The organism is Clostridium sp. CTA-19 (assembly GCF_054767855.1).
Genome location: NZ_BAAABH010000001.1, coordinates 57,672 through 115,342, shown reverse-complemented (window position 1 = coordinate 115,342; position 57,671 = coordinate 57,672). Strand labels below are relative to the sequence as shown.

Below are 57,671 nucleotides of genomic sequence, written 5' to 3'. Positions count from 1 at the left end.
GCAATTTTTGTCACAAACTACGCAAAATCCTAATTGAAATTTGTTAGATGGCTTTTTTATAAATTTCATAAACTTTCCCTCCTTAACTTAATATAATTTTTTATATGAACATTGATGTTTCCTATTTATTTAACCTGTCAAATCAGAAAGTTAACTAAAAGAAAACTACAGGGCTCCAAGTTTACTTTTAAAATTACTTGTTTCAAAACTTAGATACCTAAAATAGTTAGACATGCTCCGAATCACTTAGAATTCAACACTACATTTTATATAAAAATATTTTAAAGTTAGTGAATAAATTTAAATTGGGGCTTGTTTCCCTATATCAATGTACAAAACTTAATTTAGAATGTCATCGTTTGCATTTTAAATAAGCACTAAAAGCATATAACTATTTATTTTTAACACTTTAATATATAGTTCTCCTTTTTTAAAAGCACCTATTTTATACTGTCTAATTAATTTTATTTAACAAATTCATTTTCAATAAATTTTATTTTAGTTTTAATATATTTTCATCACCTAAAATATAATTTTGCCTTAACCTTATATTACTTGTCCCATTTTTTAAGTTTAACTTTAAAAAAATTGTATCATGATTCTATTTTTTTTCAATATAATTGGTATGAATAATACTTATACTAGAATAAATAGATTTTTTTTAATCTCTGTCCATATTTTTGTCACATTTTGTCTATTTTTTATTATATTTATTCATAATTTAATTAATTTTAATTATATATGTTTCATTTTTACCAAACATGTAGGATTTTAAAATAAATTTTTATTTATATATTTATCAAATGAGAAAATTGAAGATTAATATCATACTAATGGTTAACAGCTTATTTTTTTCTTAACTAATACTAAAAATTTAATGAATATTATTGAAGTTTAAGTTTATTTCCTTATATATGGTGCAGGCTGAATTTTAATTACACACTTATTAAGTTTTAAAAAATCACTTGTAATTATAAAGATAATTACAAGTGATTTTAATTGGCGGTATTTTATATATTAAAATCATTATTATATTCTAAAGTCTAAATAAAATTCATGAAATAAGTATAATAAATCATATATTCATTTCTAATATTTAAGAAATAATAAAAAATATAGTTTCTTCTTAAATTTAATTTCATAATCTTTACTTTATGAGAAATATACTTAAAATAAAATTATGATATTTTAATTCAATTACATTAATTTAAATCTCATCACCAAAAGTTAACACATAATTACTCATCCATTTTAAAATATATTTGTAAATTTAAAGAACACAGAAACATTTAACTTAATAGTACATAAATTAATTTAAATCCATATGGAGTCCTCTAAAATTTTTGTTAACTTTTCTCTAAATTCTTTTAATCGATATTTGCTTATAGGTATATAAGTATCATTAATTTTAATTATATTATCCTTTATTTCTTTTAATTTATTAAGATTGACTAAAAAACTTTTATGACATCTAAAAAAATTATATTCAGATAATTTTTCTTCAAATTTACTCAAAGTCATTTTAAGCATATATTCATTGTCTTCTGTGTGTATAGTAATCATCTTTTGCATTACTTCTATATACTCAATCTCATCTATATTTAAAATTATGATTTCTCCCTTATATTTAATAACCAATTTTTTTTGTCTATTAATATTTTTAATACATTTTAATGTAACAACTTTAATAGTTTCATACCTTATAGGTTTCAATAAATATCTATATGCTCTTACTTCATAACCCTCATAAATATAATTATTAAACTTCGTTACAAATATTATTTCTACTGTGGAATCAAATTTTCTTATCTCTTTAGCCGCTTCTATTCCATTTATTTTTCCTACATTTATGTCCAAAAATATAATATTCATTCTTCTATAATTTTTCAAAAGTTCTTCTCCAGAATCAAACTCTAACAATTCATATTCAAACCCTGTTTCTCCAATAATTTTGTTTAAATATTTTTTTAAAGAGTTTCTTTGCGCAATATCACTTTCACAGATTCCTATACGAATATACATAATACCCTCCCTTTTATTAGTTTTCAATATTATGGGCAAGTAATTTCTAGCTACTAATAAAAAAGGTGATGATTTTCTTTTAATATATTATTTTTCACTTCTTTAATTTTTAAAATTTTACTAAAATAAACTTTTAAACTAAATATCATTTCTTCAGAATCTGTTATTTGTTATTTTTTTAACATTTGAAATCAATTATTTTTTTAATATCTAATTAATGTTTTGATTCATATATTAATTTCTAATTATATTATAATCTTGACCTAAAACATTTACTATATTTAATATACTAATTTAAATTTTATTATAGCACAAATATTAGGTTAAATTTTCACTTTTTACCTATTTTTAAAATAAAAATCATTTTATGTTAATATTTTTTACAAACTATTCCTATAAATTCCATTTTAATTTAAATATTATCTTAAAAATATAAAAAATCACAAAAATAGATGTAATATTTTCGTTTATATTACATCTATTTTATAAAGGCTTTTATATTTTAGTAATGTCCATTTTCAAATATTTTTCTTATCTCTGTTATATTTTTAGTTTTTCCTAATGCTATAATAAGTTTTATCCTAGCTTTTTGTCCTGGCATACTATCAGCAAATATAACCCCTGCATTTCTTAGGTCTTTTCCACCGCCTTCATAACCATAGCTATCTAAAACTCTACCTCTGTAGCATCTAGTAACCATAACTACAGGTATACCTTTTTCTATAGCTTTTTTAACAGATGTAGCCATTTGAGGTGGTAAATTTCCCCTTCCAGTGCCCTCTACAACTAATCCCTTCACACCACGCTCTACACAAAAATCTATATATTTTCCATCCATCCCAGCGCAAGCTTTAATTAATTCAACATCAGTTTCTATTTTATCAATTCCTATGTAATCATGATCCAAACTTTCTCTATAGAAATGTGCTTCATTGTTGTCTACAATTCCTACTAGCCCAAATTCTGGACTTTCAAATGTGTTAAGCTTCATTGAATGAGATTTAGTTACTTCACTTGCTGCATTAATTTCATCATTTAAACAAACTAAAACACCTCTACCCCTTGCTTGATTAGATGTAGCTGTACATATAGATGCCGCTAAGTTAGCTGGACCATCATATCCAAGTTCTGAACTATTTCTCATAGATCCAGTTATAACTATTGGTTTGTCACTCTTAATTGTTAAGTGTAGGAAATATGCTGTTTCTTCTAAAGTATCTGTTCCATGTGTGACAACAACACCATCAACATCTTCTCTTTCTAAAAAACCTTTTATATAATTAGATAATTCTAACATAAGTTCTGGTGTAACATGTGGGCTTGGCAATGATGAAAAGTTATATGATTCTACTTCCGCATGAGATTCAATTCCAGTAACCATAGACATTATTTCCTCACCATTTAAAGTTGGAACTGCCGCCTTAATTCTTTCATCTACCTTCATTGATATTGTGCCACCATTAAAAATAACAACTACTTTTTTCATGTGTATATACCTCCTAATTACTATCACGTCTAACCATTCATATATGGATTTTATTCCATTAATCAAATAATATGTTTAATCCAATAAAATTTTGAAAGGATTTATTTATTTTCATCTCATATAATTTACAAAAATTTAATTTTAAGTTTAAACTCTTTCAATAAATATTTTACAACATTTTTTAGTTTTTTAAAGTGTTTATTCTTAAAAAAGAAGATTTAAAATTTTTATACTATTAATAGTTACTATTCATTTTTTCTCAATAATCATTCTGACCTATTTTTTTTATTACACAAACCTAAGAATTTAAGCCAAAAAACACTAACAATTATGATTTTTTTCTTGCAATAATGTGCTATTGTTGCAAAATTAAAAATGGAGTGATTTTTAAATTCACTCCATTTTTACCATTTTATACATTTATTTTTTCATTACAATATTATGCAAATTAACCCTCCGCTTCCTTCATTTATAATTTTTTGAAGAGTTCGTTGCAATTTATTTTGAACATCATCTGGCATTTTATACAATTTACTTTGAAGACCTTCTTTAACTATTTCCTCTAAAGGCTTTCCAAACATATTGCTTTGCCATATTTGAGATGGGTCATTCTCAAATTGATCTAGAATAGCCTTATAAAAGTCTTCACTTTGCTTTTCAGTCCCAACTATTGGAACTTCTGTTTCCACGTCTGCCCTTATAATATGCAAAGAAGGTGCTGAAGCTTTTAGTTTTATTCCCTTTCTAGCTCCACTATTTATAAGCTCTGGAACCTCTAGCTTCATTTCTGATAACTGTGGAGCCACCAACCCATATCCTGTATTATTAACATCAATTAGCGCATCTTTTATTTTATCGTATTCAACTTTAGCTTTATAAAAACTTTCCATCATTTTTAATAACTGACTTTCATTTTTTATATCTATACTACAAGTTTCACCTAAAATTTTATAAAACAATTCTTTCTTAGGTAGTATATCTAGCCTTGAAGTTCCATCACCCATTTTCATTTCTTTGATTTTTATGGCAGATAAATTCTCTAATCCATCAAGGTTTTCTAAAATTTTTGTAATATCTCTAACTTTGGTTATTTCTCCACTCATATCTTTTAAAGCACTCATTATATTAACCTTTAACCAATGTTTACTATCTAGTTCTTCTATCCATTGTGGCATGTCTATGTTAATTTCTTTAACTGGGAATTCTTTAAGTACATTGCTGAATATGTCTGATACACCCTCTTTATCCAACTCCATAACATTTACTAATTGCACTGGAATATCATATTTTTTTTCCATTTCTTTACGCAGATTTTTACTTTCCTCTGTGTTTACATCTTTGCAATTACATAATATTATAAAAGGTTTATTTATAGATTTTAATTCAGATATAACTCTTTCTTCAGCTTCAACATACTCTTCTCTATCTAACCCTGCAATAGAACCATCTGTAGTCATAACTATGCCTATTGTTGAATGATCATTTATTACTTTTTTAGTGCCTATTTCTGCTGCTTCTTCAAAAGGAATTTCATAATCAAACCAAGGTGTATTTACCATTTTAGGACCTTGTTCTTCATTATATCCCAATGCATTTTTAACTATATACCCAACACAATCTACCATTCTAACTTTAAATAAAGCTCCATTTTCCAATTTGATTTCTATTGCCTCATTAGGTACAAACTTAGGTTCTGTTGTATGAATAGATTTTCCTGAACCACTTTGTGGTAATTCATCCTTTGCTCTTTCTTTCTTATGTTCGTTTTCTATGTTAGGTATAACCATCATTTCCATAAATCTCTTTATGAAAGTTGACTTTCCAGTCCTAACTGGTCCTACTACCCCAACATATATATCCCCTTGTGTTCTTTCGGCTATATCATTGTATATATTAAAATTTTCCAAGTTTCACCCTCCCACAACTTAATATTGACACTATATATATATTAGAAAAATAAAACTAATATACCATTTTGATGAAAATTACTTTTAATCAATATTTATTAATATAAGAAAATGAGCTCCCATTTAAATTTATTCAATAACTTTAAAATACTTTTATATAAAATGTAGTGTTTAGTTCTAAGCACTTTAGATTTTGTCTTATATTCTTGGTATCCAAGTTTTAAAATTTATAACTTTTAATTTATCCTATATTTTATGCACAGATATTAAAAATCAGAATAAAATAAAAAAAATAACCATAAAAGAGTTATTCTCTTTTATGGTTATTTTTTATTAAAGGTAAATCAAACCCTTTAGTTATAGCTCCTTTACTACATTCCTTAGCACATTCTCCACATCTTATACATTCTAAACTATTAGGATTTTTATATACTTCTATATTCAATTTACACTTTCTCATACATTTTTTACACATTGTACACTTATCTTTATTAACATTCAGCTTATAAAAACTTATAGGATTAAACAGTGAATATATTGCTCCTAATGGACAAATATATCTACAAAACGGTCTATATACAACTATAGATAAAAGTATGGTTATAATTAGTATAAATACTTTCCATTTAAACAAAAATCCTATAGTTCCTCTTAATGATACATTCATTATAGTTAAAGGTATACCAGCCTCTAATGTTCCTGCTGGACATATAAGTTTACAAAAATAAGGGCTTCCTATACCTACATCATCAACTAAAAACATAGGGAGAATTATTACAAATACTACTAACACTATATACTTTAAGTATTTCAAAACACCATTAACTTTTTTATTAACATTAATTTTTTTAGATGGTATTTTATATAACAAATCTTGTATTAATCCAAAGGGACATATAAACCCACAAATAAGCCTTCCAAATATGACTCCAAAGAGAGTTATCAAGCCAATAGTATAATACGCCATATTATACTTCAACGTTCCTATAGTAGCCTGTAGTGATCCTATAGGGCATGATCCTAAAGACCCTGGACATGAATAACAATTTAAACCTGGAACACAAGTCTTTTTTAAATTACCCTTATATATATGACCTTCAAAAAAACCTTTAAAATATCCATTACTAACCATAGCTGAAATCACTTGTGTAATTCTTCTCTTATCCAATACCTATACACTCCAAACATATATTTATAGCTTTTTGAAGAACGATACCAACTTCTCCTCTATAAATTCCAAATAAAATAAATCCTATAGCCATAAATAAAGTACAATATGTTATAAACTTTTTCACTTTAATCACCACACCTTAATTTTAAATAGAATTTAATATTATACATTTTCAAATTAAGGTAACATACCGTTACCTTAATTTGGTTATTATTTTAAAAATTCATCTATAATTTTTTTATACTCATCTTTTTCTTTACCACCAATTATTGGTTCACCAACTATTTTCCCTTCATTATCAACTAAAATAGTTGTAGGAGTTCCCACTATATCTTTTAAAACTCCATTTTTCAAACTATCATCAGGAATTATATTGACATATGTAACTGCTTTTTTTGCCAATATATCTTTAGCTCTTTTAGCTGTTTCATCATCTTTAGCATCATTTACTATACCTAAAATATTAACACCCTTATCTTTATACTCATTATATAAATCTTCAAAAACTGGCATTTCTGCTACACAAGGTCCGCATTCAGTCCCCCATATATTTACAACTGTTATTTTATGTTGTGAAAATAATTTAGAATCTACCTTGTTTCCATTGGTATCCTTTGTATCAAATTCTATTTTATTATTACCTTTAATTTTATTAACTTCATCTTTAGGTGTAACAATATCTATAACCTTTATACTATTTTTTATATTTTCTGCCTGTTCTAAATAAGTATTATACTCTTTTTTCTCTGTGTCACTTAAACCTTTTATATATTCATCTTTAGCTCCATAAACTAAGTAGTACTCTATACCATCTTGCTCTCCTACTTTTACACTATTTTTATATTTTTCCTCTATATCTTTTAGAGTATTTTCTTTAGCTTTATCCTTTTCTATCCCTACAATCTCAAATAATGGTTTAAAACTTTCCTCAAATAACTTCATATATTCTTCATCTAAACTTTCACCATTTGATTTTTCTCCTAATTCTCCAAGCTTTTTAAAAGCACTATCACTTATATAATTTCCTATAAGCTTTCCATAGATACCTTGTCCATCATTACCTACCCCTAAAAAGTCAACTACACCTTTTCCTTCTATTCTTTCATTAAAATCTTTTGGTTTTTTGAAAGATACACCTAACTCGCTGATTTTAAATTCATTATCTTCTTTTTGTTCTACTTGACTTTTATTTGAATCACTTTTTACGCTATTACCACATCCTATCATTCCTAATGGTATAATAGTTGCTATTAATAAAATTATCATTTTCTTTTTCATAGTTTAACATCTCCTAAAACTTATATTGTTTTTAATCTACATCTTAAATTATATTGATGTTAACTTACATAAAAATAAAACAGCCCTTAAATAAACCTTAAAAATATTAAATAATAAAAAACCACCTTGAAAGTTTTAATACTTCCAAAGTGGTTTTCATATAATATATTAATTTTTAAATTTCATTTTAATTTTATTCATATATGCCATTTTCTCTCTTTTTATTTCTTGACATAAGCTCATACACCCCATATTTAGGATCTTTGTTTTCAAATAAAACTTTATATAAAACATCTGTTATCGGCATAGTAATATTTTCTTTTTCCTTTAACTCATAAAATGCTTTGCAGGCTTTTATTCCTTCAACAACCATACCAACATTTTCAACTGCTTCATCCATAGACATACCTTTACCAATTAATATTCCAGCTCTTCTATTTCTACTATGAACACTTGTACAAGTAACTATAAGATCTCCAAAACCTGTAAGCCCATTAAATGTTTCTGGCTTTCCTCCAAGTTTTATTCCTATTTTCATTATTTCATGCATGCCTCTAGTCATCAACGCTGCCTTAGCATTATCACCATAACCTATACCATCTGATATCCCTGCGGCTAATGCTATAATGTTTTTACAAGCTCCTCCAATTTCTACACCAATTAAATCATCATTAGTATAAACTCTAAATTTATTAGACATAAAAACATCCTGTACTTTTTCAGCCGCTTCCATTTTTAATGATGAAACCACCACTGTAGTTGGTATATCAACTGCAACCTCTTCAGCATGGGATGGACCTGATAAAACTACTACAGGTGCAGCCTTAATTTCTTCATCTATTATTTCAGACATTCTTTTCAAAGTACCACTTTCTAAACCTTTAGCAACGGTAACAATTATTTGATTTTTATTTACAACAGTTGATAACTGTTTGCTTATATCTCTTATAGCATGAGATGGAACTGCCAAAACTATTATACTACTCTCTTTAACAGCACTTTCCATATCATTATATCCAATCATATTGCTTGGAATTGTAACATTGGGTAAATATTTTATATTTTCTCTTTTTTTATTTATATCTTCAATTGTCTCTTTTTTATGAGCCCATATAGAAACTTCTACACCTTTTTTTGCTAACATAACACCTAGTGCACTTCCAAAACTTCCAGCTCCTAATATAGATACTTTTTCCAAATAAAACACCTCCCATTATTCTTAATACCTATATAGTAATTATATACAAATTCTATTTATTTACAAATATAATTTTCTCTTTATACACCAAGAACTGTGATTTTCAATCACAGTTCTTATATTAAGGTATAATCAAATAAATAATAAATCAGTATTCTCACCTATTTGTCACGAATACCTCGTCGACAAAATCCATACATAGCCTCACTATGACTTAATTTCATCTTCTTGTCTTGTGACAAATATGCTTCAAATCTTTTACCTTTTATTTCTTTTCATATGCCTAATCTTCTTTTCTTTGTCTAAATATTAGTTTAATACCTGTACCTTTAAACTCAAAATTCTCTCTTAATTGATTTTCTAAGTATCTTTCATAAGAGAAATGTAATAGATTAGGGTCATTTACAAAGAATATAAATGTTGGAGGTTTTGTTCCAACTTGAGTTGCATAAAATATTTTTAATCTTCTTAATGCTACTATTGGAGGTTCTTTCATAAGTACCGCTCTACTTATAACATCATTTAAAACTCCAGTTGCAACTCTTTTACTATAGCTATCATAACATTCTTTAGCCATTTGTAATACCTTATTAACTCTTTGACCTGTTTTTGCTGATATAAACAGATATGGAGCATAACTCATAAATGATAATCCTTTAGCAATATTATTTTGGAATTCTTTCATAGTTTTATCATCTTTTTCAATCAAATCCCATTTATTAACTATAACCATTATTGCTTTGTTTAATTCATGAGCATATCCAACTATTTTTTCATCTTGGTCACTTAAACCATCTGTTGCATCTATCATTAAAATACAAACATCTGCTCTCTCTATTGCAGTAAGAGTTCTTACAACACTATATCTTTCAATTTCCTCTTTAACCTTGCTCTTTCTTCTTAATCCAGCTGTATCTATTAAAGTAAATTTACCTTCATTAGTTTCTACCTTACTGTCAATTGCATCTCTGGTAGTTCCTGGAATATTACTTACTATATTTCTATCTTCACCTATTATTTTATTGATTAAAGAAGATTTACCTACATTAGGTTTCCCTATCATAGCTATTTTTATATCTTCTTCCTCTTCTTCACTTGCATCATTATAGTTAAAATGTTTAACTACTTCATCTAACATATCTCCAAGACCTAATCCTTGTGATGCTGATATTGTTACTGGATTTCCAATACCTAAGTTATAGAACTCATATGCATTGTCTTCTTGCTCTATTCTATCTACCTTATTTACAACTAATACTATAGGTTTTTTACTTTTTCTTAACATTTGAGCTACTTCATGATCTGATGGATGAAGTCCAGCTTTTCCATCAACTATAAATACTATAACATCAGCAGTTTCTATAGCTATGTTTGCTTGTCTTCTCATTTGACTCATTATTATATCTTCATTAGTAGGCTCAATTCCACCTGTATCTATAATTGTAAAATTATGATTTAGCCATTCAGCCTCAGCATATATTCTGTCTCTAGTAACTCCTGGTGTATCTTGAACTATAGCAATTCTTTTTCCAGCCAACTTATTAAATAACGTAGATTTACCTACATTTGGTCTTCCAACTATTGCAACTATTGGTTTTCCCATCTTAATCCTCCTCCAAATTTTTGTTTATTATGCTTATTAAATCATCCCCAGCATAATCACAAATCAGTATTTTTCTTTTTAAAATTTTTTCTAACTCAGAAACTTTATAATCATCTAAAAGTAATCCTTGTGCTTCCTCTCCTAATTCATATCCTTTTTTCAACATATTATTAGGCATTATTAAATAATCCCCTAACTCATGGTCTTTTACAGTATTTATTATATCCCTACCTGTCAATAGCCCTGCTACTGTAATAGTTTTCCCAAAATATTCATTTTTAATAGCTATCACATTTATTTTTATTTTAGGATTAGCATCCATGATTTCTTTTGCTGCCTCTTTTATAAATTTTTCAGCAGAAACACCTGTAACCATAGAAATGCTTCCCGATATGTTCAAATTAAGGTTACCTATTGTATTTGATATAGTTTCCCTTAACATTCTTATCATGCCTATTCCGTCTTCTAATTGTTCATAGGAGCCATAATGCTCACTACTTGGAATATCTTCCTGTGCCATAACATAGAATTCATCTGACAGCCTTACAAACGGATCTCCACTTAATTTTATATATTTACTTTGTAACTGTGATACATGTTTTATTAATTCCTTAGAACTGATTCTATCAAAAAGCTCTAACTCTTTAAGATTTCTTCTAAATTTAGTTACCCCTAAAGGAACTACTGCTAAATTCTGTACACTTGGATACAGATTATATAAATCTTCTATTGTTTTTACAAGCTCTTCTCTATCATTAATTCCTTTGCAACAAACTACTTGGGTGTTGATTTTTATGCCAGCATCTGAAAGTTTTTTTAATATGTCGTAAATATTCCCTGCAAACCTATTGTTTAACATTTTAACCCTAAGCTCTGGGTTAGTTGTATGTACTGAGACATTTATAGGACTAATTCTATACTTTATTATCCTATCTATATCTTCATCTTTCATATTGGTTAAAGTTAAAAAATTTCCTTGTAAAAAAGAAAGTCTTGAATCATCATCTTTGAAATATAAGGTTTCTCTCATTCCTTCTGGAAGTTGATCTATAAAACAAAATATGCATTTATTATGACAACTCATAGGTTTATCCAGAATTGCTTCTTTAAATATTATACCTAAATCTTCATCATATTCTTTTTCTATTTCAATTTCCCAAATTTCTCCATTTGGTTTTTCAACTTCTATTTCCAAGTATTCATCAGTAATTAGAAATTTGTAATCTATAATATCTTTTACTTCATTTCCATTGATACTTACAAGCTTATCACCTGTTTCAATTTCTACTTCTTCAGCTATACTATTAGGAAGAATTTTTGAGATTATATTTTTCATTTAGATTCCTCCTTTTTCTACTTTTTTATACTGTATACATTATGTTATATTATATTAATTACTGTTATTAGTCAATATCCATTAACGTTTAATACTCCCTTAGTTAGTATTTTAAATAGTACGTTTATCTTGAAACTATTTTCATTTATATTTTAATTTTACCCATTTTAATAAAATAATAAAATAAATTTGAAAATCTTATTATTTTTCAAATTTATTTTCATTCTAAATTTGAATTACATAATTAAAATTCTTATTTTAACTGAAAATATCAATGTATTATGAATATAAAATTGGACATTTGAAATACTGATTAAAATTTTTTCATTGCTATGTTATTTTTGGATTTTTAGACTTAACTTTATACATAGGATTGGAAATATCTATATTACAAAAAATAGTCCCAAAATAAAATTCAAATTTTATTTTGAGACATACATTATATTTAGGAGATAATTATCATTACGACTATATTTTAGTGTTTCAAATAACACTTTATAATTACTATATTACACCAATTTATATATTTTTTCAAATATTTCACATTTTTTCATAAGGTATCCATATTTGAAATTTGGTACCTACCCCTAAATTACTTTCAACTTGTATATTAGCATCGAATTTTAATGCTATATGTTTAACTATAGCCAAACCTAATCCTGTTCCCCCACTAGACCTTGACCTGTCTTTATCTACTCGATAAAACCTTTCAAATAATCTTGGTAAATGTTCACTAGATATTCCGACACCATCATCCTCTACCTCAATTATACATCCATTTTCTTTATCCTTAGTTCTTATTATTACATTATTTCCTTCAGAATATTTTATCCCATTATCAACTAAATTTATTATCATTTGTTTTAGTTTGTCTTTTTCCGCCATAACTATGTTTAATTTATTAAGCTCCATTTTTAAATTTATATTTTTTGTTTGCGCAAAATTTTTCATAAGTTCGTAGACATTTTCTATTACAACATTTATATCTACTTGCTCTAATTTTAAATCTATTTGTCTTTCTATATCTGATAAAATCAATATATCTGATATTAATGTTGTTAATCTATCACTTTCTTCTTCTATAATTCCTAAAAACTTATTTCTTGTTTCTTCATCCTCTACATATTTTAAAGTTTCTGTAAATCCTTTTATCGAAGTAAGCGGCGTTTTTAATTCATGTGATACATTAGCTACAAATTCACTTCTTACATTTTCTAATCTTTTTACATCAGTTACATCTTGTATTACTGCAACTTTTCCAATATGTTGACTTCTATTTATAATTTCAGCTGTTCTTACTCTAAGATATGTTTCATTTGAAATTTCTATTTTTATTTCTTTATAATTTTTATCTAAATCTTCAAATAACATATTCATATCAAAATTTTTACATATATTATTTATGTTTTCTCCTATAACGTCCTTTTCTATATTGAATATTTTTTTAGTATATGCATTTAACATTATAACTTTGTTATTTATATCTATAGCAATTAATCCACTGTCCATACTTTGCAGTATTGCCGAAAGTCTATTTTGTTTTTCTTTAACTTCATTTAAAGTAAATTCCAATTTATTAGCCATTCCATTAAAACATTGCCCCAATTTACCTATTTCATCATTTGTAGTTATCTTCACTCTTCTATCTAATTCTCCATCTGCAATCATTGATGTTATCTTTTGAAGATCACTTATAGGCTTTGATATTACATAAGAAAGTTTAGATGCTATCCATATAGAAAAAATCAATGTGGTAATTACAAGAGCAACATATAACGCTATATATGCTCTGTCAACATTTTCCACTATTTTATCTAGTCTTGATATCCTTACTATATAATTTTCATATTTTTTAGCATAATATATTGTATCGGAATTTAAATGATTGCTTTTTCTTATCAAAAAACTTTCACCATATTTATTAGCTCTATTAACTTCTTCTTTTTCTTCATAATTGTTATCTTTTACTGAATCATAAATCAGAGTTAAATCATTTTTTAAAATTGTTACCCTTATTTCTTCATTTTCTAGTTCTTTAATAAAATCTATTTTATCCTTTTCACTTATATCTCTTTCTATCAAACCATTTATGGCATTAGCATATATTTTAAAAGTTTCTTTTGCACTTTCCTGCCTTTGATAATCTAAAACATTTAAAAATAATATAGTAACTAATACTAATACTGACACTATAGCTACAAGTATACATACTGTTATTTTTCTTTTCATAGATCCATTAGATTTCGTTTTTTTCATAATTAAATCTATATCCTATCCCTCTTATAGTTTGAATGTATTTAGGGTTCTTATCATCTTTCTCTATCTTTTGTCTTAAGTGTCTTATATGAACATCTACTGTTCTAGTTTCTCCAACATATTCATATCCCCAAATTTTATCAAGTAAAACTTCTCTCGTTACTACCTTACCTTCATTTTTTATAAGAATTTCAAGTAACTCAAACTCTTTAAGAGTTAACTCAATCCTTTGACCATCTATTTTCACTTCATGTTTGTCAAAATTAATAGTAATATTATCAAATTTAAAATCTGAACTATCCTTTTTACTACCTGTTCGTCTTAATATAGCTTTTACTCTAGCTACTAATTCTCTTACTGAAAATGGTTTAGTAATATAATCATCTGCCCCTAATTCTAATCCTAATATTTTATCTATTTCTTCACCTTTTGCTGTTATCATTATTATAGGTATTTCACAAATTGATGGATCTTTTCTAATAATTCTACATACCTCTAATCCATCAATTCCAGGCAACATAAGGTCTAATAATATTAAGTCTGGATGATTTTCTTTTACACATTTCAATGCTAAATCACCAGTGTTAGATGTAATTACATTACATCCTTCCTTTTCTAAATTAAATTTTATAAGTTCTAATATATGTTCCTCATCATCGACAACTAAAATTTTTTTCTCCGCCATAAAATTGCTATTTCATATATACAAATGAAAATAGCCTTCCCTCCCTCTCATCTATTTTTCTATAAGAATATAATTTATAATTCTCACAGCAATAAGTACAAAGTTTAATTGTATTTATATTTTCTTTTTCCACTCCTATTAAAGCTAACTGAGCAAAAATGCATTTTTCTAAATCTAAATATCTTCCTTGATTTATATTTATATTTTTATAAATATCTAAGTTTTTAAACTTTTCAATAAGTTCCTGACTAACTTCATAGCAGCATGATCTGTTATGCGGCCCTATATATATACTTAAATCCTTGGGATTTATATTATAATCTTTTACCATCTTGTTTATAGTTTTTAATACTATTTTTTCATATGTACCTTTCCAACCACTATGTATAGCAGCTATAACTTTTTCTTTATTATCTACAATAATAACAGGAACACAATCAGCTGTAAATATACCTATACCTATATTTCTTTTATTAGTTATAATACTATCTCCATCTAATTCTTTTATAGATTTTTCATTATAACTATATATTATATCACTATGAATCTGATTTAAGTATTCTATGTTATCTAACTTAAAAAATCCTTTTACTTTATCTAAATTTTCTAAACCTATATTCAAATTTTTATTTAAATTTAAACCCTGTTTAGAAGTGGAAAATACTATTTCTGCACAGTCATTTTGAAAAGTTAAAAATTCATAGCCATTTATATTTTTAATTTCCATTTTATCTTCCCCTTTTTTCTAAAAACTATATTAAAACAAAATATATAAGTTAATTATTGATTTTAGATTTTTTATATAAAAATAAAACACTACAAAAATTATAGTGTTTTATTTTAAATTTCTTAATTTATCAATTTCCTGAATAAAAGTATCTATATCATCAAACTGTCTATATACAGATGCAAACCTAACATATGCTACTTCATCTATATACTTTAATTTTTCAAGGACCATTTCTCCCAATTCTTCTGATTTTATTTCTACCATCATTTTATTATTTAAACTTTTCTCTATATCATTAGCTATATCTTCTATAATGGCCCTCGTTACTGGTCTCTTTTGACAAGCAGTAACTATACCTCTTATTAACTTTTCTCTATTAAAAAATTCCCTATGTTGACCTCTTTTAATTACTAGTATAGGCATTTCTTCTATTTTTTCATATGTAGTATACCTTTTATTACAAGAAAGACATTCTCTTCTTCTTCTTATAGCCAAATTATCTTCAGTTGATCTAGAATCTACAACTTTACTGTCTTCGCTACTACAAAATGGACATCTCACATCAATTCACTACTTTCCTAAAGAATTTATTATATTCTTATTATACACATATTAAAATAAATTTCTATAAAATTTTCATAAATTTATTTTATTCATCAAAACTTATTATTCCATCGCCATCAACTAATATTACGTCCAGTCCTATTTTCTTTATCTTTTCCCAAGGTATTTCTATGTCAGTATTCTTCATAAACCATCCAGTCTTTTGAGTAGGAAGTACTATTGATGTTACTCTATACTCATCACAATTTATTCTTAAATCCTTTATAAATCCAAGTTTAGCCCCAGTGTTTATATCTATTACCTCCATCATTTTTAAACTATTTATAGCATACATTGAATTTTCCATTCATCTCCCACTCCTTTATTTAGTGCTTTATTTAAATTTATTCAATAACTTTAAAATATTTTTATGCAAGATACAGTGTTGAATTCTAAGTGATTCAGAGCATATCTCACTATTTTAGGTATCCAAGTTTTGGAATAGATAATTTTATAGTTTTAATTCTATACTAACTAGCTTGTACTATTTATATGTTAATACCAAAACTTATATTACATTTATAAAAAAATAGAGCCTTTTTAGGCTCTAAACGTATTTTCTCATATGTTTTAATGCTGTTTTTTCTAATCTTGATACTTGAGCTTGAGATATTCCAATTTCGTCTGCTACCTCCATTTGAGTTCTGCCATCAAAAAATCTTAAATTTAATATTAATTTTTCTCTAGCAGTCAACTTCTTCATTGCTTCTTTTATAGATATATTTTCAAGCCAACTATCATCTAAATTTTTACTATCACTTACTTGATCCATAACATAAATGGCATCTCCTCCATCATGGTAAATCGGTTCAAATAACGAAACTGGATCTTGTATAGCATCTAAAGCAAAAACCACTTCTTCCTTAGGTATCTCTAATTCTTTAGCTATTTGAGATACTGTAGGTTCTTTATTATCCTTATTTACTAGTCTATCTCTAACTTGGAGTGCCTTGTATGCAATATCTCTAAGAGATCTACTAACTCTAATTGAGTTATTATCCCTTAAATACCTCCTAATTTCTCCAATAATCATAGGCACAGCATAAGTAGAAAATTTTACATTTTGACTTAAGTCAAAGTTATCAATTGCTTTTATAAGACCTATGCACCCAACTTGGAATAAATCATCTACATTCTCACCTCTATTATTAAACCTTTGTATAACACTAAGAACTAGTCTTAAATTGCATTTGATAAATTTTTCTCTACAGCTGTCATCTCCATTTTGCATTTTAAAAAGTAGTTCTCTCATCTCCTTTTCTTTTAATACTGGCAATTTCGATGTATTTACTCCACATATTTCTACTTTGTTTATTATCATAAGGTCATCATTCCCTTCAGAGTAATTGCATTTTAATTATTTCCTGATGTAATAATTTTTATACTCGGGACAAACCTTATAACATTTTATTAATTTCTTTTTTCAATCTTTTTATTATTCTTTTTTCAAGTCTAGATATATAAGATTGTGATATTCCTAGCATATCAGCAACTTCTTTTTGTGTTTTTTCATTGCATCCATTTAATCCAAATCTTAATTCTACAATTTCTTTTTCCCTATCGTTTAACCTATCCATTGCCAATAACAATAATTGTTTATCCACTTCATCTTCTATAAGATTATATACAATATCATTTTCAGTTCCTAAAATATCTGATAGCAATAATTCATTACCATCCCAATCTATATTTAGTGGCTCATAAAAAGATATTTCTGTTTTTATTTTACTATTCCTTCTTAAATACATTAAAATCTCATTTTCTATGCATCTGGATGCATATGTAGCAAGCTTTATTTTTTTCTCTGGATCAAAAGTATTTACAGCTTTAATGAGTCCTATAGTTCCAACTGAAATTAGATCCTCAACATTAACTCCTGTATTTTCAAATTTTCTTGCTATATAAACAACCAATCTCAAGTTTCTTTCTATTAAAGTCGCTCTTATATTTTCATCTCCACCTACCAACTGTCTTACCAATTCCTCTTCTTCTTCCTTGGTAAGTGGTGGTGGTAATGCATCACTTCCACCGATATAATATATATTATTTTTTAAAAATTTAAACTTACCTAAAAAACTACTTACCTTTTCAACAATCCTTTTTAAAAACACCTTTAACTTCAAAAATACCCCTCCTCTATTAAACTAAAATTCCCCTTGGTAATAGTGCACCATAGTCTTTGCTATAGCTTAATTGATTATCACAGTATGCTAAAATTACTTCTTTAGTTATTTTTTGTCCATTTTCATCAATGGTCACACTGTCTGGCTTAAACCCTTGCAATTTTCCTAAATTCCCATTTACTACTGAATAGGTTATTGAATATTTTATATAATCTTTTATATCTACCCCCTCTAATATATTTTTTTGAACTACTATAACTGGCAAATTCGTTATAGGCTCCCTAAGTTCATTTCCTGTATCTAAAAAACCTTTAAATTTTATATTTTTTTCTTTTATCAAAACATCTACCTCATATATACACTGATGCATTAGCTTTCTATCCTTTATATAAAAAACTAATCTATCAATAATTAAATAAATAACCATTATTGATAAAGCTAATTTCTTGTAATTAAATTTGAATATATAATTATTAACCCCTTTATTGCCTATAGAAAAATAAAATGTAGTCCCTGCTAAAACCATAGAATATCCTATATAAATCAAAGTTCCTTTTAAATAAAATTTTTTACTATCAACACAAATTAAAATCATTAGAAATGCCACCAAAACGCTTGTTATTTTGTTATTTAAAAATCTCAGTTCTGGAAAAACTATGACAATTACATATAAACTTCCTAAAAATGCAGATAGTATCTGTCGTTTCAAAGCACATCGTTTTTTAATAGTTCGAAATGTTATTTGAAGTAGAAATAAATTTACTAAAAAGTTTTCTAATATTAGTACATCTAAATATAAAACCAAATTTACTCACTCCTTTATCTTTATTATACATATATGTCATGGTAAATTTTGTAAAAACTCACCACTGTATTTTTCTATATTAATTGTCTTTTTCGTCAAATTGCATAGTATTTTCACTTTTTCCTTTATCAATATATACAAAGCTTCTTAATATCATCAAAAAAATAGTAAATTCTTAAACTTATATGGGAATAAAAAATAATTAATCTTTTGTTAATATAGGCATAAAAAAAAGAAGAAACTAAAGTTTCTTCTCTTTTATTATTTATATTATCTTCTTATATTATCTTCCACTTCTTCTTAGCCAAGTTGGAACTGAATAATCCAATTCAGGTTCTTCTACAGTCTTTGTAGCTGCAGCCTCTTCTTCTTGTTGTTGTGGCTGAATTTGACTATTTATTATACCTCTAGATGGCATTTCAGTTCTGCTTGCTTGCTGTTGAGTTGGAGATGGTTTTGATGCTTCATCTAATTCAAATCCTGTTGCTATAACAGTAATTCTTATTTCGTCGTTTAAACTTTCATCAATAACTGCACCGAATATAATATTAGCATCTGGATCTGCCTCTTCTTGAACTATTTGTGCTGCTTCATTTATCTCTAGTAATGATAAATCTGCTCCGCCTGTAATGTTCAACAATACACCTGTCGCTCCAACAATTGATGTTTCTAATAGAGGACTTGATATAGCCTCTCTAGTAGCTTCTTGTGCCCTATTATCACCGTTTCCATATCCAACACCCATGTGAGCAAGACCTTTGTCTAACATTATTGTACTAATATCAGCAAAGTCTAAATTAATTATTCCAGGTATTGTTATTAAGTCAGATATACCTTGAACACCTTGTCTTAAAACATCATCTGCTTTTCTAAAAGAATCAACTAAAGTAGTTTTTTTATCTACCATAGTTAAAAGTCTTTCGTTTGGAATTGTAACTAATGTATCTACAGATTCCTTAAGAGCCTTAATACCTTGCTCTGCATGTAACATTCTTTTTCTACCTTCAAATGAAAATGGCTTTGTTACAACACCAACTGTTAATATTCCCATAGACTTTGCTATTTCTGCTACAACTGGAGCTGCACCAGTTCCTGTTCCGCCACCCATTCCAGCAGTTATGAACACCATGTCCGCACCTTTTAACAATTGAATTATTTCTTCCTTACTTTCTTCCGCTGCTTTTCTTCCAATTTCAGGATTAGCACCAGCTCCTAATCCTCTAGTAAGCTTTTCTCCTAATTGTATCTTTTCTGTAGCTCTTGATAATGCTAACGCTTGTTTATCAGTGTTAATTCCTATAAACTCAACATTTTTCAAGCCTTCCTCAATCATTCTATTTACAGCGTTGTTTCCTCCGCCTCCACATCCAATAACCTTTATATTGCATAACTCCCTGTCTTGAACATCAAAATCTAGCACAATACTACCTCCTCATTAGAAAAAATCTGATAAAAACGCTTTAAATTTGGATAAAAATTTAATGTCATCCTTATTCTTCTTTAATTGTTCATCTTTTTGAATTACTACTTTATTATCTGCTTCTTTTTCAATATCATTGTTTAATTGTAAAGACAATTCCTTTATTATTCCTGTTGCTATTGTGTAGATTGGATTTGCAACTCCTACATATGAAGGCGTAACTACTCTACATTCTTTTTCTACCACTTTTTCAATTAAATCAGTTATTCCTCTATAAAGCGAAACACCTCCACCACATAAAACAACAGTTTTAATTTGATTATAATATCCAGAATCAACCAAAACTTCTTTGATTAACTTGATTATCTCTTTAACTCTTTCATAAATTATTTCCACTAACATAACATAGTCTATTTCTATAGTTTGTCCATCTTTTAAAGAATAGATCTTTATTTTTTCTCCAATATCGATGTTTTCTTTATAAATACGTCCACTTTTTATCTTTAAGCTTTCAGCATCATCTTTAGAAATCTTTAAACAAATAGCTATATCATTCGTTATAGTATCTCCGCCTAGACCAATGCTTGCAACATATTCTAATTTATTTTTTATATATATTACAACATCTGATGTTTCTGCTCCAATATCTATAATTGCTACTCCATCTTGTACATCAGTTTCACTTAATGTATCTTTGCATACACCTAAACAATCAACTGTAAATCCTAAAACTTTAATACCTATGTCTTCCACTGGTTTTTTATAAAGGTCCACAATTTCTTTAGATGCAACTATTACCTGTGAAACCACCTCCAAATTTTTTCCTAACAACCCTAGAGGATTATTTATGTTACCAACATCATTTATCTTAAATTCCAAAAGATTTATTTTTATAACTTCTTTATTGGTAGACTGTTTAACCTCTAGTCTTATTAACTCTTTTAGATTTTCAATATCTTCACTGGTTATCTCTCTATCTTGGGAAGATAAAGTCAATATCTCTCTTTTTTCAATTACTCCACATAAAGATACCGGTATAGATATATACACACCATGTATATTAGTATTGATAATATTTCCTAGCTGGGTTACTACATCTTTGATTGCATTGGATGTATTTTCAAAATCTGAAACTCCAGATTTTCTCACACCATTACATTTGCTTGTAGTTACACCTAGAACTTGAAGCTTTCCTGCACTATCTAAATTTCCAACTACACCGCATATTTTTGATGCACCAATGTCTATTCCAACTATGTAATTGTTCACTTAAATTACCCCCCTTTTAAGAGAAGCTTCAAAAGTACATATTCAACAAGAAATCCTCTTTTCCTTTAATCTTAATTAACTTTTTATAAAATGTTTATATATAAATATAAACATCCTATTTTCAGTATAATTGCTTTACAAGTAAAATGCAATATTTCACTTTAATACTAATTAATTAAATTTTTATTTTTAATCCTTAATTATAGAATAAAATTTTAAATTTAAAAAACTTCGTATATTTCCAAGGAAAATCACCAAAATTAAAGAATATTTAATCTTTATCACACTTAAAATTATATCCTTAATACATAATAAGTTCAATTATAAATTTACATTTTTTTCATGTTAAAAGAGAACACAATAATTATGTGTTCTCTTTTAAATATTTTTTCCATATTTTAATCGCTTTATATCCCTGATGCAAAAGCATACTATAACCATTTAATACGCGACAACCATATTCTTCTCCAATTTTCATAAAAAGTGTATTTTGGGGTTCATAATTTAGATCATAGAATATTTTTTTAGAATTACATTTTTTTATATTTATTGGTGTTTCATTAGGATGATTTGCACCTGAAATTGGAGTACAATTTATAACTATATCATATTCTGTTAAATCAAATTCCTCATGTATATTTATAGTTTTACTAATATAAGCTTTATGTTCTCTTATGCTTTTTTCATTTCTAAGTGCAATATCTATACTTTTTATTTTCAAATCTCTAAGAGCATAAATAATTGCTTTTGCTGCTCCACCGCTACCTATAATTAAAGCATTTTTACCTTCTAGTTTAATATTTTCTTTTTCTAAGCTTGATATAAATCCAAAATAATCTGTATTATAACCAATTAGTTTAGAATTTACATTTACTACTGTATTCACTGCACCTATCTTATTTGCTGGATATTCAATACTATCTAGATATTTTATAATAGATTCTTTGTATGGAATAGTTACATTAAAACCTACCAACTCTTTTTTAGCCTTATTAATAAATATATCAAGATTATTTTCATCTACATCAAATATTTTATATTCTAATGGTATATTATCTTCTTTATATTTTTCATTATGAATTAATGGAGAAAGACTATATTTTATATTTTTTCCAAGCAATCCACTATACATTTTCTTGCCACCTATCTATAACATAATATAAACAAATTATATCTTATTACAAATATGTTTTGCAAATTACTTCGTAATTTTATTATAAATATAAAATATTTTTAATAAATATACACTCTAAATTAATTTAGTTTATCAAATTATTTTTTTTGTTTTTCCGAACTATTTAATTCCTTTAATAGTTTTTTTAATGCTCGTTTTTCTATTCTAGATACATATGACCTTGATATTCCTAATATTTGAGCAATCTCCCTTTGTGTCTTTGATTTACCATCTGTAAGTCCATATCTCATTTCTATTATTAACCTTTCTCGCTCTTGTAATGTTGTATTAATCTTTGAATAAAGTTTTTTAACTTGTATCTTATTTTCAACTATATCTGCAATAGAATCCTTATCGCTACTTAATATATCCATCAATGAAATTTCATTACCTTCTTTATCTACACCTATTGGATCTTGAAGATATACTTCTCCTTTTGTCTTTTTATTATTTCTAATTAACATCAATATTTCATTTTCTATGCACCTTGCTGCATAAGTTGCAAGTCTTGTTCCTTTTGACATATCGAAAGAATCGATAGCTTTTATTAAACCTACTGTACCTATAGAAATCAAATCATCCACTTCTTTTCCTGGAAATGAATATTTTTTTACTATATGAGCTACCAGCCTTAAATTTCTTTCTACTAGAACATTTTTAGCTTCTAAATCTCCCTCCTTAAATCTTTGTAAGTAAATTTTTTCTTCCTTGTCATTTAACGGCTGCGGAAAAGAACTACTTCCAGATACATAGGCTGTCAGTAACGTAACTTCTCCAATTACATTAAGAAACCAATTGAAGAAAACCATAGTTGTTCCCCCTAATAGTGCTTATTATAATAATATGATGATTGTATTAAAAAGTAGCCTGTCCACCTTAAAAAATTTAAAAATTAATTTTTAATATTTTTCATTTTAGACTCATATATTAATTTTCTACAAATTAGTATATATTTTTACTTATATGTACAAAAGAAAAACAGCTTGAAAATAAAATTACTAATTATTTTTAAGCTGTTTCTTGTGATTTATAAAACTTTTTTACTTGTTAGCTCCTCTACTATTTTTTTAAACACTAGTGCAGAAGTTCTTCCACCTGCATCCTCTTTAATATCTATTTCAGGTATAAATACTACTAATGAATAATATTTATCTTCATACTCAAAAAAACCTGCAAACCATCCATCTGAATATTCTTTTCCTTTAATAAAATATTCAGTTGTTCCAGTTTTTCCTCCCATGTTTACCCCTTCAACATCTGCATTTCTCCCTGTTCCATCTGTAGATTTTATTACTTTAATCATTTCTTTTTCTAGTAAATTAGCTGTTTTAACATTTATCGCTTGTGTTTTTTCTACTTCATTATCTTGAATTATATTATTTTTATTATCAATATATCCCTTTATTATATTTGGCTTTATATAAATCCCATTATTAACTACTACACTTGGAATGGATGTTAATGCTATTGGTGTTGTTCTTAAAGTTTGACCTATAGATGTATTAGTTATAAAACCTATATTTTCTTTATCATCAATATTGTCGAAGGTTCCACATTTTTCGTCTGATAACCCCAAAACTTTACTTGTTAGTCCTTGTTTTTCAGCATAATCAATCATAGTATCGCTGCCTAAATCCCAACCTAATTGAGCAAAAATATCATTGGATGAATATAAATATGCTTCACTTAAATTATATCTACTTTTATGTTCATTGCTTTTAGGAAATATGTGCTTCATATCAAAAATTTCTTTTAATGAATGACTCTCCCTATCTAATACTCCTTCTAGAACAATAGTTTTAAACACAGATCCAACTAAAAATCCATTATTACTTGGCACACCTATGTTTACATTAGAAATATTATCATCCTTTTGACACATAGAGAGAACCTCCCCAGTACTACTTTCTACTAAACATACACCTACTTGAGGATATTTTTTTAACAAATCACTTTTTAAAACATTTTCTATTAAAGTTTCAACATTCTTATTAATAGTTAGCTTAACATTTATATTTTCATTTGACTCAAGAAATTTTTCATCTATTATTTTGCCATTTACATCCTTTTCATAAACTACTTCGGGAAATTTATTATTTTTTGTCATATTATATATCTCCATCTCAAGAGAATCCTTATCCTTAAATTTTTCATCATCATAATTTTTAGGAGATGCTATAATATTTTCTAACTTCCAATTTTTTTCTATTAATGCATTTTTACTTATATACCCATAAATTCCATTTACATCAGTGTAATTTTTAATTTTTTTATAAGTCTCTTTATCTACTTCATAAGTATATTTTTTGCTTTTATCCATATATGGTATTTGATATAAGTCATATTCCTTGTCATAATTTCTCAATATATACATTACAGTTTTAATACTATTATCATCAGTATTATTATTCATATTTATAAATGTCATAGGATCTACAACTATATAATATTTATTTTCATAGTTAAATAATTCTTCATTATTTCTATCTAAAAGTTTATAGTTTATATTACTTATTTTTTCTTCATAATAATATTGTTTATCTGCCATAACAGCATAGGTATTATCTTTATAATTTTGAATATAGTACAACCTACATATTAACCCTAAATATATGGCAGTAAATATTACTGTTAATATATAAATTCTATTTTTAATAGTTTTCTTAAAATCATATTTTTTATAACTATAAATTTTTTTTACTTTTCTTTTTCTTCTCATAAAAAAACACCTCACCATAATCAAATTATTGACTATAGTAAAGTGTTCTATTCCTAATTAATGTTAATTATTTTTCTGTTGTAATATTTGATCTATATTAGCGTTTATTATGTCTATGGCAACTTTATTATGGCCACCTTCTGGAATTACTATATCTGCATATTTTTTAGTGTTCTCAGTAAACTCTTCATGCATTTTCTTTACAACTGTTAAATATTGAGTTATAACAGAATCTATTGTTCTTCCTCTTTCTTTAACATCTCTTACCATTCTTCTTATAAATCTAACATCTGCATCAGTGTCTACATATATTTTTATATCTAACATATCTCTTAGATTTTTTTCTTGAAGAACTAATATTCCTTCAACAATAATTATATCTCTTGATTCAACTCTTACTGTTTCATCACTTTTTCTATTATGAATTTCAAAATCATATATTGGCTTTTCTACGCTCTCTCCATCTATAAGACTTTGTAATTGCTGAATTAATAACTCTGTATCAAATGCATTTGGATGATCATAGTTAGTTTTAACTCTTTCTTCTGAAGTTAAATGACTTTGATCTTTATAATAAGAATCTTGCTCTATCATTGCTATGCAATTTTCTCCGAACTTTTTATATATTTCCTTTGCAATAGTGCTCTTTCCAGAACCCGTTCCGCCGGTAATTCCTATTAAAACTGGTCGGCTCATTACTTTTTTTCCTCCTTGGCCTTTATAAGTATGTCATTTTTTTCTAATTCAGTATCAACTTTCACATTAAATATCATTTGAGCACTAGGTGCTGACTCTATTTCTTTACCATTTTCATCTTTCATTTCTGTTAGTTTCACTTCTATATTATCACCAACAGGTCTTAAGACTTCCACAGTATCATTATCAAAAATTTTATTTCTTTGTTCTATAGTTGCTATGCCTTCTTCTTTATTAAAATCTTTAACAATTCCAATTATATCATAATTTCTAATATAAGAAGAAGATTCATATATTTGACTATCCTTATCTCCTAAATAGAATCCTGTATAATATTTTCGGTGACTTGGTCTATCTAATTGCTGTAACCACTTAGGATTAAATTCATATCCCTCTGGATCTTTCATATATGTATCTAAAGCTTCTTTATACGCTTTAACTACAGTTGCAACATAATAAGCACTCTTCATTCTTCCTTCAATTTTTAATGAAACTGAACCAGTTTTAACAAGTTCAGGAATATACTCTATCATACATAAATCTTTCGAATTCATTATGTATGTTCCTCTATCATCTTCCATTATTGGGAAGTACTCTTCATTTCGTTTTTCTTCAACAAGTTTATACTTGTATCTACAAGGTTGAGCACAAGCACCTCTATTAGAATCTCTTCCTGTCATATAATTTGATAATAAACATCTACCAGAATAAGACATGCACATAGAACCATGTACAAATATTTCCAATTCTAAACTTTCTGGTATTTTATCTTTAATACCTGCAACTTCTTCTAATGTCAATTCTCTTGCTAAAACTATTCTTTTAACCCCTTGTTTATGCCAGAATATAGCAGACTTATAATTCACATTATTAGCCTGAGTACTTAAGTGTATTTCTAGTTCTGGTACAACTTCTCTTGCGGTCATGATAATTCCTGGATCTGAAACGATTATAGCATCAGTTCCTAACTCATAAAGTTCTTTAAGATATTCCTCTAAGCCTTCTAAGTCTTCATTATGAGGGAAAACATTTAATGTTACATAAACTCTTTTCTCTCTATCATGGGCATATTTTATACCCTCTTTTAACTCTTCATTGGAAAAATTATCTGCAAATGCCCTTAAATTTAGTTTACTTCCACCTAAATATACTGCATCTGCACCAAAGTTTATAGCAGTTTTTAGTTTTTCTAAATTACCTGCTGGAGCTAATATCTCTGGTCTTATCATTTTCATTCCTCCTTACAGTAAGTGCAATACCATCTCCCATTGGTATTACTGTTGTTACTAAGTTTTCATCACTTGAAACCATATCCAAGTAACTTCTCATCCTCTTAACTATAGTTATTTTTCTTCTTTTAACAAGATCATTACAGGCTACCATCCCTCTAAAAAGAACATTATCTGCAACAATTATACCATCTTTTTCTAATAGCCTTAAGCAATGAGGTAAAAAATGATTGTAATGGCCCTTACCTGCATCCATAAATATCATATCATATTTATCATTTAGCTTTTCTAAAACTTCTAAACAATCTCCTGGAAGCACTGTTATCTTATCTTTCAAACCATACTTTTCTATATTTTCACTTGCTATTTTTAACATATTTTCATCTCTTTCAATAGTTGTAATTTCACAACTACCTCCTGATGCTAAATTCATTAAAATAGAGGAGTAACCTATGGCAGTTCCAAGTTCTAAAATTCTTTTAGGTTTTTTAAAATTAACCATAAATTGTAAAAACTTAGCCCCTTCCTTTTGAATTATTGGCACTTTATTTTCCATTGCAAAATCATGCATTTCTTTTAAAATACCGATATCATCCGGGATAAGACTTCTTAAATAATTTTCCATGTATTCATAAGTAACTCCACTCATAAATATCCTCCATCTTCTTAGATTGTTAATAATAGACTAAATAATCCTTTTAAAAACCTTGGGTTTTTTCTTTAACTTTTAAAAATTCATTGTAATCATCTGTAAAAAAATGTGTTCCGTCATTATTTGATACAAAATACAAATAGTTAGTTGATTTAGGATTAATTGCAGCTTTTAAAGACTCTTTGCCTGGGTTGCTTATAGGTCCTATTGGCATACCATCAACTAAATATGTATTATAAGGAGATTCAACTATTAAATCTTTTTCATACAATTTTTCTTTGTGTTCACCTAATGCATATTGTACTGTAGCACATGATTGAAATTTCATATTTTTATCTATTCTATTATAAAAAACTGATGCTACAACATCCCTTTCTTCTGGGTTGCTAGCTTCTCTTTCAACTATAGACGCCATAGTAACTATTTTATATAGCTCATCATCTGAAAGTTTTTTATCATTTGTAATTTCCTTTATTACTTCATTAAATCTATCATTCATAATTTTTATGATTTCGTCTCCACTACTTCCTTTTTTAAAAGTATACGTATCCGGAAACAAAAATCCTTCCATGGAATATTTCACCTTATCATCAGCTTTTATATACGTTGGAACGGCATAATTCTTAAATGATTCTAAGAAAGTTTCTTTTTCTATTATACCTTCTTCCTGTAAAATTGATGCTATCTGGGTTATATCGTGCCCCTCTGGAATTGTAATTTGAACTTTACTCTGATCTAAAGTAGCATCTTCTAAAACTGATAAAAACTCCTGCAAGGAACTATTTTTATTTATTTTGTATTCACCTGGTTTAATATCTGGTTTATTTTCCAAATTTTTTATATATATTTTAGGAATTATTACATTTTTTAATTTGCCTTCATCTTTTAATTTTGATATAACACTATATAAATTGTCCCCTTGTTGTACCTCAATTATAAAATCTTCATTTGTTTTAAAAGGGTCTTTTATAGTATGACTATAAAAGACTCCTCCTAATACTAATATCCCCACTAGGCATAAACTAGATATAATAACACCTTTTTTCACAGACTCACCCCATTATTATTCTATTATTTATTTTTTTGCCGCTCTTTTTCTCATTGCTGGGTCTAAAATTCTTTTTCTTAATCTTATGTTATTTGGTGTAACTTCTACTAATTCATCTGAAGCTATAAACTCTAAACATTGTTCTAATGACATATCTCTTGGTGTTATTAATTTTAATGCCTCGTCAGAACCAGATGCTCTTGTATTTGAAAGATGTTTTTTCTTACAAACATTAACTTCTATATCTTCATTTCTTGAACATTCTCCAACTACCATTCCTTGATATACAGGCATTCCAGCTCCTATAAATAATACTCCTCTTTCTTGAGCATTAACTAATCCGTATGTTACAGATTCTCCATTCTCAAATACAACTAATGAACCTCTGCTTCTTTCAGAAATTTCACCTTTAAATGGCTCATATCCTTCTAATATACTGTTCATTATACCATTACCTTTTGTATCAGTCATAAATTCGTTTCTGAATCCTATAAGACCTCTTGATGGCACTGTGAACTCAAGTCTTGTATATCCATTTATAGCACTAGTCATATTTAACATTTCTGCTTTTCTAGGTCCTAGCTTTTCCATAACTACTCCCATGAATTCTTCTGGAACGTCTATTGTTAAGTGCTCTATTGGCTCTAATTTCTTTCCATTTTCACTTTTAAATATAACTGTTGGTTTAGAAACCTGGAACTCATATCCTTCTCTTCTCATAGTTTCTATTAATATTGATAAGTGAAGTTCTCCTCTTCCACTTACTTTAAATGAATCAGCTGAATCAGTTTCTTCAACTTTTAAACTTACGTTTGTTTCAAGTTCTTTCATAAGTCTATCTCTTAAATGTCTAGATGTTACAAACTCACCATCTTGACCTGCAAATGGAGAATTGTTAACAATAAAGTTCATGCTTAATGTTGGCTCATCTATTTCTACAAATGGAAGTGCTTCTGGATTTTGTGCATCTGCTATTGTTTCTCCTATATTTATATCTGCAATTCCTGATACTGCAACTATATCACCTAGTTTAGCTTCTTCAGTTTCTTCTCTTTTCAATCCGTTATATGTATATACATTAGATACTTTAACATTTTTAACTGTACCATCTTTTCTCATTACTGCTACAGTTTGGTTTTTCTTTACAGTACCTCTTTCCACTTTACCTATACCAATTTTTCCAACATACTCATTGTAATCTAAAGATGTTACCAGCATTTGTAGTGGCATATCTACGTATCCTTTTGGTGGATCTACATGTTCAATTATAGCTTTGAATAAAGCTTCCATGTTATCTGATTCATCTTCTAATTCTGCTTTAGCAATTCCATCTCTAGCAGAAGCATATATTACAGTAAAATCTAATTGCTCATCTGAAGCTCCAAGCTCAACAAATAAGTCAAACACTTCATCTATAACTTCAGCTGCTCTTTCGTTTGGTTTGTCTATTTTGTTTATTACAACTATTGGTTTTAATTCAAGCTCTAAAGCTTTTTTAAGAACGAACTTAGTTTGTGGCATTGCACCTTCATAAGAGTCTACAACTAGTAGAACGCTATCTACCATTTTTAAAACCCTCTCAACTTCTCCACCGAAGTCAGCATGTCCAGGTGTATCTATAATGTTGATTTTTACATCTTCATAATGAACTGCTGTATTTTTAGAAAGTATAGTGATTCCTCTTTCTTTTTCTAAATCGTTTGAATCCATTACTCTTTCTTGAACTTTCTCATTATCTCTAAAAACTTTACTTTGTCTTAATAACGCATCAACTAATGTTGTTTTACCATGGTCAACGTGAGCTATTATAGCTATATTTCTTATATCATCTCTAGTTATTTTATCCATTAAATTTCCTCCAAATTTCTTCTTTTTTCTACAAATCACGTACAAAATAAAATTGGATACGGCTCTTGTACCCAATTTAAATTAACTATACCTATTCTAATATTATGTTTAATAAAAGTCAATGTTGTAATGTTTATATTAAGTTCTAAATTTCTTCTCACATATAAATTTTTGACAAAAAATATTTTATTATACATTATCACTTAATTTTATTCTAATTTTATATAAAATTCAACTAAAATACACAATATAACTGTTTTAAACCACACTTTTATGCCTAAATATAATAATAATTAATAACTTAATAACTTTTAAAGCAATTTCAATATATATATTTATTCAATTAGCTAAATTTTAGTTAAATTTTCTTTGAATTTTTTTGCAATACTACCATTAATCTTTTATTATCTCTTATATATTAAAATATTTCTTTTAATTTAATCAATTATAAATTTAAATTTACAACTAACTATATTTTTACTTGTTCAACAATTGTATTAAAAATAAACTTGCACTTTATTTTTAACATAATTCCCCTAAAAATTTAAGTTAGATTTCAATTTTTTATCATGTTTATATATTTTTTCTAAACAATTAAACTTAGTTTAATTTATATGTTTTAATTTTTTCTCATAACTAATAATGTTATTAGTCTCTTTATTTTTTTAAATAGAACATATTTTTTTATTTTTAATTTAAATATTTAATATTTTAATTATCTCCTATGTAATTTGTCTTTTTTCAAACTTTACAATTTTAAATTTGATTTTTTTTATTTTTTTTCATTCTTTTTTCTAAATTTTAATTTTATTTTTTCTTTCTATGTTGAATTATGATTTTTTTAATTCACATTCATATTTTATAATTATTAGCTTTTATTTTTAATATAACTCTTTATTTTTTAAGTAAATTATATTTCTATATGATTAATCTATTATTTTTCTTTTTAACTATCACTTATAACTTGTAATAAAAATTATAAAACTAAAACTGTATAAAAATAGAAATTAAGTTCTATTTTTATACAGCTTATTTTTTTAAACTTCCATTATTATAGGTAATATCATAGGTCTTCTTTTAGTTTTTTCATAAAGATATCCTCTTAATACCTCTCTTATATTACCTTTTATAGTTGGCCATTCTTTAATTTTATTTTCTTCACATTCTTTTAATACTTGTTTAACAAGTTCTCTTGCTCCATCCATTAAATCTTCAGATTCTCTAACATATACAAATCCTCTTGAGATTATATCTGGACCTGCTATGACTGTACATGTATCTTTTTCAATTGTAACAACTACTGTAAGTATTCCATCCTGTGATAAATGTTTTCTATCTCTTAAAACTATATTACCTACATCACCTACACCCAATCCATCAACAAACACCTGACCCGATGTAACAGATGATACTTTTCTTATAGAATCTCTTGAGAGTTCAATAACATCACCATTCTCTCCTAAATATACATTTCTTTCTGGCATTCCTAACTTAACAGCAAGTTCACCATGTTGTTTTAAATGTCTATATTCTCCATGAGCAGGTATAAAAAACTTAGGTTTAACTAATGTATGCATTAGTTTCAATTCTTCTTGACAAGCATGCCCAGATACATGAACATCAGCTAATGCTTCATATATAACATCTGCACCTTTTTTAAACAATTGATTTATAACTTTAGATACTAATTTTTCATTTCCAGGTATTGGTGTTGCTGATATTATAACAGTATCACCTTCTTGTATATTTACTTTTTTATGCTCGGATGCTGCCATTCTTGAAAGCGCTGACATAGGTTCTCCTTGGCTTCCAGTTGTAATTATAGCTACCTGATTATCATTATACTTAGATATGGCATCAACGTTGATTAATGTCTCTTTATCAATTTTTATATATCCAAGTTCTATAGCTACTGCCATTATATTTTCCATACTTCTTCCTGAAACAGCTACTTTTCTTCCATACTTACTTGCAGCTTGGATTATTTGCTGTATCCTATGAATATTTGAAGCAAATGTAGCTACTATGATTCTTCCTTTAGCTGAAAAGAATATATTTTCAAAGCTTTCTCCTACAGTACTTTCTGACATTGTGTACCCTGGTCGTTCAACATTAGTACTATCAGCTAACATTACTGCAACACCTTTTTTACCAAGTTCTGCAAACCTAGCTAAATCCGCTACACATCCATCTATTGGAGTATAATCTATCTTAAAATCTCCAGTATGAAGTACTACTCCTGCTGGGGTATGAACTGCTATAGCAACTGAATCAGCTATACTATGACTAGTCCTTATAAACTCTACTGATACGTTGTCAAGTTTAACTATATCTTTAGGTTTTATATATTTTAAATCAACCGTACTTAAAATACCATGTTCTTTAAGTTTTATTTGAACAATTCCTAAAGTTAACTTAGTCCCATATACAGGTACATTTATTTGTTTTAATATATAGGGTAATGCCCCTATATGGTCTTCATGACCATGAGTTAAAAATATACCTTTAACTCTATCTTTATTTTTCAAAAGATAAGTGACATCTGGTATTACAACATCGATCCCTAACATGTCATCATCAGGAAACTTTAAACCGCAGTCAACTATAACTATATCATTTTTATACTCAATAACAGTAAGATTTTTTCCAATCTCGTTAAAGCCTCCAAGAGGTATAATTTTTATCTTATCTTTCTCTTTTCGCACTTTCTCCCCTCCTTTTTCTTTATTTTTTTTCATATATGCTTTTTTATTTGGGTTTTCTGTTAACTCTTTATTAGTCACATCTTTATTAGTTTTAATGTTAGTTTTTATAACTGTATCTTTTTTTACCTTTGGCACTGAGTTTTTAAACTGCTTTTTCTCTACTAAATTATCATCAGTTTTTTTTCTACTACTTATGTTTACATTCTCAGTTTTAATTTTTTCTGTCTTTTCAGTTATATTTTCTTCTTTATCATTTATTTTGTTATAAGTTCTATAAGGTTTTCTATATTTTTTAAAACCCCCATTAGAACTCACTCTATTTTTAACCTTATTATCTACTACTTTATTTCCATCAATAGCCTTATTATTTACTACTTTATTTTCATCAGTAGTTTTATTATTCGGTACATTTTTATTCTCCATATATCTTTTCCTAACTAATTAATAATTTCTAAAATATGAAAAACCTTAATTTGTCATCTATTTTTTATTACATTCTTCACACAATCCATAAAATTTCAAACTATGATTTTCTATTTTAAACTTATATTTTTTTTCTATTACTTCTTCTATTTCGTCAAGTAAATCCCCTTGAACTTCAATAACTTTATTGCAATCATTACATATTAAATGATGATGTTGATGATTCTCGTCACCTTGACAAAGCTCATATCGACTTCTTCCATCATCTAAATCCAATTTGCAAACAACTCCCATTTCTTCTAGAAGTTGAACTGTTCTATAAACTGTCGCTAGTCCTATCTCTGGACAATCGATCCTTACTAAGTCATATAACTCCTCTGCAGTTAAATGACTACCTTCACTATTTATTATGCCATTTAATATAGCTCTTCTTTGAGGAGTTAATTTATATCCTTTTTCTTTTAAAACCTCTTTTAAATCTTCAATTTTCTCATGAGACATACTCAAAATATTACATCCTCTCTAAAATAATTTATATTTCACAGATAGGTAAATCTTTCTAATATGATAATTTCAATGAATGAAAATTTCATTTAAGAAGCTAAACCATTTTAACTCCTCTACAACTAACAAAACTAGTGCTTACCCTTATTTTACAAATTTAATATTAAAAGAAATCTTCATTATTACAAAGATATTAATTTTCAAATGATAATACTCTTTTATTATTCTAACTCTAGTGCCTCATATGCTTCTGAAATTAAAGCTAATTCATCATCTTCTTCAACTGGTACTAGTACAAGTTCACCATCTTCACTTTCTTCTATTCTTAACGCTACATCATACTCTTCATCAGACTCAACTGGTGTAACTATAACGTATTCTTTATCCTCTATGTCTAATTTTACAACAATTTCAAATTCTATTTCATTGCCATTTTCGTCCATTAACATTATTGTTTCCATTTTATTTTCCATATTCATTCTCTCCTTTTTTTATATACTATCTAGATATCCTTGTAATATGTACGTAGCTGCAATTTTATCTACCAATTTTTTTCTTTTACTTCTTGATAAATCCGCTTCTAGCATAACTCTATGTGCTGCTACTGTTGTTAAACGTTCATCCCAAAATATTATTGGCTTATCTGTATGTTTTTTTAACTCTTCGCAAAATTGCTTCACTTTTTCACCTTGTTCTCCAACAGTACCATTCATATTTTTAGGAAGACCTGAAACAATCTTTTCAACACTATATTCATTACATATTTTCATCAATTCATTCATATCATATTCTAGCCCTTTTCTTCTGATTGTAGTTATTCCTTGGGCCGTAAAACCTAAGGGATCACTTATTGCTACTCCAATAGTTCTATCCCCTACATCTAATCCTAATATTCTCACCATTTTAGTCTCCTAATCATGTTTTAGATATAAATATCTATAAAACATATATTCTATTTTAAATTTAAACCTAAATTTCAAATTAATTAAATTAACGTTTTAAAACTTAATACTCTTTATATTTTTTAATAATAAATAAACTAGTTTAAATAAATTTCCGCTCTAAATTCAATATATTTTCAAAACCGTTTTAATTACAGAATCAATCTTTTAAAATATAAAAATTTCGCACATAATATCTCTACTGACAAATTAAATATGTTTACCATGAGTTAATACAATTTTCATATATTTTTACTTCCCTAATATATTTAATATATATTAATAATTATATAAAATCAAATTCTCATATTTTTTAATCTGTTTATATTATGATAAAAGCTTAAATTTCTATTTATTTTTAGGACTTTAAGTTCACTCTTAAAGTTATTCTCTCCAAAACTTAACCCCCTAAAATAGTTATGTAATCTCTTTCCCCTAAATTCAACACTTAATTTTGTATGAAAATACTTTTAAGTTTTTCAATAAACTTAAATTTCAACCTGTATTTCTATATATCTTCCTTTTTTATTTATATATTCTTTAATAATTTTTTACTATATACTTGGTATTCTAAAGGCTATATGGATTAAAATTTTATTTCAAACTCTTATATTTTACCTATAGTTTCTTATGTTGAAGCCTAATTTATTCCTTTATCAACTGAGAATTTTTCTAACTTTAACGAAATAATACGTTATTTGATAGGTATTACACTTACTCTTCTTCACTTTTAACGGTGTTACTCTTTTTAGATAACAACAAAATTTTGACGTGTCCGTTAACCCTAGAACTTATATTTCTATACAAAGTATGATTCTAAACTGTACTTTTATTAATTAAAGTTTCTTTATAAATTCAAATAAATTATTCGTTAGCTTTTATTAAAATCTTAAAATTCACTCTTTTTATAGCTACAATAAAAGGCTTTATTATTTTTTTGCGTTTATAAAATTTACAATATATAAATTCAAATGAGGTAAGTTTAATTTTACTCTATTATATAAAATTAATTTATAAAAATAAATATGTATAATTGATTATTTAATAGTTATTAACTATTTTTTCTAAGATATATGTTTTTTCTTAATATTTTTTATACATTATAATTTTTATCTATTTCTACTATATATTAAGTTCTTTTTGGTAAATTTTCTATCATTTAATATGCAGAAAGCCATAGACTTCATACGAGGTTTTAACTAAATGTCTTTTGTAAACCTAATCATAAAATATATAACATATTATTATATTTTATTACTGTATTAGTTTCATTTAAAAATTAAAATAAAAATGCCAATAAGGCATTTTTATTTTATATCTAGATAAGCTTTTAAAACTTCTTCTAATATATCGTCTCTCTCTAGTTTACTAACCAATGCTCTTGCTCCATTATAATTTGTAATATATGTTGGGTCTCCTGAAATTAAATATCCTACTAGTTGATTAACAGGATTATAACCTTTTTCTTTTAAGGCATCATATACGTCAGTCAATATCATCTTAGTCATATCTTTCTTATCCCTTACTCCATCAAACTGAACTGTATTTTGGTTATCCATTATAATCGCCCTCTTTCTTATCCATATGGATTATAGAGAGTAAAACTTAAAAAGTTATACTCTCATAATTGTTATATATATTATAAATCATCGGAAGTAAAAAGTACACTATTTAACAGAACTTTCTATTACTGCCTTAGCTTTATTAATTGCCTCATCTAATTTTTCAGGTAGTTTTCCACCAGCTTGAGCCATGTCTGGTCTTCCACCACCGCCACCACCAGCTACTGTAGCTGCTTCTTTTATTATTTTTCCACAATGAATTCCATTTGATGTTACATCTTTTGTTGCCATAGCTACAAACTGAACTTTATCATTTGATACGCTACCAAGAACTACTACCCCACTTTGAAGTTTATCTCTTAATTTGTCTGCAAGGCTTCTTAATCCGTCTCCATCTATGTCCTTTACTGCAGTAACTAATGTTTTTACTCCATTAAATTCTTCTACTAAATTTAATAATTCGTCTTCTAATCCACTTGATAATTTATTTTTTAATCCTTGAACTTCCTTCTCTTTTTCTTTTATTTCTTGAAGTAATCCTTGAACTTTATTTAATAAATCTTTTTCTGTGCACTTTAACATTGATGCAACATCTTTTAATAACTCATTTTTTTCTTCAACAAATTTTACAGATTCTTCACCAGTTGTTGCCTCTATTCTTCTAACTCCAGCAGCTACTCCATTTTCACTTAAAATTTTAAATAATCCTATTTCACCAGAATTTTTAACATGAGTTCCACCGCAAAGTTCTTTGCTAAATTTACCAACAGAAACAACTCTTACATCTTCTGAATACTTATCATCAAATAATGCAACTGCTCCACTTTGTTTTGCTTCTTCTATAGTCATAACATCAGTGCAAACATTATAAACTTTCATTATTTCTTCATTCAATTTATTTTCAACCTTTTTAATTTCATCTGTTGTCATTGCTGAAAAATGTGTAAAATCAAATCTTAATCTACCATCATCAACATATGAACCGCTTTGATTTACATGATCACCTAAAACTTCTTTTAAAGCCTCATGTAGCATATGGGTTGCAGTATGGTTTTTACATATTTTGTTTCTTCTTTCTTTATCTACTGAAAGCTTAACTTTATTTCCAACACTAATTTCACCTTCAGTAACTTTTACAAAATGAAGTATTTTTCCAGAAATATTTTTCTTACAATCATAAACTATAGCTTTAAAGTTTTCACAAGTTATAGCACCTTTGTCTCCAACTTGACCTCCCATTTCAGCATAGAATGGAGTTTCAGTTGTAACGATAACCCCTTTATCTCCCTTTTCAAGTGAAGATACAAATTCATTATCATTTATTAGCACTACCACTTCTGACTCATCTATTAATTTATTATATCCAACAAAAGAAGTTTTTATATCTTTATCTATTTTATTTGTTATTAATTCTTCATTTCCCATATAATTTGAGTCGCCTCTTGCATTTCTTGCTCTCTCTCTTTGACTTTGCATTTCTTTGTTAAAACCATCTATATCTACTTTTAAGTTTTTCTCATCTAAAATCTCTTCTGTAAGTTCTATTGGGAATCCATAAGTATCATATAATTTAAATGCTTTTTCCCCTTTTAAGATATTTTCATTATTTTTTTCTAATTTTTCTATATATGATTTTAATATATCCATACCAGAATCTATAGTTTCACTAAATCTTTCTTCTTCAAGTTTAATTACTTTTTTAATATAATCAGCTTTTTTTTCTAACTCTTTGTATTCATCTTTAGAATTTTCTATTACCACATCACAAAGTTCACTTAAGAATATATCTTTTATTCCTAACAATCTACCATGTCTAGCTGCTCTTCTTAAAAGTCTTCTAAGTACATATCCTCTTCCTTCATTTGAAGGTAATACTCCATCACTAATCATAAAAGTTACACTTCTAACATGATCTGTTATTATTCTTATAGAAATATCTTCTTGTGCATTTTCCTTATATTTTCTATTTGACATTTCACAAACTCTATCTAATATAGCTTTCATAGTATCAATTTCAAATATATTGTCAACACCTTGCATTATAGTCGCTATTCTCTCAAGTCCCATTCCTGTATCTATATTAGGATGATCTAATTTATTATAATTACCATCTTCATCTTTATCAAATTGAGTGAATACTAAATTCCAAAACTCAACTATTCTATCATTATCTGAAGCAGTTACAAATTCTTCTGCATTTTTAACTTGTCCAAGCTCTGGATTTCTATCAAAATGTATTTCAGAAGATGGACCACATGGACCTACCCCTATTTCCCAGAAGTTATCTGCACCTAATCTAAATATACGACTTGGATCAACATCTGTTTTTGAAGTCCATATTTCAAAAGCCTCGTCATCATTTAAATGTATTGTTACATACAATCTATCTTTTGGTATTTGTAAAACCTCTGTTATATACTCCCATGCCCATGGAATAACTTCCCCTTTAAAGTAATCTCCAAAAGAAAAGTTACCAAGCATTTCAAAAAATGTACCATGTCTTGAAGTCTTACCTACATTTTCAATATCACCTGTTCTTATACATTTTTGGCATGTTGTAACCCTAGTAGATGGCGGTGTTTGAATTCCAGTGAAATATGGCTTTAATGGAGCCATTCCTGCATTTATTAATAATAAACTTTTATCACTTTTAGGCACTAATGGAAAACTCTCTAATCTTAAATGTTCCTTACCTTCAAAAAAGCTTAAATAAGATTCTCTTATTTCATTTACGGTCATGTTTTTCATATCTTTTCCTCCTCAAATAATTTGTTTTTTTGTAAAAAAAATAGAACTTCTTTCCCTAAGAAGGGACGAAAGTTCCGCGTTACCACCCTTATTATATTGATGACAATTGTTTTCATCGTCAATATCTCTTAATTAAATATAGCTCAAAGACAGCTTCAATATATCTCCCAAGAAGTTTTCACCAACCACTTCCTCTCTTAATGTCTTAATATATTTACTAATTCTTATCATTGCCATTATATTAAATTTTTATATTTTCATTATATTAAAAAAGCTTAATTTGTCAACTATTTTATAAAATAAAAAACTTATTTTTAATACTTACTGATGTATTATCCACTATTATAACCTTTTATATTCTGTACTATATCCCAAATCTATAAATTTTAAATTACAATACTTCATTTAAATTCACAAAATATAACATCAAAATAAATATGCTTCAATATCCTCATATATTACCTTAATTGTCACCCAAACAGGAATAATTATTATCATACCAACTATTCCTCCGACGTTTCCACCTATCAAAAGCAATATAAGTATAGTTAACGGGTGCGCATTAACACTATCACCTATAATTTTAGGACCTATTATATCACCTTCTACTTGTTGTATTATAGCTAATACAATGGAAACATATACTGCAGTTTTTATAGATGTCATACTAGATAATATGATTATTGGTACTGCCCCTATAACAGGGCCAAAATATGGTATAATATTAAAAATTGCATTAATTAATGATAATAATACAGGAAATTTTACTTTTAAAAAAGCTAATGAAAAGAATGTCAACACCCCTATTATTCCGCATAGTTCAAATTGTGTTATTATATATCTTTCCAATACTTTGTCGATATGTAATAGTGTTTTTCTTAAAGCTGGTCTTTCACTATTAGGTATAAATTTTAATAATCCATTTAAAATTAGACTATCATCACATAAGAAAAAGTAAATTACTGTTGGCACTATTAAAAATAGTAATATATTTTCTCCTAACTGTATTATTTTTTCTATTGCACTACCTGCCAATTCATTAAAAAGCATTTGAATTTTTTCATATACTACAGTCATAAAGCTTGCTATATACTCATTGTTTCCCATAGGTATTTCTAAATTTTTAAACTTAATTATATACTCTTCTATATCTATTAGTAATCCATTTAAATTTTCACTTTCTTTAAATATAGAAGGAATTAATATTGTAAAAATAATTATTATTCCTAACATTATACTTAAAATTACTACTAATGCACTTAATCTAGAATTCATTCCTTTTCTTATTAAAAATTTATAATATGGTCTTAAGCTATATGAAATTATAAAAGAAAGTAATACTACCATTGTTAAATCTAAAAACACAGGAAACTTTTTTAATATAAAGTATATACCAAGTAGTATAAAAATCATAAAGCTTATATTAATGATTTTATTTTTATTTATTTTTTTCAAATTTATCAACCTCTTACTTTAATTTTATATACTGCTAAATTTCTTTATATTCTTTTTAGTACTAGGAACACATACTAACTGAAATTTTTTATTTTCTCCTATGTAAAACATATTTTTTTCCCCTAAAATCATTTCCTTTGCAATAAATATATTTCTTTCTTTAAGTAAACTGGAAATATTTTTTGCAACTACTATGCCTTTTAATTTAAACTCTTTTTCTTCAAAAATTATATCCTTAACTATTCCTATAACCTCTGAATTTTTATTTATAACATATATTTTTTTTATATCACTAAATTTTAAATATTTACCTTTGTTAATGCTTTTTACAACCATATTTTTATTATGATAAATTATATCTTCTTTTAATACATTAAAATTTTTTCTTAATAATTTGTAAGGCGTTACAGAAAAACCTAAAATCTGTTTTTTATGAAAGTTTATAAGAATATCGTTGATATACCCTAAGGTTTCTCCTTCTATATTAACTACATCCATGTAAATAAAGTCACTACTTTTATACAAAATCTCACCACCTCCTCTATATTGTTTCCATATTTTTTTTAAATATATTCTTTTAATAAATATAAAAAGAGCTATTGCTCCACCAACTGAAATTATTCAGTGAGTTTTACAATAGCCCTTTTTAATATTCTAATATATTTCTAATATATTTTAAATCAATCCAGTTATCATTATAATAATTACTGTTATAGGAATTAGAACTACAACTATAGGTTTCCACCAACTTTGTACTCTAAACTTTCCTGCACCTGCATTACAATCATCCATATATCCTTTAAACTTCCACTTTAACGCAATATATAATGCCATTAATAATGCACCTAATGGCATTAATATACTACCTGAAACATAATCTGCTAAATCAAAGAAATTTTTGCCTAATACTTTAATTCCTGACCATGGACCTTGTGATAATATACATGGTATAGAAAGAATAAATATGACTCCTAAGATAATCCAAACTGCTTTTTTTCTATCTACCTTAAAAACCTCTGAAGCTGTACAAGTTATAGCTTCTAAAAAACCTATACCTGATGTTATCCCTGCAATTATAACCAAGAAGAAAAATGCTGCTCCGAAAAACCTTCCTCCTGCCATTTTTGAAAATAAATTTGGCATAGTTATAAATGTTAAACCTGGTCCTTCTGTTGGAGATAAGCCAAATGAAAATATAGCTGGAAATATTACAAGTCCTGCAACTATTGCTATTAATGTGTTTACAATTATTATTATAGTTGCATCACTTGGCAAGTTACTATTATTTTTATCTAAATAGCTTCCATATACAAATGAACCTGCAAATCCTATTCCTATAGCGAAAAATGCCTGACTTAGTGCTGCAAGTATTACTCCACCATCAATTTTAGAGAAGTCTGGTGTAAGATACCATTTAACACCTTCCATAGCACCTGGCAATGTTAAAGATTTTATTGCAAGTCCAATTAAAAGAACAAATAGTGCTGGCATTAAATACTTACAACAACTTTCAATACCATTTTTTAATCCTTTATTAACTATAATTCCAAGTATTATAATCATAATTACTGTATATATCATAACTTCTACAGGATTTGATGTAAATGACGTATATATAGTCATTATTTCTTCAGCTGTAGTTCCTGAAAATTGCCCTGTTAGCATTTTTATAAAATAAGCAAGCATCCATCCTATAAGCATTGTATAATATGACATTATTATTGTTGCCGCTGCCACACCAAGCCATCCTATTGCTACCCATATACTTCCTTTTTTCTCTAATTTCCTCATTCCACTTATTGGATTAAGTTGTGTTTTTCTACCAAGTCCCATTTCTGCTATAAATAATGGAATGCCTATTATTGCTGATATTAAAATATAGACTAATAAAAATGCTCCCCCTCCGTTGACTCCAACCATATATGGAAATCTCCATACCGCTCCTAGACCTATGGCAAAGCCTGCCGTGGCCATTATAAATCCAAACCTACTTCCCCAGTTTTCTCTCTTCTTATCCATAAATAACCCCACCTCTTTACTAAAATAATCTGACTATAAAGATTTAAGATGTATATAATAAAATAATTTTAATATTTTCTATCTACTATTAATTAAAGCAATTACCATGCCAAATATACATATATTTATTTTTTTTATATATAAGAGCATATTTTGCTTTAAATACCTATATTGGTTTAAAACTTTATAAAAAATAATGTTTATTCTCTTGACACTCTTTCTTTTGCCTATTTACTAAATCTATCATTAATTAATACTAGATACAGTAAAGCCATAAAAAATAGAGCATTTATAAAACAATGCTCTACTTTATATTATGGAAAAAAATTTCCTAATCACTATGAAATTTTTTTCCCACTTGAAAATTTATTACCTAATTTTAAAATCATTTATTTTATTACTTAGTTGCCTTCTACTTATTTCTAATCTTCGTGCAGCCTCTGAAATATTTTCATTACATTGTACTAAAACCTTATCTATATATTCACTTTCGAATTCCCTTCGTATTTCTCTCAATGGTCTTATTTCCTCTATGTCATCTTCATATATATTTGATATGTTTTGATTAGGTAAATATTTAGAAGTAATCATTCCATTTTCCGCCAAAACTACTAATCTCCTTATAATATTCTTCATTTCTCTTAAATTGCCTGGATATTCATAAGTCATTAAAAACTTTTTAGCATCTTCATCTATATATTCTATTTTTTTATTAAATTCTATTTCACACTGATTCAAGAAAAAATTTATTAGCATTTCTTTATCTTCAACTCTATTTCTTAAAGGTGGTATTTCTATTATTATGCTACTTATTCTATAAAAAAAGTCCTCTCTAAATGTTCCTTTTTTTATTTCATCATATAAATTTTTATTTGTTGCACAAATTAATCTAAAATCAACTTCTATTTCTTTATTACTGCCAATTCTTTGAATAGTCTTATTTTCTAAAACTCTTAAAAGTTTTACCTGAACATCTAAAGATGTATCTCCTATTTCATCTAAAAATAAAGTTCCATTATTGGCAAGTTCAAATCTTCCTACTCTTTTTTCTATAGCTCCTGTAAAAGCTCCTCTTTCATGACCAAATAATTCTGACTCTAAAAGAGTATCAGAAAATGCACAACAATTTACTGCTACAAAATTTTCTTCTTTTCTATCACTATATTGATGTATATAATTCGCAAAAACATCTTTTCCTACTCCTGATTCCCCTAAAATTAATATATTTATATTACTTTCTGCCGCTTTCTTAGCTATATCTATTGCCTGACTAAACTCCTTATTATTAGTCTTTAAAACAAATTCACTACTTTTATCAAAAGCACATCTTAACTCTACCATTTCCTCTACTTTTTTTATTTCATCTATAAGAACCTCTGGAGAATCTCCTTTGATAAAATATGAAAATGCTCCCTTTTGCATAGCTTCTACTGCATTTTGTATGCTACCATATCCTGTGACTAATATAACTTCTATATTGCTACTTATTTCTTTTATTCTAGTTAATAGCTCTATGCCATCAATGCCATCCATTATTAAATCTGATAATACTAAGTTAAATCTAAACTTTTTTATTTTTTCAATAGCTTCTTTTCCACTAGAAGCAGTTTCCACATTATATCCTTTCTTTTCTATTATTTTTTTTAATATAGTCGTATATTCCTTTTCATCATCAACCAATAAAATATCCATCTTATAACTCATTTTCTTATTCCTCCAATAAAGAAAAATTCAAGTAAAAAGAAGTTTCATTTCCAAATATGCTCTCTACTCTTATATTTCCTCCACATTTCTCAACTTCGTTGTAAGTTATATATAATCCCAAGCCTGTGCCTTTACCTATTGGCTTACTTGTATAAAAAGGGTTAAATATTTTAGTTAGTTTGTCCTCTTTAATACCACAACCATTATCATAAATTTTAAAATATAATATATTATTTTTGACCATAGCCTTTATAACTATCTTACCCTTTCTTTCCACACTTCTTATAGCATCTATACTATTTGAAATTAAATTTAAAAATATATGATTTAATGATTCTTTATATAATTTAAAACTTAAATTTTTATCACATTCTACTATAACCTCTATTTTTTCCTTTTCTAAAGATTTATTTTCTAATAACAAAATATTATCAATAAATTCTTTTACATTAGTCAGCTTTAATTCTTCATTAGATATTCGTGCAAAATTTAATAAATTTCCAATTATTTTTGTTGCTCTACCTATATTATTTTCAATCGATAATACATACTCTTTATTTTCATTATAAGTATTAGTTTTATCTTTTAATAAATAGCAATAATTCCTTATTATGCCCAATGGATTTCTTATTTCATGAGCAATTCCTGCAGCTAACTCTCCTATTGCTGCCATTTTATTAGTTTGAATCATATCTTTTTCTATAATTTTTTCTTTTGTTATATCTTTTATAACAATAACAATCTTCTGTAAAGTTTCGCTATTATCTTTAAATGGAAATGTATTTACTCTTAAAGTTCTTTCATTTATTATATATTCCTTTCTAAGTTCAAAGTTTTCACTAAAGGTTTCCTCTATAACTTCACTAAATATACTCACTTTAAACTTTCTAAAATACCCATCTTTTTTTAAAAAGTCATAAAATGCATTATTAGCATGAGTTATTGAATAATCTTTTGTTACAACGATTACCATATCCGTTATACTATCTAAGGTGTTATTTAAAGTATTTTTACTTTCCATTAATTCTTTAGTACTTAATTTCACCTTTGCTTTTAATAGATTTGTCCATATATATATAATGTAAGTTAATATCAATAAAATAAAAACTGCTAATAAAATTATCCCTGTTAATTTAGTATTTTTACTTTCTCCAATAAGTCTTAAATCATCTTTATACCATTTCTCTTTTATACTACTAAAAGTTTCTTTTTTTCTTAATGAAAATATTCCCTTATTCAGTATATTAATTAATTTTTTCTCTCCTCTTGGTACTGCTATAACAATAGGCTTTTCATAGACACTTTCTTCTAAAATTTCATAATCCCTATTTAAACCTTTGCTTTCCATATAATACTTTATAACTGGCTCATCACCTATAGCTACATCAGCTTTTCCTTTCTGTACTAAATCTAAAGCCTCACTAACATCCTCTGTTAAAATAAATTTTCCATCTTCTAAATTTTCTTTTAAAAATTCTAATGAATAATCTCCTTTTGGAACTGCTATTTTATATGGTTTTAAACTTTTATAATCTTTTATATTTTTATATTTTTTAGGTTTTACTATGTTTCCTCTTATAATATATATAGGATCTGAAAAGAGAAAATAATCACTTCTATCATCAGATGGTATAATTCCATAACAATCTATTTGTTTAGTTAGTATGTTATCTAAAGATTTTTTCCACCTATCATCAATTTTAAAATCAATTTCTTGACCTATTTCTATAGATAATGCATTCATAAAATCAACTAATATTCCTTTGTATTGACCATTATAACTTTTAAATGCAAGTGGTGGGGCATTCTGATCTGACGCATAAATTATTTTTCCATGATTATTTAACCATTTATGCTCTTCTACTGATATATTTTGCGATTTTTTAATATAAGTAATTAAATCAACATTATAAATATAAAATATATACACATTAAAAAGTAAAATAGCTGTAATTATTGAAAATATAACACCTCTTACTAACATTATTCTTTTCTTCATTCAATCCACAACCTTGCATAAATTTAAATTTTTTATATCCTTTGTAACAAACTGAATATTCTAACTTTTCTGCGCAGATTATTTTCATCCTGCTATATATATAAAAATAAAATTCATGGATGCCCCATGAATTTTATTTTTTATCTTCTTCCCACCTATCTGCCCATTTAGGTAGATTATTGCGTTTCCTATAATCATTAATAGCTTTGTGTATAGTTTGTTCTGCAAGCACAGAGCAATGAATCTTTTCTGATGGCAAACCATCTAACGCTTCTATAACTGATTTATTTGTAAGACTCCAAGCATCTTCTAAAGTCTTACCCTTTATTAGTTCCGTTGCTATGCTAGATGATGCAATAGCTGAACCACATCCAAAAGTCATAAACTTAACTTTTTTTATTATATTATTTTCTACTTTTATATAAATCTTCATTATATCTCCACAATTGGCATCACCAGCTTCACCAATTCCATCAGCATCTGGCATTGTTCCTACATTCCTTGGGGAGTAAAAATGTTCTAAAACTTTATCACTATAATCCATCAAATCATCTCCTGTAAGTACCCTATATGTTAGTAATGATATTTTAACTAATACTCTTCTCAAGTGAGAATTTTTCATGTTAAGGGAAAATAATAAATAATATAATAAATTAAATAATATTATTTAATTTATTATATTATTTATTATAACATTAAAAACAATTTAATTGGTAAAATTTTTAGAAAATACACTTCGCTTTATCTTTACATATTTTAACAGTATTGTGTTCTTTATTTATTAATTGCAACTATTTTACTATCAAGGATATGTACATTATCTTTTATAACCCCTATATATTTTTCCCTAATTTAATATTTCATTCATTTTTTGCTCCTTTAGATTTTACTTATAATTATGATATAATAAAAAACCTCCATTTTCATGAAGGCTTTTATATGCTTATAGTACTGTTTCTATTACACCGCCACCAACAACATAATTTCCATCATAAAATACTACTGATTGACCTTTTGTTATTGCTCTTTGGTTTTCTTCAAATACTAATTTTACTTTATTAACTCCAACTTGGCTTAATTTAGCTTTAGCCGGTTTTGCTGAATATCTAACCTTAGCTGTAACTTCAATTTCCCCATCAACTTCATCAAATGATATTAAATTAACATCTTTAGCTATCAACGTATTTCTAAATATATCCTGTTCATCGCCTAATACTACTTGATTTTTTTCTGGAATAATATCAATTACAAAAACTGGTTTTCCAAGCGCTATACCTAGTCCTTTTCTTTGACCTATAGTATAGTAAACTATTCCTTTGTGGTCACCTAAAACTTTACCGCTTTTATCCACAAATTTTCCTGGTTTTACTTTTCTACCACTTTTCTTTTCTATATAATTTCCATGGTTATTGTCTGGTATAAAACATATTTCTTGAGAATCTTTTTTTCTAAACACTTCAAGTCCAATTTTCTCTGCAATTTCTCTTATCTCAGTCTTAGCATATTGTCCACAAGGCATTAAAGTATGCTTTAATTGTTCTTGTGTTAGATTATATAATGCATAAGTTTGATCTTTCCTATCATCTTCAGATTTTCTTAAAAGATATCTTCCATCCTTTTTCTCTATAGATGCATAATGACCTGTAGCAACATAATCTGCCCCTATAGATATAGCTTTTCTTAAAAGCTCCTCAAATTTTATATGTTTATTACACATTATACATGGATTGGGAGTTCTCCCATTAAAATACTCATCTACGAAATTGTCTATTACATAGTTCTTAAATGGTTGCTTAAAGTTCATAACATAAAAAGGAATATCTAATTTATCTGCAACCCTTCTAGCATCCAACACTGCTGAAAGCGAACAGCATCCACCTTCATTTTCTGCATAATCTGGATCATCTGGTGATAATTTCATCATTATTCCTATAACGTCGTACCCCTGCTCTTTTAATAAATATGCTGCAACTGAGCTATCTACGCCTCCACTCATTCCTATGACAACTTTTTTTTTCATTATATATTCACCTATTCTCCATGAACTACATCATGTAATGCGTCATGATCTGTCTCTTTAAAATCCCATGGCTCTAAACCTTGTTTAATTCTATAATCATTTATTGCTTTGTGAATTGCTTCTTCTGCAAGTACTGAACAGTGCATTTTTATAGGTGGAAGTCCATCTAATGCTTCCGCTACAGCTTTATTAGAAAGCTCCCATGCATCGTCTACTGATTTTCCTTTTATAAGTTCTGTAGCCATGCTTGATGAAGCTATTGCAGATCCACAACCAAAAGTTTTGAATTTTGCATCAACAACTATATTATCTTCTATCTTAAGATAAACTCTCATTATATCTCCACATTTAGCGTTTCCAACTTCTCCTACGCCACTAGCATTTTCTATTTCTCCTACATTTCTTGGATTAGTAAAATGATCCATTACTTTTTCACTGTATATCATTATTTTTCATCTCCTTTTACAAACTCATCATATAGTGGTGACATATCTCTTAATCTTTGTACTATTGCTGGAACTTTTTCTAAAACGTAAACTACATCTTCTTCTGTTGTTCCATCACCTATGCTTAATCTTAATGAACCGTGTGCTATTTCATGTGGAAGTCCTATAGCTAATAATACATGCGATGGATCTAATGATCCTGATGTACAAGCACTACCACTTGATGCGCATATTCCCATAGCGTCAAGCATTAAAAGTATAGATTCTCCTTCTATAAATTTAAAGCAAACATTAACATTTCCTGGCAATCTTTTTTCTCCAGTTGGTCCATTTAGTTTTGTATAAGGTATTTCAAGTAAACCGTTTATTAATTTATCTCTTAACTCAACTAATCTTCTATTATGTGTATCTAGATTATCACTAGCAAGTTCTATTGCTTTTCCAAGTCCTACTATTCCTGCTACATTTTCTGTTCCTGCACGTCTAGCTTTTTCTTGTCCGCCACCATGTACTAGATTATGAATTTTTATTCCTTTTTTTATATACAGTGCACCTACGCCTTTAGGTCCATATATCTTATGTCCTGCTAATGATAACATATCTATATTCATATCCTTAACATCAATAGCTACATTTCCTACTGCTTGCACTGCATCTGTGTGAAAGAATACTTTCTTTTCCTTACATATAGCGCCTATTTCTTTTATTGGTTGAATAGCACCTATCTCATTATTTCCAAACATAATGCTTACTAATATAGTTTTATCAGTTATTGCATTTTTTAAATCTTCAAGGCTTATTATACCTTCTTCATTTACATCTAAATATGTAATTTCAAATCCATGATATTTCTCTAAATACTCACAAGTGTGTAGTATTGCATGATGTTCTATTTTAGTAGTTATTATGTGGTTTCCTTTTTCTTTATGCGCAAAAGCTATTCCCTTTAAAGCCCAGTTATCCGCTTCTGATCCGCCACCTGTAAAGTATATTTCACTTCTATCTGCATTAAGTGCTTTAGCAACTCTATCTCTTGCTATATCTATTGCTTTTTTTGTTTCTCTTGATATAGAGTATATTGAAGATGGATTTCCAAAGTATTGATTAAAATAAGGAATCATCTCTTCTAAAACTTCTGGTTTAGTGTAAGTAGTAGCTGCATAATCCATATAAACAACTTTTTTATTCATTTTGAACTGTCACTCCTTTAATAGTTAAAATATTTTTATAATCATCTACTATGTCTTGAAGAGTTATAGATGTTGTAACACTATCTATACTCTCTTTTATTTTTTTCCACACTATTCTTGTTGCACAACAATCAATATTGTCACAACAATCACTGTCTAAGCAGGTTGATATTTCTATTGGACCTTCTAAAACTTCTAATATATCATAAATTGTTATTTTTTGTGGAGATTTAGCTAAAACATATCCTCCAGCTGCACCCCTTATACTTTTTATAAGTCCTGATTTTCTTAGTGTAGAAAAGAGCTGTTCTAAATAATATTCTGAAATATTTTGTCTTTGAGAAATAACTTTTATAGAAACAGGATCTTTTCCGTAATTAATGGCTAAGTCAACCATAGCCTTAACTCCGTATCGTCCTTTTGTTGATAATTTCATTTTATCACTCCTTAATGTTGAGTGTTTTACTACACTTTGATAATACCAAATCAGAGTAATACTGTCAACAATAATTTTATTATATTTTCTATAAAAATTTTAAATATTTATAGTTAATTTGTTAGTGTTTTTAATAATTAATTAATACATAGTTTTTTTATAAACATAGAAACTTAAATTTTTTCAATAGGTTAATTAGACTTTTATTAATGTTTTCCCAATGTTTATATCATTTATATGTACCATTTACAAAAAAATTTAATATTATATTTATATAGGTAGTCTCTTTTAAGCTACCTAATTTTGGAGGTGTTTTATGAGTAATAACTATAGCCCTTACAGAGATTTAGTAGTTGGTGTTAACTCAAATATACCTCTATTAAATGGTAAATTAGTAAAATATATAAACTTTGATAATGCAGCAACTACACCACCTCTAAAAAGGGTAATAAATGATATAATTACCTTTTGTCCTCAATATTCATCAATACATCGTGGAAATGGTTATAAATCTCAGCTTTCCACTATATTGTATGAAGAAAATCGACGAGCTATAGGAAATTTTTTTAACTATGACGAAGAATATATGGATGTAATTTTTGTAAAAAATTGCACAGAATCTATAAATAAATTGGCATATATTTTAATGGATTATAAACCTGAAAAAGATGTTATACTATCATCTGTAATGGAACATCATTCTAACGATTTACCTTGGCGTAAATGGTATACCATAGACTATATTGATATAGATAGTAATGGAAATTTATTAATAGATGATTTAGAAAAAAAATTAAATTTATATGAAGGTAGGGTTAAACTTGTTACAGTAACTGGAGCTTCAAATATAACTGGGCATAAAACACCAATTTATAAAATAGCACAACTTGCTCATAGCTATGATGCAAAAATTTTAGTTGATTGTGCACAATTAGCTCCACACGCACCTATAGATTTAAAACCATTTGATGATTTAAATCATATAGATTTCATTGCATTTTCAGGTCATAAATTCTATGCTCCATTTGGCTGTGGTGCACTTTTAGGCCCTAAAGATATATTTGAAAACTGTAATCCAGATCACGTTGGTGGCGGAACTATAGATTTTGTTATGCATGATTATGTTAAATGGGCTAATTCTCCAGATAGGCATGAAGCAGGAACACCAAATGTGATAGGTGCATTAGCTATGGTTTCTGCACTAGATGAATTTTCTAAATTAGGAATGAAAAACATTGAAAGTTACGAAAAGCATTTAACAAAATATGCTACTGTAAATATGATTTCTATACCTAATTTAATAATTTATGGAGATTATTTAAATTTTAACCATAAAGTTAGTATAATCCCTTTTAATATAGAAGGAATTCATCATAATATAGTTGCTAAAGCTCTTTCTTTAGAATTTGGAATTGCAATAAGAAGTGGCTGTTTCTGCGCTCAACCTTATATGCAAAGACTTTTGCAAATTTCTCCTGAACAAAGCAGAAGTTTTATTCCCTTACCTAAAGAAACCTATCCTGGAACACTTCGTGTAAGTTTTGGAATATATAATACTATAGAAGAAATAAATGTTTTATTATATGCACTTGAAAAAATTGCTTTAAATAGAACTTATTATATATCTAAGTATTCCAATATAGATAGCTCTATTTTAATTAAATAATTATAAAAAAGGACTGTTTTAAATTAACTAATTTGAAACAGTCTGTTACAAAAATTAAATTACCATTTTTTAATAGTGCTTTTTTGCGTCAATAATATATAATTTTAATTGTAGTGGATAAAATAAATATTATTGGTGTTTTAACTTAACATTTAGAATACACAATTATACTTAAGAAATCAAAGAGGTAATTTATATGAATATTATTGCACATTTGACAATTGGTCATAAAATACAACCTATATTAGAAGATCGCCTTGATATTATTATTAAACCTGTTTCATTTTTATATGGTAATATACGACCTGATGTAAAAAAAAGGGACATGAAATATCATGTGAACCATCATTGTGTAACTCATCTTAACACTTTAGTTAATAGTCTATATTCTAATATAGACAATGGAATAACTTATAGTAACTTTATGATAGAACTAGGTAGTATTTGCCACTTTATATGTGATTATTTTTGTTATCCTCATAATGAGCACTATGACGGAAGTCGTCCTGACCATCATATATATGAGCAAAACCAAGTATTTTTTATAAACAAAAATATAAATAGCATTTTAAATAATTTAGTACTAGAACCCTATGAACTATTTAATTGTCCAAAAGATATTTTAGCTGAAATATTTTCCATTCATGATGAGTATTTAAATGATACTACATTAAGCAACCATGAAAAAGATGTAACATACGCCTTAAGAGCATGTCTTTTAACTACTGAAAGTCTATTTAGAGTGTATTTAGCCCGTTATAGACAAAAGAAGATGTTATTTAAAAATGCATAGAAAATAAGCTATGAAAGTTTAATACTCATTAAATTTTCATAGCTTATTAATATTATTAACCTATTTATCTATTTATCTATTAATAAAGAATTTAAATATTAAATAAGACCTTATTCTAAACTTGCTCTTAAAAGTACTGATGCAAGTTCACTATCTTCTCTTGATAAAACCCCAGCAAGTGCCATTATATAAAATTTATCCAACAAAACTATGGCATCTTCTTTAGGATGCATCGTTAAATCACTTCCAATATATTTTATCATATTCAAAGATTCTTTTCCCTTTGGTAACCTAGTAAGAGCTCCTCCCGTTCCAATTATATATTTCACCTTTGATAAATCTTTTCCATAAGCTAAAAAATTTTTTCCACTACCATAAGATCTTTTTATTACACCAATATGTCTTTTAATTGCCAACTCAACAGCTTTTTTACATAAAGCACTACTCCATTTTTTTTCTTCTTCTGAATCTGGTATAGGTTTTATATTGTTTTGTATCTGTACATCTGTTAATCCTTGTTTTTCATCTTTACTTAAATTTGAAATTAAATTTACGCTATTTATATAAACTCCTAAATCTCCTTCAACAGTTCTTTTGGCCTTAGGCTCTGGTATTACTAGCATATCTAATATTTCTTTAGATCCTTCCGTCACTGAATGAACATCTGTCGTTGCTCCCCCTACATCTATAACAACTAAATCACCTATATTTTCATATAAAAGTTTTGTAGCTTCCATTACAGCCCCTGGTGTGGTCATTATTGCACCATCTACCATTTTTCTTATCTGTTCCATACCTGGTGCTTTAACAATATTTCTTTCAAATACTTCCTGTATAATTTTTCTTGCAGGTTCTACATTAATCTCATCTACCCTAGGATAAACATTATCTATTATATATAACTCATCACCTTCAAATATTCCCTTTACTTCTTCTACATTAGCTGTATTTCCACAATATACTATAGGTATATTTAAATTTTCATTTTTTATTATTTCTGAATTATATAGCGCTGTATCCCTTTCACCATAATCTGTTCCACCTGCAATCATAATAAGATTTGGACTAATTTCCTTTATTTTTTTTATATCGCTTTTTCTTAGTTTTCCAGCTGTGACCATTTTTATTATTCCGCCTGCGCCTAGAGCTGCTTCTCTAGCCGCTTTTACTGTCATATCTTCCACAAGACCATGAACTGTTATTTTTAATCCTCCAGCGGCGCTACTTGTTGCTAACATTTTTTTATATTGAATACTTTCTCCTATAGCATTTTCTATGTCTTTAATGGCATTTTTAAGACCTATAGTTACATCTCCATCAAGCACTGTTGTAAACGCCTTACCTTGTCCCACAATTTCACAACCATTAGTAAAACTTAGTGCTGTAACTAATGTTGTAGTGCTACCTATTTCAGCTACCAAGTAATCTACCTTCATTATTTATTTTCACCCCCTTATTATTTTTAATTTCACTTATGTTTTATTATAGGGAAACAAGCTCCAATTTAAATTTATTCAACACCCTTAAAATATTTTTACACAAGATGTAGTGTTGAATTCTAAGTGATTCGGAGCATGTCTCACTATTTTAGGTATCCAAGTTTTGGAATGAATAACTTTAAGAGTCAACTTGGAATCCTAAATTAATACACTTAATTATTCTTCATTTTTTTTCATAAGAGTTTCAATTATAAATGATGCTACATCATTACCATGAGTTCCTCTTCCAAATCCACCATCCATACCATTTGCTACAGCTATTTCATTAGTTACTTGTGTCCCCCCTGAAACTAATATAAATTTATCCCTAACACCTTTTTCCACACAAAGATCATGTATTTTTTTCATATTCTTAGTGTGTACATCATTATGAGTTATTATCGTACTAGCTACTATAGCCTGAGCTTTTGTTTCTATAGCTGCATCTATTAACTTTTCTACTGGACAAGATGTTCCTAAATAAACACACTCTATCCCATATCTTTCTATTCCACCATGTTTTATATCTATAATTTCTCTTAATCCAACAGAATGTTCATCTTCTCCTACAGTAGCCGCAACTATCTTTATAGGATTTTCTTTAACATATTCTCTCATCAAATCATCACTTAAAAGTTCCTTTTTCTCTGGAACTTTTAATTCGTCTTTTTTAACTGCAAAATTAACTCTCCCTTTAATTTCTACTAAAGTTCCCTCTGCATCTTGCATAATTTGTTTATGAATAACTTCAACATCTATTAAATTCATATTTTTACCCATTTCAAGGGCTGCTGCTTCTGCAGTACGTTCTTCTTCAGGTATAAAAATAGTAGCGGATACATATCCATCTTTTTTCCATTCTACCTCTGGAATTATAGTTCCATCCTCTTTAACTTTTTCCATTCTTCTATAAACATTATCTTCCTCATCTAACTCATCAATATATTGGATTTTTCCATGTTTACATAAAGTACATCCATCTATAGATTCACATGGTTTTTTATATTTTTCTGGTATATTATTATAACCAAAGTGACCACAAACTGGAGCAAAATAGTCTTCATCTCTTTCTACTACTGTACCAACTCCTATACCACCATCTATCTTTCTTGAAATTCCATCACTGTTTCTTGCTGGATATTCTCCTGAGTCAACGAAAAATCCTTTTTCTACTGCTTCAAAATATCCTCCATTTTCTAATATTTCTTCTAAGAAAAGCACTGCTCTTTCCTTGAGTTCTCTAACTTTTTCTCCTAAATAACCATCTTTTTTAAGCTCAACTAAATCCATTAAACCATCCATACCTATTAATGCCTGTTTTGCAGTATTGACAGCATGTATATTATTATAATGCCAAGGTACATTTCTACCTTCATCAGGTGTTATAGTACTTTGAATATCAACTGATGTAAGTTTTGAAATCAAAAGATTTAATGTATGAGTTACTGTAGCTTCCCTAGTGCACGAATCCATGTATTTTGTATTCATTTGAGCTCTCATTTTATAATTTCTAAACAATTCTCTAAGTGCTACTGCATAAGGCAAATCATATCTTAGACAAGGTGCTGGAGGTGCTGTTGGCGGTACTGTTGAAAGAGCTATATTTTCACTTTTCATTCCTATAAGTTCAGAAAATTTTGAATTTATAGCATGTTGTACCATAAGCTCTGGCATTACATTATATCCTTTCATAGCTGTTGCATTAGCATTATGTGCTCCATCTATTTGAAGGGTACCTGCCCATGCCATAAGTTTTTTTGCAACTGCAGCATCTACAAAAGAACGTACCATATTTATATTTCTATATAATACATTGTATTGTGGATCTTGGTGTGCACCATTTACTCCTTCCTCCGCAAACATAACTGCAATATCTGGTCCTGCTACACCTGAAACATATGAGTGAAAATTAATAGGTCTTCCTACTTCTTCTTCTATTAAATCTAAAGCTTTTCTTGTAGCTCTAACTTCTTTTCTTGTAATTGGAACTCCACCTATACCTTCTGGTGTTCCTTCTATCAATCCATCATAATGACTTTGCCCTGCTGTTCTTATAACCATTATATGATCCGCACCATGCCAAGCAGCCATTCTCATTCTTCTTATATCATCTTCAAATCTCCCAGAAGCTATTTCCGATGTAATTATAGGTATCGGTTGAGGATCTATATTGTTAAAACTTCTAGATGATGGAAGACTTCTACTGTTTTCTAAAGGCTTACTAATTTCCTTATAAGTAAATTCACCAATAGGTTCATCATGTTCTTCTCTCCAATGCCAACCTCTTCTCTTAGGTGTATATTTATCTAAATCTTTTAATATTT

The 57,671-nt window shown here is 27.4% G+C and carries 48 protein-coding genes and 1 other annotated feature (2 of these 49 cut by a window edge); of the genes, 2 read left to right on the top strand and 46 right to left on the bottom strand.

Annotation, left to right across the window (positions count from 1 at the left end):
• From ACYUE0_RS00520 to ACYUE0_RS00305, 44 genes are all read right to left on the bottom strand, one after another.
• Nucleotides 1-69, bottom strand: the 5' portion of a protein-coding gene (locus ACYUE0_RS00520; protein ID WP_082761199.1) for a Clo7bot family Cys-rich peptide. The gene continues 54 nt to the left of window position 1, outside the view; the window shows 69 of its 123 coding nt (coding positions 1-69); it begins with the start codon at nucleotides 67-69; its stop codon lies off the left edge, out of view.
• A gap of 1,245 nt (nucleotides 70-1,314) precedes the next feature.
• Nucleotides 1,315-2,022, bottom strand: a complete 708-nt coding sequence (locus ACYUE0_RS00515; RefSeq protein WP_207710390.1) for a LytR/AlgR family response regulator transcription factor — start codon at nucleotides 2,020-2,022, stop codon at nucleotides 1,315-1,317.
• Nucleotides 2,023-2,524: 502 nt separating this feature from the next.
• Nucleotides 2,525-3,508 carry an asparaginase gene (locus tag ACYUE0_RS00510; protein WP_460269130.1) on the bottom strand — a complete coding sequence of 328 codons (984 nt, stop codon included), beginning with the start codon at nucleotides 3,506-3,508 and terminating at the stop codon, nucleotides 2,525-2,527.
• Nucleotides 3,509-3,939: 431 nt separating this feature from the next.
• Nucleotides 3,940-5,415 carry a stage IV sporulation protein A gene (gene spoIVA, locus ACYUE0_RS00505; protein WP_061995489.1) on the bottom strand — a complete coding sequence of 492 codons (1,476 nt, stop codon included), beginning with the start codon at nucleotides 5,413-5,415 and terminating at the stop codon, nucleotides 3,940-3,942.
• Between the two features lie 307 nt (nucleotides 5,416-5,722).
• Nucleotides 5,723-6,583: a 4Fe-4S binding protein gene (locus ACYUE0_RS00500; RefSeq protein WP_460269129.1), complete on the bottom strand. Its 861-nt coding sequence runs from the start codon at nucleotides 6,581-6,583 to the stop codon at nucleotides 5,723-5,725.
• A complete protein-coding gene (locus ACYUE0_RS00495) occupies nucleotides 6,576-6,710 on the bottom strand; it encodes a CD1871A family CXXC motif-containing protein (protein ID WP_431603317.1) in 135 nt (44 codons plus the stop codon). Before ACYUE0_RS00495 ends, ACYUE0_RS00500 begins: the two co-directional genes overlap by 8 nt.
• An 86-nt stretch (nucleotides 6,711-6,796) precedes the next feature.
• The gene (locus ACYUE0_RS00490; protein WP_061995487.1) at nucleotides 6,797-7,864 is read right to left on the bottom strand and encodes a TlpA disulfide reductase family protein; all 1,068 of its coding nucleotides are present in this window, start codon (nucleotides 7,862-7,864) and stop codon (nucleotides 6,797-6,799) included.
• A 193-nt stretch (nucleotides 7,865-8,057) separates the two neighbouring features.
• Nucleotides 8,058-9,062 carry an NAD(P)H-dependent glycerol-3-phosphate dehydrogenase gene (locus ACYUE0_RS00485; RefSeq protein WP_460269128.1) on the bottom strand — a complete coding sequence of 335 codons (1,005 nt, stop codon included), beginning with the start codon at nucleotides 9,060-9,062 and terminating at the stop codon, nucleotides 8,058-8,060.
• A 283-nt stretch (nucleotides 9,063-9,345) separates the two neighbouring features.
• Nucleotides 9,346-10,665, bottom strand: a complete 1,320-nt coding sequence (gene der, locus ACYUE0_RS00480; protein WP_061995486.1) for a ribosome biogenesis GTPase Der — start codon at nucleotides 10,663-10,665, stop codon at nucleotides 9,346-9,348.
• Nucleotide 10,666: 1 nt separating this feature from the next.
• Entirely contained in the window at nucleotides 10,667-12,001 is a 1,335-nt protein-coding gene (locus tag ACYUE0_RS00475) for a DUF512 domain-containing protein (protein WP_460269127.1), read from the bottom strand.
• A gap of 540 nt (nucleotides 12,002-12,541) precedes the next feature.
• Nucleotides 12,542-14,257 carry a HAMP domain-containing sensor histidine kinase gene (locus ACYUE0_RS00470; protein ID WP_199869156.1) on the bottom strand — a complete coding sequence of 572 codons (1,716 nt, stop codon included), beginning with the start codon at nucleotides 14,255-14,257 and terminating at the stop codon, nucleotides 12,542-12,544.
• A complete protein-coding gene (locus tag ACYUE0_RS00465) occupies nucleotides 14,238-14,942 on the bottom strand; it encodes a response regulator (RefSeq protein WP_061995483.1) in 705 nt (234 codons plus the stop codon). The genes ACYUE0_RS00470 and ACYUE0_RS00465 overlap by 20 nt, the downstream gene beginning before the upstream one ends.
• A gap of 7 nt (nucleotides 14,943-14,949) precedes the next feature.
• Nucleotides 14,950-15,669, bottom strand: coding sequence for a peptidoglycan editing factor PgeF (gene pgeF / locus ACYUE0_RS00460; protein ID WP_061995482.1), 720 nt, complete (start codon nucleotides 15,667-15,669; stop codon nucleotides 14,950-14,952).
• A 108-nt stretch (nucleotides 15,670-15,777) separates the two neighbouring features.
• Nucleotides 15,778-16,233 (bottom strand): transcriptional regulator NrdR, encoded by a 456-nt coding sequence (nrdR, locus tag ACYUE0_RS00455; RefSeq protein WP_010292871.1) that lies wholly within the window; start codon nucleotides 16,231-16,233, stop codon nucleotides 15,778-15,780.
• Between the two features lie 88 nt (nucleotides 16,234-16,321).
• Nucleotides 16,322-16,582 carry a YlmC/YmxH family sporulation protein gene (locus ACYUE0_RS00450; protein ID WP_061995481.1) on the bottom strand — a complete coding sequence of 87 codons (261 nt, stop codon included), beginning with the start codon at nucleotides 16,580-16,582 and terminating at the stop codon, nucleotides 16,322-16,324.
• Between the two features lie 240 nt (nucleotides 16,583-16,822).
• Nucleotides 16,823-17,596 carry an RNA polymerase sporulation sigma factor SigG gene (gene sigG / locus ACYUE0_RS00445; RefSeq protein WP_061995480.1) on the bottom strand — a complete coding sequence of 258 codons (774 nt, stop codon included), beginning with the start codon at nucleotides 17,594-17,596 and terminating at the stop codon, nucleotides 16,823-16,825.
• Between the two features lie 76 nt (nucleotides 17,597-17,672).
• Complete coding sequence (gene sigE, locus ACYUE0_RS00440; RefSeq protein ID WP_157450875.1) at nucleotides 17,673-18,371, bottom strand: RNA polymerase sporulation sigma factor SigE; 699 nt, start codon at nucleotides 18,369-18,371, stop codon at nucleotides 17,673-17,675.
• 43 nt (nucleotides 18,372-18,414) lie between these two features.
• On the bottom strand, nucleotides 18,415-19,203 hold the full coding sequence (locus tag ACYUE0_RS00435; protein ID WP_460269125.1) for a sigma-E processing peptidase SpoIIGA: 789 nt from the start codon (nucleotides 19,201-19,203) through the stop codon (nucleotides 18,415-18,417).
• 283 nt (nucleotides 19,204-19,486) lie between these two features.
• The gene (ftsZ, locus tag ACYUE0_RS00430; RefSeq protein ID WP_061995477.1) at nucleotides 19,487-20,623 is read right to left on the bottom strand and encodes a cell division protein FtsZ; all 1,137 of its coding nucleotides are present in this window, start codon (nucleotides 20,621-20,623) and stop codon (nucleotides 19,487-19,489) included.
• A gap of 15 nt (nucleotides 20,624-20,638) precedes the next feature.
• Nucleotides 20,639-21,892 (bottom strand): cell division protein FtsA, encoded by a 1,254-nt coding sequence (gene ftsA, locus ACYUE0_RS00425; protein ID WP_460269124.1) that lies wholly within the window; start codon nucleotides 21,890-21,892, stop codon nucleotides 20,639-20,641.
• Nucleotides 21,893-22,256: 364 nt separating this feature from the next.
• Nucleotides 22,257-23,024: a shikimate dehydrogenase gene (aroE, locus tag ACYUE0_RS00420; protein ID WP_199869157.1), complete on the bottom strand. Its 768-nt coding sequence runs from the start codon at nucleotides 23,022-23,024 to the stop codon at nucleotides 22,257-22,259.
• 140 nt (nucleotides 23,025-23,164) lie between these two features.
• Nucleotides 23,165-23,875 (bottom strand): RNA polymerase sporulation sigma factor SigK, encoded by a 711-nt coding sequence (gene sigK / locus ACYUE0_RS00415; RefSeq protein ID WP_061995474.1) that lies wholly within the window; start codon nucleotides 23,873-23,875, stop codon nucleotides 23,165-23,167.
• A 218-nt stretch (nucleotides 23,876-24,093) separates the two neighbouring features.
• On the bottom strand, nucleotides 24,094-25,785 hold the full coding sequence (locus tag ACYUE0_RS00410) for a penicillin-binding transpeptidase domain-containing protein (protein WP_460269123.1): 1,692 nt from the start codon (nucleotides 25,783-25,785) through the stop codon (nucleotides 24,094-24,096).
• A gap of 63 nt (nucleotides 25,786-25,848) precedes the next feature.
• A complete protein-coding gene (gene udk / locus ACYUE0_RS00405; protein WP_061995472.1) occupies nucleotides 25,849-26,481 on the bottom strand; it encodes a uridine kinase in 633 nt (210 codons plus the stop codon).
• Nucleotides 26,481-27,710: a peptidase U32 family protein gene (locus ACYUE0_RS00400; RefSeq protein ID WP_061995471.1), complete on the bottom strand. Its 1,230-nt coding sequence runs from the start codon at nucleotides 27,708-27,710 to the stop codon at nucleotides 26,481-26,483. Before ACYUE0_RS00400 ends, udk begins: the two co-directional genes overlap by 1 nt.
• Nucleotides 27,676-28,359: an O-methyltransferase gene (locus tag ACYUE0_RS00395; RefSeq protein ID WP_061995470.1), complete on the bottom strand. Its 684-nt coding sequence runs from the start codon at nucleotides 28,357-28,359 to the stop codon at nucleotides 27,676-27,678. The genes ACYUE0_RS00400 and ACYUE0_RS00395 overlap by 35 nt, the downstream gene beginning before the upstream one ends.
• A gap of 49 nt (nucleotides 28,360-28,408) precedes the next feature.
• Entirely contained in the window at nucleotides 28,409-29,410 is a 1,002-nt protein-coding gene (gene mltG, locus ACYUE0_RS00390) for an endolytic transglycosylase MltG (protein ID WP_199869161.1), read from the bottom strand.
• A gap of 27 nt (nucleotides 29,411-29,437) precedes the next feature.
• Nucleotides 29,438-31,258, bottom strand: a complete 1,821-nt coding sequence (gene typA / locus ACYUE0_RS00385) for a translational GTPase TypA (protein ID WP_061995468.1) — start codon at nucleotides 31,256-31,258, stop codon at nucleotides 29,438-29,440.
• Between the two features lie 1,037 nt (nucleotides 31,259-32,295).
• Nucleotides 32,296-33,996: a ribonuclease J gene (locus ACYUE0_RS00380; RefSeq protein ID WP_157450874.1), complete on the bottom strand. Its 1,701-nt coding sequence runs from the start codon at nucleotides 33,994-33,996 to the stop codon at nucleotides 32,296-32,298.
• A 447-nt stretch (nucleotides 33,997-34,443) separates the two neighbouring features.
• The gene (locus ACYUE0_RS00375; RefSeq protein ID WP_061995505.1) at nucleotides 34,444-34,887 is read right to left on the bottom strand and encodes a Fur family transcriptional regulator; all 444 of its coding nucleotides are present in this window, start codon (nucleotides 34,885-34,887) and stop codon (nucleotides 34,444-34,446) included.
• Nucleotides 34,888-35,111: 224 nt separating this feature from the next.
• Nucleotides 35,112-35,363 (bottom strand): DUF1292 domain-containing protein, encoded by a 252-nt coding sequence (locus ACYUE0_RS00370; RefSeq protein WP_010292902.1) that lies wholly within the window; start codon nucleotides 35,361-35,363, stop codon nucleotides 35,112-35,114.
• Nucleotides 35,364-35,381: 18 nt separating this feature from the next.
• Nucleotides 35,382-35,789 carry a Holliday junction resolvase RuvX gene (gene ruvX, locus ACYUE0_RS00365; protein ID WP_061995504.1) on the bottom strand — a complete coding sequence of 136 codons (408 nt, stop codon included), beginning with the start codon at nucleotides 35,787-35,789 and terminating at the stop codon, nucleotides 35,382-35,384.
• Between the two features lie 1,349 nt (nucleotides 35,790-37,138).
• The gene (locus ACYUE0_RS00360) at nucleotides 37,139-37,390 is read right to left on the bottom strand and encodes an IreB family regulatory phosphoprotein (RefSeq protein ID WP_010292904.1); all 252 of its coding nucleotides are present in this window, start codon (nucleotides 37,388-37,390) and stop codon (nucleotides 37,139-37,141) included.
• Nucleotides 37,391-37,498: 108 nt separating this feature from the next.
• On the bottom strand, nucleotides 37,499-40,141 hold the full coding sequence (gene alaS, locus ACYUE0_RS00355; protein ID WP_460269121.1) for an alanine--tRNA ligase: 2,643 nt from the start codon (nucleotides 40,139-40,141) through the stop codon (nucleotides 37,499-37,501).
• A gap of 58 nt (nucleotides 40,142-40,199) precedes the next feature.
• Nucleotides 40,200-40,381 (bottom strand) — a binding site (T-box leader).
• Nucleotides 40,382-40,567: 186 nt separating this feature from the next.
• Nucleotides 40,568-41,596: an AI-2E family transporter gene (locus ACYUE0_RS00350; RefSeq protein WP_460269120.1), complete on the bottom strand. Its 1,029-nt coding sequence runs from the start codon at nucleotides 41,594-41,596 to the stop codon at nucleotides 40,568-40,570.
• Nucleotides 41,597-41,620: 24 nt separating this feature from the next.
• Nucleotides 41,621-42,121 (bottom strand): PRC-barrel domain-containing protein, encoded by a 501-nt coding sequence (locus ACYUE0_RS00345; protein ID WP_199869164.1) that lies wholly within the window; start codon nucleotides 42,119-42,121, stop codon nucleotides 41,621-41,623.
• A 150-nt stretch (nucleotides 42,122-42,271) separates the two neighbouring features.
• Nucleotides 42,272-43,615 carry a sodium-dependent transporter gene (locus tag ACYUE0_RS00340; RefSeq protein ID WP_199869166.1) on the bottom strand — a complete coding sequence of 448 codons (1,344 nt, stop codon included), beginning with the start codon at nucleotides 43,613-43,615 and terminating at the stop codon, nucleotides 42,272-42,274.
• A gap of 369 nt (nucleotides 43,616-43,984) precedes the next feature.
• A complete protein-coding gene (locus ACYUE0_RS00335; RefSeq protein WP_242865311.1) occupies nucleotides 43,985-45,319 on the bottom strand; it encodes a sigma-54-dependent transcriptional regulator in 1,335 nt (444 codons plus the stop codon).
• 4 nt (nucleotides 45,320-45,323) lie between these two features.
• A complete protein-coding gene (locus ACYUE0_RS00330; protein ID WP_460269119.1) occupies nucleotides 45,324-47,318 on the bottom strand; it encodes a transporter substrate-binding domain-containing protein in 1,995 nt (664 codons plus the stop codon).
• A 133-nt stretch (nucleotides 47,319-47,451) separates the two neighbouring features.
• Complete coding sequence (gene nifU / locus ACYUE0_RS00325; RefSeq protein WP_199869169.1) at nucleotides 47,452-47,862, bottom strand: Fe-S cluster assembly scaffold protein NifU; 411 nt, start codon at nucleotides 47,860-47,862, stop codon at nucleotides 47,452-47,454.
• Between the two features lie 399 nt (nucleotides 47,863-48,261).
• Nucleotides 48,262-49,338, bottom strand: coding sequence for a tRNA 2-thiouridine(34) synthase MnmA (gene mnmA / locus ACYUE0_RS00320; protein WP_460269118.1), 1,077 nt, complete (start codon nucleotides 49,336-49,338; stop codon nucleotides 48,262-48,264).
• 11 nt (nucleotides 49,339-49,349) lie between these two features.
• The gene (nifU, locus tag ACYUE0_RS00315) at nucleotides 49,350-49,784 is read right to left on the bottom strand and encodes a Fe-S cluster assembly scaffold protein NifU (RefSeq protein WP_061996770.1); all 435 of its coding nucleotides are present in this window, start codon (nucleotides 49,782-49,784) and stop codon (nucleotides 49,350-49,352) included.
• The gene (gene nifS, locus ACYUE0_RS00310; RefSeq protein WP_199869171.1) at nucleotides 49,784-50,974 is read right to left on the bottom strand and encodes a cysteine desulfurase NifS; all 1,191 of its coding nucleotides are present in this window, start codon (nucleotides 50,972-50,974) and stop codon (nucleotides 49,784-49,786) included. The genes nifU (ACYUE0_RS00315) and nifS overlap by 1 nt, the downstream gene beginning before the upstream one ends.
• A complete protein-coding gene (locus ACYUE0_RS00305; RefSeq protein ID WP_061996766.1) occupies nucleotides 50,967-51,410 on the bottom strand; it encodes an RrF2 family transcriptional regulator in 444 nt (147 codons plus the stop codon). Before ACYUE0_RS00305 ends, nifS begins: the two co-directional genes overlap by 8 nt.
• Nucleotides 51,411-51,726: 316 nt before the next feature.
• Between ACYUE0_RS00305 and ACYUE0_RS00300 the strand changes: the two genes are divergently transcribed.
• The gene (locus ACYUE0_RS00300) at nucleotides 51,727-53,076 is read left to right on the top strand and encodes an aminotransferase class V-fold PLP-dependent enzyme (protein ID WP_061996764.1); all 1,350 of its coding nucleotides are present in this window, start codon (nucleotides 51,727-51,729) and stop codon (nucleotides 53,074-53,076) included.
• 196 nt (nucleotides 53,077-53,272) lie between these two features.
• Complete coding sequence (locus tag ACYUE0_RS00295) at nucleotides 53,273-53,869, top strand: zinc dependent phospholipase C family protein (protein ID WP_061996762.1); 597 nt, start codon at nucleotides 53,273-53,275, stop codon at nucleotides 53,867-53,869.
• 110 nt (nucleotides 53,870-53,979) lie between these two features.
• On the opposite strand, the gene ACYUE0_RS00290 is transcribed toward ACYUE0_RS00295, so the two are convergent.
• Together ACYUE0_RS00290 and oraE are read right to left on the bottom strand one after the other, a co-directional pair.
• Nucleotides 53,980-55,305 carry a GlmL-related ornithine degradation protein gene (locus ACYUE0_RS00290; protein ID WP_460269116.1) on the bottom strand — a complete coding sequence of 442 codons (1,326 nt, stop codon included), beginning with the start codon at nucleotides 55,303-55,305 and terminating at the stop codon, nucleotides 53,980-53,982.
• Nucleotides 55,306-55,524: 219 nt separating this feature from the next.
• Nucleotides 55,525-57,671, bottom strand: partial view of a D-ornithine 4,5-aminomutase subunit OraE gene (gene oraE, locus ACYUE0_RS00285; protein WP_460269115.1) — the 3' portion only. It continues 34 nt past the right edge of the window; only the last 2,147 of its 2,181 coding nucleotides appear in the window; its start codon lies beyond the right edge, outside the window; its stop codon occupies nucleotides 55,525-55,527.

What these genes read in the sequence shown, in the direction of transcription:
- ACYUE0_RS00490 (WP_061995487.1), bottom strand. Translation starts at nt 7,864, where the DNA reads ATGAAAAAGAAAATGATAATTTTATTAATAGCAACTATTATACCATTA.
- ACYUE0_RS00400 (WP_061995471.1), bottom strand. Translation starts at nt 27,710, where the DNA reads ATGATAAGACCAGAGATATTAGCTCCAGCAGGTAATTTAGAAAAACTA.
- ACYUE0_RS00510 (WP_460269130.1), bottom strand. Translation starts at nt 3,508, where the DNA reads ATGAAAAAAGTAGTTGTTATTTTTAATGGTGGCACAATATCAATGAAG.
- nifU (WP_061996770.1), bottom strand. Translation starts at nt 49,784, where the DNA reads ATGATATACAGTGAAAAAGTAATGGATCATTTTACTAATCCAAGAAAT.
- pgeF (WP_061995482.1), bottom strand. Translation starts at nt 15,669, where the DNA reads ATGGAAATTAAAAATATAAATGGCTATGAATTTTTAACTTTTCAAAAT.
- ACYUE0_RS00515 (WP_207710390.1), bottom strand. Translation starts at nt 2,022, where the DNA reads ATGTATATTCGTATAGGAATCTGTGAAAGTGATATTGCGCAAAGAAAC.
- ACYUE0_RS00305 (WP_061996766.1), bottom strand. Translation starts at nt 51,410, where the DNA reads ATGAAATTATCAACAAAAGGACGATACGGAGTTAAGGCTATGGTTGAC.
- ACYUE0_RS00470 (WP_199869156.1), bottom strand. Translation starts at nt 14,257, where the DNA reads ATGAAAAAAACGAAATCTAATGGATCTATGAAAAGAAAAATAACAGTA.
- nifS (WP_199869171.1), bottom strand. Translation starts at nt 50,974, where the DNA reads ATGAATAAAAAAGTTGTTTATATGGATTATGCAGCTACTACTTACACT.
- ACYUE0_RS00370 (WP_010292902.1), bottom strand. Translation starts at nt 35,363, where the DNA reads ATGGAAAATAAAATGGAAACAATAATGTTAATGGACGAAAATGGCAAT.
- mnmA (WP_460269118.1), bottom strand. Translation starts at nt 49,338, where the DNA reads ATGAAAAAAAAAGTTGTCATAGGAATGAGTGGAGGCGTAGATAGCTCA.
- ACYUE0_RS00475 (WP_460269127.1), bottom strand. Translation starts at nt 12,001, where the DNA reads ATGAAAAATATAATCTCAAAAATTCTTCCTAATAGTATAGCTGAAGAA.
- ACYUE0_RS00335 (WP_242865311.1), bottom strand. Translation starts at nt 45,319, where the DNA reads ATGAGTTATAAGATGGATATTTTATTGGTTGATGATGAAAAGGAATAT.
- ACYUE0_RS00380 (WP_157450874.1), bottom strand. Translation starts at nt 33,996, where the DNA reads ATGAAAAAAAATAAAGAAAAAGGAGGGGAGAAAGTGCGAAAAGAGAAA.
- typA (WP_061995468.1), bottom strand. Translation starts at nt 31,258, where the DNA reads ATGGATAAAATAACTAGAGATGATATAAGAAATATAGCTATAATAGCT.
- ACYUE0_RS00290 (WP_460269116.1), bottom strand. Translation starts at nt 55,305, where the DNA reads ATGAAGGTAGATTACTTGGTAGCTGAAATAGGTAGCACTACAACATTA.
- nifU (WP_199869169.1), bottom strand. Translation starts at nt 47,862, where the DNA reads ATGGATTATAGTGATAAAGTTTTAGAACATTTTTACTCCCCAAGGAAT.
- ACYUE0_RS00465 (WP_061995483.1), bottom strand. Translation starts at nt 14,942, where the DNA reads ATGGCGGAGAAAAAAATTTTAGTTGTCGATGATGAGGAACATATATTA.
- ACYUE0_RS00295 (WP_061996762.1), top strand. Translation starts at nt 53,273, where the DNA reads ATGAATATTATTGCACATTTGACAATTGGTCATAAAATACAACCTATA.
- ACYUE0_RS00360 (WP_010292904.1), bottom strand. Translation starts at nt 37,390, where the DNA reads ATGGATAACCAAAATACAGTTCAGTTTGATGGAGTAAGGGATAAGAAA.
- ACYUE0_RS00410 (WP_460269123.1), bottom strand. Translation starts at nt 25,785, where the DNA reads ATGAGAAGAAAAAGAAAAGTAAAAAAAATTTATAGTTATAAAAAATAT.
- der (WP_061995486.1), bottom strand. Translation starts at nt 10,665, where the DNA reads ATGGGAAAACCAATAGTTGCAATAGTTGGAAGACCAAATGTAGGTAAA.
- alaS (WP_460269121.1), bottom strand. Translation starts at nt 40,141, where the DNA reads ATGAAAAACATGACCGTAAATGAAATAAGAGAATCTTATTTAAGCTTT.
- ACYUE0_RS00450 (WP_061995481.1), bottom strand. Translation starts at nt 16,582, where the DNA reads ATGGAAAATTCAATGTATGCTATAAATAGTTTAAAAATGATGGAGGTA.
- sigG (WP_061995480.1), bottom strand. Translation starts at nt 17,596, where the DNA reads ATGATAATAAACAAAGTAGAAATATGTGGAGTAAATACATCGAAATTG.
- sigK (WP_061995474.1), bottom strand. Translation starts at nt 23,875, where the DNA reads ATGGTTTTCTTCAATTGGTTTCTTAATGTAATTGGAGAAGTTACGTTA.
- ACYUE0_RS00395 (WP_061995470.1), bottom strand. Translation starts at nt 28,359, where the DNA reads ATGAGTGGAGTTACTTATGAATACATGGAAAATTATTTAAGAAGTCTT.
- ACYUE0_RS00340 (WP_199869166.1), bottom strand. Translation starts at nt 43,615, where the DNA reads ATGGATAAGAAGAGAGAAAACTGGGGAAGTAGGTTTGGATTTATAATG.
- aroE (WP_199869157.1), bottom strand. Translation starts at nt 23,024, where the DNA reads ATGTATAGTGGATTGCTTGGAAAAAATATAAAATATAGTCTTTCTCCA.
- ACYUE0_RS00300 (WP_061996764.1), top strand. Translation starts at nt 51,727, where the DNA reads ATGAGTAATAACTATAGCCCTTACAGAGATTTAGTAGTTGGTGTTAAC.
- udk (WP_061995472.1), bottom strand. Translation starts at nt 26,481, where the DNA reads ATGAGCCGACCAGTTTTAATAGGAATTACCGGCGGAACGGGTTCTGGA.
- ACYUE0_RS00330 (WP_460269119.1), bottom strand. Translation starts at nt 47,318, where the DNA reads ATGAAGAAAAGAATAATGTTAGTAAGAGGTGTTATATTTTCAATAATT.
- ACYUE0_RS00375 (WP_061995505.1), bottom strand. Translation starts at nt 34,887, where the DNA reads ATGTCTCATGAGAAAATTGAAGATTTAAAAGAGGTTTTAAAAGAAAAA.